General features: G+C 28.9%; 50 protein-coding genes and 1 pseudogene (1 of these 51 running past the window's edge). 12 read left to right on the top strand and 39 right to left on the bottom strand.

Features of this window, described 5'->3' with window-relative positions:
* The 8 genes from CLPUN_RS14890 to CLPUN_RS14855 form a co-directional block, all read right to left on the bottom strand.
* Positions 1-543, bottom strand: the 5' portion of a protein-coding gene (locus CLPUN_RS14890) for an HD domain-containing protein (protein WP_077848041.1). Its footprint begins 231 nt before the window's first position; the window shows 543 of its 774 coding nt (coding positions 1-543); it begins with the start codon at positions 541-543; its stop codon lies beyond the left edge, outside the window.
* A 186-nt stretch (positions 544-729) separates the two neighbouring features.
* Positions 730-3,153, bottom strand: a complete 2,424-nt coding sequence (locus CLPUN_RS14885) for a heavy metal translocating P-type ATPase (protein ID WP_077848040.1) — start codon at positions 3,151-3,153, stop codon at positions 730-732.
* Positions 3,154-3,176: 23 nt separating this feature from the next.
* On the bottom strand, positions 3,177-3,542 hold the full coding sequence (locus CLPUN_RS14880) for an ArsR/SmtB family transcription factor (RefSeq protein WP_077848039.1): 366 nt from the start codon (positions 3,540-3,542) through the stop codon (positions 3,177-3,179).
* A gap of 144 nt (positions 3,543-3,686) precedes the next feature.
* Positions 3,687-4,652, bottom strand: coding sequence for an ABC transporter ATP-binding protein (locus CLPUN_RS14875; protein ID WP_077848038.1), 966 nt, complete (start codon positions 4,650-4,652; stop codon positions 3,687-3,689).
* 1 nt (position 4,653) lies between these two features.
* Complete coding sequence (locus CLPUN_RS14870; RefSeq protein ID WP_077848037.1) at positions 4,654-5,628, bottom strand: ABC transporter ATP-binding protein; 975 nt, start codon at positions 5,626-5,628, stop codon at positions 4,654-4,656.
* A gap of 10 nt (positions 5,629-5,638) precedes the next feature.
* Positions 5,639-6,538, bottom strand: coding sequence for an oligopeptide ABC transporter permease (gene opp4C / locus CLPUN_RS14865; RefSeq protein ID WP_077848036.1), 900 nt, complete (start codon positions 6,536-6,538; stop codon positions 5,639-5,641).
* Between the two features lie 9 nt (positions 6,539-6,547).
* Positions 6,548-7,504: an ABC transporter permease gene (locus tag CLPUN_RS14860; RefSeq protein ID WP_077848035.1), complete on the bottom strand. Its 957-nt coding sequence runs from the start codon at positions 7,502-7,504 to the stop codon at positions 6,548-6,550.
* 76 nt (positions 7,505-7,580) lie between these two features.
* Complete coding sequence (locus CLPUN_RS14855; protein WP_077848034.1) at positions 7,581-9,287, bottom strand: ABC transporter substrate-binding protein; 1,707 nt, start codon at positions 9,285-9,287, stop codon at positions 7,581-7,583.
* 1,046 nt (positions 9,288-10,333) lie between these two features.
* On the opposite strand from CLPUN_RS14855, the gene CLPUN_RS14850 reads away from it, so the two are divergent.
* The 3 genes from CLPUN_RS14850 (at position 10,334) to CLPUN_RS14840 (ending at position 12,552) form a co-directional block, all read left to right on the top strand.
* Positions 10,334-10,861: a hypothetical protein gene (locus CLPUN_RS14850; protein ID WP_077848033.1), complete on the top strand. Its 528-nt coding sequence runs from the start codon at positions 10,334-10,336 to the stop codon at positions 10,859-10,861.
* 32 nt (positions 10,862-10,893) lie between these two features.
* Positions 10,894-11,511 carry a TetR/AcrR family transcriptional regulator gene (locus tag CLPUN_RS14845; RefSeq protein ID WP_077848032.1) on the top strand — a complete coding sequence of 206 codons (618 nt, stop codon included), beginning with the start codon at positions 10,894-10,896 and terminating at the stop codon, positions 11,509-11,511.
* 192 nt (positions 11,512-11,703) lie between these two features.
* Complete coding sequence (locus CLPUN_RS14840; RefSeq protein WP_077848031.1) at positions 11,704-12,552, top strand: hypothetical protein; 849 nt, start codon at positions 11,704-11,706, stop codon at positions 12,550-12,552.
* Positions 12,553-12,685: 133 nt separating this feature from the next.
* On the opposite strand, the gene CLPUN_RS14835 is transcribed toward CLPUN_RS14840, so the two are convergent.
* From CLPUN_RS14835 to CLPUN_RS14785, 11 genes are all read right to left on the bottom strand, one after another.
* Positions 12,686-13,045 (bottom strand): hypothetical protein, encoded by a 360-nt coding sequence (locus CLPUN_RS14835; protein WP_077848030.1) that lies wholly within the window; start codon positions 13,043-13,045, stop codon positions 12,686-12,688.
* Positions 13,046-13,100: 55 nt separating this feature from the next.
* Positions 13,101-13,913 (bottom strand): FlxA-like family protein, encoded by an 813-nt coding sequence (locus CLPUN_RS14830; RefSeq protein WP_077848029.1) that lies wholly within the window; start codon positions 13,911-13,913, stop codon positions 13,101-13,103.
* Between the two features lie 487 nt (positions 13,914-14,400).
* Positions 14,401-15,144: an ABC transporter permease gene (locus CLPUN_RS14825; RefSeq protein WP_077848028.1), complete on the bottom strand. Its 744-nt coding sequence runs from the start codon at positions 15,142-15,144 to the stop codon at positions 14,401-14,403.
* A gap of 11 nt (positions 15,145-15,155) precedes the next feature.
* Complete coding sequence (locus CLPUN_RS14820) at positions 15,156-15,863, bottom strand: ABC transporter permease (protein ID WP_077848027.1); 708 nt, start codon at positions 15,861-15,863, stop codon at positions 15,156-15,158.
* Positions 15,860-16,594 carry an ABC transporter ATP-binding protein gene (locus tag CLPUN_RS14815; protein WP_077848026.1) on the bottom strand — a complete coding sequence of 245 codons (735 nt, stop codon included), beginning with the start codon at positions 16,592-16,594 and terminating at the stop codon, positions 15,860-15,862. Before CLPUN_RS14815 ends, CLPUN_RS14820 begins: the two co-directional genes overlap by 4 nt.
* Positions 16,595-16,710: 116 nt before the next feature.
* Positions 16,711-17,565, bottom strand: coding sequence for a sensor histidine kinase (locus CLPUN_RS14810; RefSeq protein WP_158078780.1), 855 nt, complete (start codon positions 17,563-17,565; stop codon positions 16,711-16,713).
* Between the two features lie 261 nt (positions 17,566-17,826).
* Complete coding sequence (locus tag CLPUN_RS14805) at positions 17,827-18,510, bottom strand: response regulator transcription factor (protein ID WP_077848024.1); 684 nt, start codon at positions 18,508-18,510, stop codon at positions 17,827-17,829.
* A 110-nt stretch (positions 18,511-18,620) separates the two neighbouring features.
* Positions 18,621-19,442 carry an EFR1 family ferrodoxin gene (locus tag CLPUN_RS14800; protein WP_077848023.1) on the bottom strand — a complete coding sequence of 274 codons (822 nt, stop codon included), beginning with the start codon at positions 19,440-19,442 and terminating at the stop codon, positions 18,621-18,623.
* A 376-nt stretch (positions 19,443-19,818) separates the two neighbouring features.
* Positions 19,819-20,154, bottom strand: a complete 336-nt coding sequence (locus CLPUN_RS14795; RefSeq protein WP_077848022.1) for a cyclic nucleotide-binding domain-containing protein — start codon at positions 20,152-20,154, stop codon at positions 19,819-19,821.
* A 4-nt stretch (positions 20,155-20,158) separates the two neighbouring features.
* The gene (locus tag CLPUN_RS14790; RefSeq protein ID WP_077848021.1) at positions 20,159-20,497 is read right to left on the bottom strand and encodes a cupin domain-containing protein; all 339 of its coding nucleotides are present in this window, start codon (positions 20,495-20,497) and stop codon (positions 20,159-20,161) included.
* A gap of 24 nt (positions 20,498-20,521) precedes the next feature.
* Positions 20,522-24,415, bottom strand: coding sequence for an acyl-CoA dehydratase activase (locus CLPUN_RS14785; protein ID WP_077848020.1), 3,894 nt, complete (start codon positions 24,413-24,415; stop codon positions 20,522-20,524).
* A gap of 103 nt (positions 24,416-24,518) precedes the next feature.
* On the opposite strand from CLPUN_RS14785, the gene CLPUN_RS14780 reads away from it, so the two are divergent.
* Together CLPUN_RS14780 and CLPUN_RS14775 are read left to right on the top strand one after the other, a co-directional pair.
* Positions 24,519-25,202 carry a Crp/Fnr family transcriptional regulator gene (locus CLPUN_RS14780; protein ID WP_077848019.1) on the top strand — a complete coding sequence of 228 codons (684 nt, stop codon included), beginning with the start codon at positions 24,519-24,521 and terminating at the stop codon, positions 25,200-25,202.
* Positions 25,203-25,374: 172 nt separating this feature from the next.
* Positions 25,375-26,757 carry a DUF4317 domain-containing protein gene (locus CLPUN_RS14775; protein ID WP_077848018.1) on the top strand — a complete coding sequence of 461 codons (1,383 nt, stop codon included), beginning with the start codon at positions 25,375-25,377 and terminating at the stop codon, positions 26,755-26,757.
* Between the two features lie 149 nt (positions 26,758-26,906).
* On the opposite strand, the gene CLPUN_RS27695 is transcribed toward CLPUN_RS14775, so the two are convergent.
* From CLPUN_RS27695 to CLPUN_RS14730, 9 genes and pseudogenes are all read right to left on the bottom strand, one after another.
* Complete coding sequence (locus CLPUN_RS27695; protein WP_158078779.1) at positions 26,907-27,077, bottom strand: hypothetical protein; 171 nt, start codon at positions 27,075-27,077, stop codon at positions 26,907-26,909.
* A 200-nt stretch (positions 27,078-27,277) separates the two neighbouring features.
* The gene (locus tag CLPUN_RS14770) at positions 27,278-28,390 is read right to left on the bottom strand and encodes an alpha/beta hydrolase family protein (RefSeq protein WP_077848017.1); all 1,113 of its coding nucleotides are present in this window, start codon (positions 28,388-28,390) and stop codon (positions 27,278-27,280) included.
* Positions 28,391-28,760: 370 nt separating this feature from the next.
* The gene (locus tag CLPUN_RS14765; protein WP_423237302.1) at positions 28,761-30,251 is read right to left on the bottom strand and encodes an aldehyde dehydrogenase family protein; all 1,491 of its coding nucleotides are present in this window, start codon (positions 30,249-30,251) and stop codon (positions 28,761-28,763) included.
* Between the two features lie 590 nt (positions 30,252-30,841).
* On the bottom strand, positions 30,842-31,426 hold the full coding sequence (locus CLPUN_RS14760; RefSeq protein WP_077848015.1) for a DUF1062 domain-containing protein: 585 nt from the start codon (positions 31,424-31,426) through the stop codon (positions 30,842-30,844).
* Between the two features lie 210 nt (positions 31,427-31,636).
* Entirely contained in the window at positions 31,637-31,906 is a 270-nt protein-coding gene (locus tag CLPUN_RS14755) for a CD3324 family protein (protein WP_077848014.1), read from the bottom strand.
* Between the two features lie 391 nt (positions 31,907-32,297).
* Entirely contained in the window at positions 32,298-33,074 is a 777-nt protein-coding gene (locus tag CLPUN_RS14750) for a class I SAM-dependent methyltransferase (RefSeq protein WP_077848095.1), read from the bottom strand.
* Between the two features lie 340 nt (positions 33,075-33,414).
* Positions 33,415-33,609, bottom strand: a pseudogene (locus CLPUN_RS14745) (PTS sugar transporter subunit IIA); the annotation flags it as partial.
* 257 nt (positions 33,610-33,866) lie between these two features.
* Positions 33,867-36,530, bottom strand: coding sequence for a glycosyl hydrolase (locus CLPUN_RS14735; protein WP_077848013.1), 2,664 nt, complete (start codon positions 36,528-36,530; stop codon positions 33,867-33,869).
* 285 nt (positions 36,531-36,815) lie between these two features.
* Positions 36,816-38,183 carry a PTS transporter subunit EIIC gene (locus tag CLPUN_RS14730; protein WP_077848012.1) on the bottom strand — a complete coding sequence of 456 codons (1,368 nt, stop codon included), beginning with the start codon at positions 38,181-38,183 and terminating at the stop codon, positions 36,816-36,818.
* 267 nt (positions 38,184-38,450) lie between these two features.
* On the opposite strand from CLPUN_RS14730, the gene CLPUN_RS14725 reads away from it, so the two are divergent.
* A complete protein-coding gene (locus tag CLPUN_RS14725) occupies positions 38,451-39,461 on the top strand; it encodes an AraC family transcriptional regulator (RefSeq protein WP_077848011.1) in 1,011 nt (336 codons plus the stop codon).
* A 97-nt stretch (positions 39,462-39,558) separates the two neighbouring features.
* Positions 39,559-39,792 carry a hypothetical protein gene (locus CLPUN_RS14720; protein ID WP_077848010.1) on the top strand — a complete coding sequence of 78 codons (234 nt, stop codon included), beginning with the start codon at positions 39,559-39,561 and terminating at the stop codon, positions 39,790-39,792.
* Between the two features lie 1,023 nt (positions 39,793-40,815).
* On the opposite strand, the gene CLPUN_RS14715 is transcribed toward CLPUN_RS14720, so the two are convergent.
* The 4 genes from CLPUN_RS14715 to CLPUN_RS14700 all read right to left on the bottom strand — a co-directional run bounded on the left by CLPUN_RS14715 (position 40,816) and on the right by CLPUN_RS14700 (position 44,762).
* The gene (locus CLPUN_RS14715) at positions 40,816-41,739 is read right to left on the bottom strand and encodes a DMT family transporter (protein ID WP_077848009.1); all 924 of its coding nucleotides are present in this window, start codon (positions 41,737-41,739) and stop codon (positions 40,816-40,818) included.
* 188 nt (positions 41,740-41,927) lie between these two features.
* Positions 41,928-42,131, bottom strand: coding sequence for a hypothetical protein (locus CLPUN_RS14710; protein ID WP_143329064.1), 204 nt, complete (start codon positions 42,129-42,131; stop codon positions 41,928-41,930).
* A 1,085-nt stretch (positions 42,132-43,216) separates the two neighbouring features.
* Positions 43,217-43,954, bottom strand: coding sequence for an alpha/beta hydrolase (locus tag CLPUN_RS14705; protein ID WP_077848007.1), 738 nt, complete (start codon positions 43,952-43,954; stop codon positions 43,217-43,219).
* A 4-nt stretch (positions 43,955-43,958) separates the two neighbouring features.
* Entirely contained in the window at positions 43,959-44,762 is an 804-nt protein-coding gene (locus CLPUN_RS14700; protein WP_077848006.1) for a helix-turn-helix domain-containing protein, read from the bottom strand.
* A gap of 180 nt (positions 44,763-44,942) precedes the next feature.
* Between CLPUN_RS14700 and CLPUN_RS14695 the strand changes: the two genes are divergently transcribed.
* The 4 genes from CLPUN_RS14695 (at position 44,943) to CLPUN_RS14680 (ending at position 49,805) form a co-directional block, all read left to right on the top strand.
* Positions 44,943-46,037 carry a FecCD family ABC transporter permease gene (locus CLPUN_RS14695; protein ID WP_077848005.1) on the top strand — a complete coding sequence of 365 codons (1,095 nt, stop codon included), beginning with the start codon at positions 44,943-44,945 and terminating at the stop codon, positions 46,035-46,037.
* Between the two features lie 4 nt (positions 46,038-46,041).
* Positions 46,042-46,812 carry an ABC transporter ATP-binding protein gene (locus CLPUN_RS14690; RefSeq protein ID WP_077848004.1) on the top strand — a complete coding sequence of 257 codons (771 nt, stop codon included), beginning with the start codon at positions 46,042-46,044 and terminating at the stop codon, positions 46,810-46,812.
* A gap of 29 nt (positions 46,813-46,841) precedes the next feature.
* Entirely contained in the window at positions 46,842-47,885 is a 1,044-nt protein-coding gene (locus CLPUN_RS14685) for an ABC transporter substrate-binding protein (protein ID WP_077848003.1), read from the top strand.
* 114 nt (positions 47,886-47,999) lie between these two features.
* Positions 48,000-49,805, top strand: coding sequence for an N-acetylmuramoyl-L-alanine amidase family protein (locus CLPUN_RS14680; RefSeq protein WP_077848002.1), 1,806 nt, complete (start codon positions 48,000-48,002; stop codon positions 49,803-49,805).
* A gap of 418 nt (positions 49,806-50,223) precedes the next feature.
* Here the strand turns inward: CLPUN_RS14680 and CLPUN_RS14675 are convergent, their stop codons facing one another.
* The 6 genes from CLPUN_RS14675 to CLPUN_RS14650 form a co-directional block, all read right to left on the bottom strand.
* The gene (locus tag CLPUN_RS14675; protein ID WP_077848001.1) at positions 50,224-51,030 is read right to left on the bottom strand and encodes an ABC transporter ATP-binding protein; all 807 of its coding nucleotides are present in this window, start codon (positions 51,028-51,030) and stop codon (positions 50,224-50,226) included.
* Complete coding sequence (locus CLPUN_RS14670) at positions 51,030-52,061, bottom strand: FecCD family ABC transporter permease (RefSeq protein WP_077848000.1); 1,032 nt, start codon at positions 52,059-52,061, stop codon at positions 51,030-51,032. Before CLPUN_RS14670 ends, CLPUN_RS14675 begins: the two co-directional genes overlap by 1 nt.
* Positions 52,058-53,056 (bottom strand): FecCD family ABC transporter permease, encoded by a 999-nt coding sequence (locus CLPUN_RS14665; RefSeq protein ID WP_077847999.1) that lies wholly within the window; start codon positions 53,054-53,056, stop codon positions 52,058-52,060. The genes CLPUN_RS14670 and CLPUN_RS14665 overlap by 4 nt, the downstream gene beginning before the upstream one ends.
* A complete protein-coding gene (locus tag CLPUN_RS14660; protein ID WP_077847998.1) occupies positions 53,053-54,081 on the bottom strand; it encodes an iron-siderophore ABC transporter substrate-binding protein in 1,029 nt (342 codons plus the stop codon). The genes CLPUN_RS14665 and CLPUN_RS14660 overlap by 4 nt, the downstream gene beginning before the upstream one ends.
* Positions 54,082-54,459: 378 nt before the next feature.
* Positions 54,460-55,572, bottom strand: a complete 1,113-nt coding sequence (locus CLPUN_RS14655; protein ID WP_077847997.1) for a 5-methyltetrahydropteroyltriglutamate--homocysteine S-methyltransferase — start codon at positions 55,570-55,572, stop codon at positions 54,460-54,462.
* Between the two features lie 298 nt (positions 55,573-55,870).
* The gene (locus CLPUN_RS14650) at positions 55,871-56,779 is read right to left on the bottom strand and encodes a LysR family transcriptional regulator (protein WP_077847996.1); all 909 of its coding nucleotides are present in this window, start codon (positions 56,777-56,779) and stop codon (positions 55,871-55,873) included.
* Between the two features lie 194 nt (positions 56,780-56,973).
* Between CLPUN_RS14650 and CLPUN_RS14645 the strand changes: the two genes are divergently transcribed.
* Positions 56,974-57,186, top strand: coding sequence for an ATP-binding protein (locus CLPUN_RS14645; protein WP_242954145.1), 213 nt, complete (start codon positions 56,974-56,976; stop codon positions 57,184-57,186).
* Between the two features lie 91 nt (positions 57,187-57,277).
* On the opposite strand, the gene CLPUN_RS14640 is transcribed toward CLPUN_RS14645, so the two are convergent.
* Positions 57,278-57,520 carry an IS3 family transposase gene (locus tag CLPUN_RS14640; protein WP_077847995.1) on the bottom strand — a complete coding sequence of 81 codons (243 nt, stop codon included), beginning with the start codon at positions 57,518-57,520 and terminating at the stop codon, positions 57,278-57,280.
* Positions 57,521-57,671 lie beyond the last annotated feature (151 nt).

Below are 57,671 nucleotides of genomic sequence, written 5' to 3'. Positions count from 1 at the left end.
TTTATTATATTCTGGTGTAAAAGGTAAATTATCTATTGCTGGATTAGGATTATTCTGTCGTTCTCTTTCGTATTCAATGATTATCCTAAAAATATCAAGTTTATCAGCATCTCTAATTAATTTACAAAACAATGATTTTTCTTCATTTAAGTTACTTGGAAGTTCTTTTATATTATGAAGACTTATAGCTTTAATAATAATTCTTTGCCTGCTATCATCCAATTTTTCTAATATTTTATGTTCTTCTAATATCTTAATCCCTAAAGTAGCATGGTTTTCTGAAATGGCATCTCTAAATGTCCTATATGTTCTAAATTGTTCAAATCTTCCTATGTCATGAAATAAACCTATTATTTCCGCTGTATTAACTTCTTCCTCTGTTAAATTTAAGGATTTTGCAATGTTTACAGCATGCTTTGCAACTTTTAAAGTATGCGTTTCCTTAAGTTCGATATTTTGATTTACTAAACTATCTTCTCCGTAAAATTTTTTTACGTAAGAATTAAACCAATTATAATATTCTTTAAGTAATTCGTGTTCCATTTTTAATCTCCTTATTCTAATTTTATAAATATATTATACTCTATAAGGTTGATAATATTTCACTTTTCTTTTTCGTTTGTCTTAACTGTGATTCCATTATTTAACCATTTGTTGTTAAATAATATAAAATTGGCAGCATATTAAAAAGTGTAGTCATAGCATCATGACTACACTCAAAACATATATCTAAATATTCTCTACCTTCATAGCTCTCATTGCATTTAATACTGCAATGAGTGCTACTCCAACATCACCAAAAACTGCTTCCCACATAGTTCCTAATCCAAAAGCTACCAGAACTAGTATTATAAGCTTAATACCTAACGCAAAAACTATATTTTGCATTACTATACTTCTTGTTTTCTTTGCTATCTTTATAGCTGAAGCAATTTTTGAAGGTTCATCTGTCATTATAACAACATCAGCAGCTTCAATTGCTGCATCTGAACCAACACCGCCCATAGCTATACCTATATCTGCTCTAGCTAACACTGGAGCATCGTTTATTCCATCTCCTACAAACACAATCTTACCTTTAGCGGATTTTTTTCTGAATAATAGTTCTAGCTTTTCAACTTTTTGATCTGGTAATAATTCAGTGTAAACTTCATCTAAGCCTAACTCTTCAGCAATTTTAGTTCCAACAGTTTTATTATCACCAGTAAGCATAACTGTTTTCTTAACCCCAATAACTTTTAATGCATTTATTGCTTTTGCTGAATCCTCTTTTACCTCATCAGAGATAACTATATATCCTGCATATTTTTTATCTATAGCAACATGAACTACAGTTCCTATAGTATTAATTTGCTTATAAGATATATTTTCTTTATTCATTAATTTATAATTACCAGCAAGTACTTCTTTTCCATCTAGAACAACTTTGACTCCATGGCCTGATATTTCTTCATAATCTTTTATTTTATCTATAATTATTTCATTGCCATAAGCCCTTAATATAGACATTGCTATTGGATGATTAGAGTAATTTTCTGCATAAGCTGCACAAGCTATGAGTTCATGTTCTGAAATATTATTTTCTGATTTTATTTCTGTCACTTTAAATATACCTTTTGTAAGTGTTCCAGTTTTATCAAATACAACCATTTCAACATCATTTAATGCCTCAAGATAATTTCCACCCTTAACAAGGATTCCATTCTTTGACGCTCCACCTATCCCTCCAAAAAATCCCAAAGGTATAGATACAACCAAAGCACAAGGACAAGATACAACTAAAAATGCTAATGCCCTATAAATCCATTCTGAAAATGTTGCTCCTTCTATTATAATTGGTGGAATTACAGCTAAAGCTAATGCTGCAAAAACAACAGCTGGAGTATAATATCTAGCAAACTTTGTTATAAAGTTTTCTGTTGGAGCCTTTTTACTGCTTGCATTTTGAACTAAATCTAATATCTTTGCGACAGTAGAATCTCCGAATCCTTTTTCTACTTCTATTGTTAAAAGTCCATTTTTATTAATAACTCCACTTAAAATATTATCTCCAACTACTACTTCTCTAGGGACTGACTCACCAGTTAAAGCAGCAGTATCAACCATAGAATTTCCTTCAATTATTTTTCCATCTAATGGGACTTTCTCACCAGGTTTTACTACTATGATATCACCTATTTTAACTTCTTCTGGTTCTACTTTTTTAATATCATCGTTTATTTTTAAGTTAGCGAAGTCTGGCCTAATATCCATAAGGGCTGAAATAGACTTTCTTGAACGATTAACAGCCAAGTCTTGAAACATTTCTCCTATTTGATAAAAAAGCATAACCGCTACACCTTCTGGATATTCTCCTATAGCAAAAGCACCAATCGTTGCTATACTCATTAGGAAGTTTTCATCAAATACCTGACCTTTCCTTATATTTCTTAAAGCACCTAATACTACTTTTCCACCTACAAGTAAATAACTTGCTAAATATAAGAATAATTCTATTGAATTAGAAAATTTCATAGCAGTTGCTATTCCAAAAATCATTGCACCAATAGCCAATTTAACAATTTCACTCTTATTATCTTCTGTTTCTTCTTTTTGACTTTTTAATACTCTATAATTATTATCAATTACAACTACATTAACATCTGGTTCAATTCTTTTTACTATTCTCTTAACATCATCAACAATAGTGTTTTGCTTTGTTGAATCATCTATTTCTATAGTAAGCTTTGTTGATATAAAATCTACTACTGCAGATTTTACACCATCTATATTATTTGATTCTCTTTCAATTTTTGCAGCACAGTTACCACAGCATAATCCTTCAAGTAGAATCTCTTTTCTTACAGATTTCCCTATCACTTTTTCTCTAATCCTAACATGAGATTCAATACTAGTTATAATATTAGTTACTGCTACTATTAATTCTTCTATTCTACTAGATTCTTTTATTTCTAATATTAAAGTTTTAGTAAGAAAATTTATATTGGCGGAATTAACTCCATCTAACTGGTTTATTTTTTGCTCCATTTTAGCTGCACAGTTTGCACATCCAAGTCCTTCTAATATAAATTCTTTTTTTATTTTTTCCATGTTATTTTTATTTAATAATTTAGCATTAATAGGACCTTTAGCTATTTTTATATTACCTTGCATAATTTTTTCCTCCAATCTAAAAGTTACTTTTTCTCAGAAATATGAACTAAGCCTTGATCAAAAATACTTTTAACATGTTCATCATCTAGTGAGTAGTAAACTACTTTACCTTGTCTTTTGTACTTTACTAGTCTAGCTTGTTTCAAAACTCTTAACTGATGCGAAATAGCTGATTGAGTCATTCCAAGTAGTGCTGCTATATCACAAACGCACATTTCAGCTTCAAATAATGCGCATAATACTTTTATTCTTGTTGAATCTCCAAGTACTTTAAATAAATCAGCTAAATCATAAAGAGTTTCCTCTTTTGGTATACATTCTTTAACTTTATTAACTATATCTTCATGAATTATGGTGCAATTACAAATTTCAATATTATTGTTTTCCATTCTTTTCACCTCTCCGTTTGAACATATGAATATCTATTCATACATTTATTATATTCAATACTACTTTATTTTGTCAATAGAATTGATAATTATTTTCAAACAGAATAAAAAGGTTACCTTCTATTTAAAAAATTTTATTTATAATCAAACAATGTGGCAAGCAACTTCATGTCCATCAGAAATTCTTCTAAATTCTGGCTCTAAATTTTTACATTTATCTGTTACATAAGGGCAACGTGTATGGAACTTACATCCACTTGGTGGTTTTGCTGGATTGGGTATCTCTCCATTTAAAATTATTCTTTTTCTTTTAATTGTAGGATCTGGTATTGGAACTGCTGATAATAACGCTTTTGTATATGGATGAAGAGGATAGTTAAATAGTTCATCTCTATCGGCAATCTCAACAATACTTCCTAAATACATTATAGCTATCCTTGTACATAAATGTTCAACAACACTTAAATCATGAGATATAAAAAGATAAGACAACTTTTTCTCATTCTTTAAATCACTAAATAAATTTATTATTTGCGCTTGTATAGATACATCTAAGGCTGATACTGGTTCATCTGCTATAACAAGTTTTGGATTTAGAGCTAATGCTCTCGCTATTACTATACGCTGTCTTTGTCCTCCTGAAAATTCATGTGGAAATCTATCAATCTGATAATCAGAAAGCCCACAGATTTTTAATAAATCTATAATCTTTTCGCGTACATTGTTTTTTGTTGCCAATCCATGTTCTAAAAACGGCTCAGCTATAGCATCACCAATTCTCATTCGAGGATTTAGTGAACCATATGGGTCTTGAAAAATATATTGAATTTGAGGTCTAAGCTTTATTAATTCCTTCCTCCTCAAACTGTGCAAATCAACTCCATTAAACTTAACAATACCATCTGTTTTTTCATTCAATCTAAGAATAGTTCTGCCAACTGTAGTCTTTCCGCTTCCTGACTCTCCTACTAAACCAAATGCCTCACCTTTATTTATAGTGAATGAAACTCCATTGACAGCTTTTACTTCTCCAATAGTTGCTTTTGTTAGATTATCCTTTATTGGAAAGTACTTTTTTAAATTCTTTACTTCTAACAATATCTCACTCATATTATTCTTCCTCCTGATAAAGCCAACAAGCAATTTTATGGTTATCTCTGACGTTTTGAAGGGTCGGTGCCTTGCGCTTACATATTTCTTTACATTTAGTACAGCGGTCACTAAAATAACAAGAAGGCTTTAAAGCTGAAAGATTTGGCACATTTCCATCAATAGTGTGGAGTCTTTCAGTGCGTTTCCCAAGTATTGGTTTAGCCTTTAAAAGTCCTTTTGTATATGGATGCATACTATTTTTAAATAGTTCTAACACTGGTGCTTCTTCTATGATTTTCCCAGCATACATAACAATAACATAATCGGCAACTTCAGCTACCACACCTAAATCATGAGTAATAAGTAATATAGATGTATGAAATTCTTCTTTAATGTTATTTATTAAATCTAATATCTGCGCTTGAATGGTAACATCTAGAGCTGTAGTTGGTTCATCCGCTATTAAAAGTTTTGGATTACAGCTTAGGGCAATAGCAATCATAATTCTTTGAAGCATTCCCCCACTCAATTCATGTGGATATGAATACATTATTTCCTCAGCTCTTGAGATTCCCACTTTTTTAATAAGTTTAATCCCTTGATTAAATGATTCTATTTTATCCAGTTTCTTATGTTCAATTAAAGGTTCTACTATTTGTTTACCTATTGTCATCAATGGGTTAAGCGAAGACATAGGTTCTTGAAATATCATGGATACTTCATTCCCCCTAATAGAGCTCATTTCTTTTTTCTTAGCTTCAAGTAAATCTTTGCCTTTAAATATTACCTCTCCACTTTCAATATTACCTGGATTCCCTATTAAGCCTAAGATTGAAAGTGCTGTGACACTTTTGCCACAACCTGATTCACCTACAATACAGACAGTTTGCCCGTCTTTAATTTGGAAGCTTACTTCATCAACTGCTTTTACAACACTTTCCTCCGTTTTAAAGTAGGTCTTTAGATTTTTTACTTCTAATAAAGTTTCATTCATAGCTATTCACCTACCTTTTCATCTTAGGGTCTAACGCGTCTCTTAGCCCATCGCCTATTAAATTTATTGAAATAATAGTAAATAGTAATGCTGCACCTGGAGGTATCCATAGCCAAGGTCTATTTTTAAAATCCATAAAGCTATTGGCTGCATCAATCATATTTCCCCAAGAAGCAGTTGGTGGGGTAACCCCAAGCCCTAAAAAGCTTAATGCTGATTCACTAAGTATGGCCCCAGCTACACCTAAGGTTGCAATTACTATTAATAGCGGAATTGTATTAGGGATCAAATGTGAAAATATTTTTCGTCTATCACTTAGTCCAAGTACTTCTGCTGCATCCATAAATGATTGTTCCTTTAAAGAAAGAATTTGTCCACGAATTAATCTTGCAAGCCCTGGCCAACCAACCAAGCTAAGCATAATCATAACTAAATAAATTCTGGATTCTTGAGGTATTTTCCATTCTGACATTAATGCTGCTAATATTATAAGAAGTGGAAGACTTGGAATAGACATAAGGATGTCTGCCAAACGCATTATTATGTTGTCTATTATCTTTCCGTAAAAACCTGATAAAGCGCCTAATATTGTTCCAATAATGATAGAAAGTGTCATAGATGCAATACCTATCGTTAAAGAAATTCTTCCACCTGACATTAATCTTGTTAATATATCTCTTCCAAGCTGATCTGTTCCCATCCAGTGTTTAAAGCTTGGAGGCTTATTTATCATCAATGGGTCTACCTTATCTGGTAAATATGGTGATAAGAAAGGACCTATAAAGCTAAAAAGTAACATAAAGATAATGAAGCATAAGCCTCCTACAGCAAATCTATTTTTCTTAAAACGTCTTATATTTTGATTCCATAGGGAATTCCTCTTAACCTTTGATTTATTATTAAACATCATATGCTCACCTCATTTCAACCTAATTCTAGGGTCAGCATAGGCATAAAGTACATCTGCCAAAAGATTTCCCAGGATTGTAAGTGTTGCTAATAATAAAGTAAAGGACATTAAAACAGGATAATCTCTTGTACTAACAGCTTCAAGTTGTATATGCCCAACACCTGGCCAATTAAATATCTGTTCCGTTATTATTGCTCCAGAAAATAATCCAGGCAGCTCAAAGGCAAGCAAGGTTATAGCTGGCAAAATTGCATTTCTTAAAGCATGTCTAAAAATTACTGTTTTTTCCTTCAATCCTTTTGCTCGAGCTGTTCTTATAAAATCCATTTTTATAACATCAATCATGCCTGATCTAAAATATCTAGTTAATGACCCTAGATTTAATAACGTAAGCAGTGTAACTGGTAAAATCATATGTTTTCCTACCTCTAAAATATAAGTAAATCCAGTTGTAGTACTTCCTGTATTTATCATTCCCCCTATAGGCAATATATTTAAATCTACAGAAATAAATTTTATCATAAGTAGTCCTAAGAAAAATGAAGGAAAAGACATAAATACAAAAACACCTACAGTTGTTATTCTATCAAACCACGAATTTTGTTTAACAGCAGAAGCTACTCCTATAATTAAAGCTGCAGTCCAAGATATAATTACTGATACTATGGCCACAATAAAAGAATTCCAAATGTATTTATTTAATAAAGAGGTCACAGATTCTTGATACTTTAATGAAAAACCAAGATTTCCCGAGAATACTCCTGATATCCAAATAAAATAACGTTTAATAATAGGTTGATCTAAGCCATAAAGTGCTTTAAGTTCAGCTAGCTTGCTAGGATTAAGTCTTACAAAAGAATCAAAATAATCTCCTGGCATTGCTGCAAATAGGAAAAATATAAGAATTGAAACACCAATAAGCGTTGGTATCATAATTAAAATTCTTCGCAGAATATATTTTTTCAAGCTCTCACCTCCAAGAATTCATAATGCTTAACGAAACTCGGTTAAACATTATAATTCTAACAATTATTTTAGAATATTATTTTGTAATTTTTATTTTAGGAAGCATTAAGTCATAGTTACTATAACCATCTTTAACTAACCCAGGTATTCTAGCATTAGATGCACTTAATGTTTGTTTATATACTGTAAGCAACACTGGTGGATCATTAGTAAATTCTTTATATAACTCCTTATAAATAGCTTTTCTTTGTTCTAAATCAATTGTACTTATTCCATCACCAATTAGTTTATCTACTTTTGAGTTTGAGTAATGAGAATAATTTTGCGGATAATTACTTGAAAATTCTGAAACAGCATCATGAGGATCAGTTAAAAGTGAAGTTGAAAAAGCAGCCAAATCATAATCACCCTTTGTAAATTTTGATATTTCAGTATCAAAATCTATCATCTCTGCAGTAAAATCAATACCTAATTCCTTATAATTCTCCTTAGCTATAGATATAAAGACATCATCACCTTTTCTAGTTAAATAATTTAATTTAAGTTTAACCCCATTCTTTTCTCTAATCCCATCAGAGCCAACTTTCCACCCTGCATCATCAAGAAGCTTTTTAGCTTTTTCAGGCTCAAAACCATATTTTATAATACCATCTTCAGTATAAGCCCAAGAAAGAGGTGAATTGGGAACATCTGCAACTTTAGCATGACCTTGGTACTGGATATCAACAAGCTTTTGCCTATCTAACCCATAATAAAGAGCTTGTCTTACTGCAGTTTCCTTTAAAGTAGGTTTTTCGTTATTAAAATAGATTAATCCAAAATTATTTGCCAATGAAATTTGTATATCTGCAAACCCAAGGTCTTTTAATGCTTGTAAATTATCTTCAGTTAAAGGAACACCTACAGTATCTGTTTCACCAGTTTGGAATAATTGTAGTGCTGTATCTACTGAACTAACCTTGTATATAAGATTTTCAACGCTTGGCTTTCCATCATAATAGTTTTCATTAGCTATATAATCAATCTCTTGACCTGGTACATATTTTGAAAATTTGTATGGACCTGCACCCATTGGAGCTGGATATAAGTCTTTTAAGTAATCAAGTTTTCCTTTTTTATAGTCTTTCCCATAGTATTCTTTAGATATTACTGGGCCACCTAAGTTCAATAAATTCTGAGCATTAACTTTTTCAGTTGTAATTTCTATTGTTAAAGCATCTATTACCTTTATTCCAGAAATTGAATCAGTATTTCCCTTTTTATAATCCTCTACTCCTTTTATAAAATATGTTGATATATCCACAGATCCTGCATATGCCGGATCTGCTAGTAATGTAAGAGTAAATGCAATATCATTAGCTGTTACAGACGTACCATTACTAAATTTTAAATCCTTTTTTAAATGGTAAGTATAAACTAAGTTATCTGACGATATTTCCCACTTTTCAGCCAAATCTGCTTTTGGCTTTCCTTCGCTGTCAAGAACAACAAGGGACGCAAATATTGGTCCCGTAGCATTCCCATCGTATCCATTTTCATAAAAATAAGGTAAAAACACACCTCCTGGGGCTGATGCTAATCCAGCAACAAAGGTATCGGTTCTTTCCTTTGCTTTTTGTGGATTTTTAGAAATATCTGTTGCTTTAATTAGCTGTACATTATTATCTACTTTTGTTGGTGTTGTTGCTGTCGCTTTATCCGAACCTCCATTTTTTCCGCATCCAGATAAAACCATAGCTGTTATTACTGTTAAAACAATACCTCTAATAAGCTTTTTGTTCATTTATACATCTCCTATCAAATTGCTCATATTTATTTTATATATATGATTTCTTTCAAATTTTATTTGTAAAATTAATTCTAATGGTTAAATAAGTCTTGATTCTTTTGAATAATGCTCCTACCCCATTACTCGGAATATAGTATAACTACTCCGAGCCTTCTTAGGATTATAAAGCGTTTCGCCTGTTGGATAAATAGTTTGATGTTCCATAATAATTTCCTCCTTAAATTATCTTCATGATTTTTTCTACATTATTAATAATTTTTATGTACTATTTATTTGCTTCTTTTAAAATTTTATACAATCCTGCTTCAAAATAGTATTTTTAGTAATACAAAAAGATCGCAAAAATTCTTCAGACAACAAACTTTCAAAAAGCTATGTTCTCTAAAATTTTTGCGATCTCTAGTTTTCTAGTCAATCACCTAATTATTCTTCAAACGATTTTTAATAATTTTAAAAATCATACTATTTTTATATGATTACTTGTTTATAAAAAGTATATATTACCACTCAATATTTGTCAATAAGACTTTGTATGATTCTTACTCAAAATACTAATGGACTAACTGGTGACAATAGAACAATTACTTTATTAGAAAATATACAAATATTTAGTAGGCAGTAATTCGCAATTTTCCAAATGTGAACTACTTAAATTCTTTTTCATACGACTTCCCTTAAAAAATGTTATATTATAAACCACTAAAATCCTATTTAAATACTTTAGCTCCAAACCATTCTTTCTTGCAATTTTCTTAAAATTTTATAAAAGTAGTTAATTTTATTGACTTTATACTAATTTCAACTTATAATTTTTATAACACAACCGTATTAAATAGACTTTCTATGTTTGATCTACATAACAGATTCTATACTTTTAAATAGCTTAAATTTGCTCTAATTGTTAGTTTCCATTATAAAATATATATAACAAAAATTTTTCTTGATAAAGCTTAACTATATATTGAAAGTTTTACTTAGAAAACATGAAAAATAATATAAATTGTATAACATATTTAAATACTTGAAAGGAGATATTTGTTATGTTAGCAGCTTTAATTATAGTATGTGAAGTTGGATTTTGGATTTTAGTACTTTTGGGATTAATTATTCGTTATGTTTTTAGAAGAAAGAAGCTTGGTTCTTTACTACTTTTACTAACCCCAGTAATTGATGTGTTATTATTAATTACAACAGTTATAGATTTGCGTAATGGGGTTATAGCGACTCCTTTTCATGGACTTGCTGCTATTTATATAGGAATTTCCCTGTCATTCGGAAATAAAATGATACGTTGGGCAGATGAAAGATTTGCATATGGTTTTGCTAACGGAACACCACCTATTAAACCTCCCAAGCATGGAATAGAACATGCACTTTATGAGCGCAAAAATTGGTATACTCATTTACTTGCTTGGATTATTGGAAGTGTATTATTATATGGAATGATATTATTTGTAGGTAATAGTAATAAAACAACTAACTTACTTCAAACTATTCAAATGTGGGGAATCATACTTTCTATAGATTTTCTATATAGTTTCAGTTATACCCTGTGGCCTCGTAAATAATAAAATATTAAAAAGAGTTGGAGGAAATAAAAATGCCTAAACTTGTTGATCATAACAATCAAAAAGAAATTATCGCAAAAGCTGCCTGGAGAGTAATACAAAATGATGGGATACAAAATGCAACTGTTAGAAAAATAGCACAAGAAGCAGGATTATCATCAGGTGCGCTGAGACACTATTTTAATAGTCAACCTCAATTATTAGAATTTGCAATGAAAATGGTAGTTGAACGTGTTGAACAGAGGTTTATAAATCTAAATATGCTAACGGATACGCTGACATTAGCTTATGCAAAAGAAATACTACTAAATCTAATTCCGGTAGATGATGAGCGCATGTTGGAAATGGAAGTTTGGCTTTCCTTATCTGTTAAATCTTTAAATGAGCCATCACTAAAGAAAATCAGCAATGATACACATGATTTAATTTTTAAAACTATTTTTAATATGCTTCTCCAACTAAATGACGCACATTTAGTAAAACCAAATCTCAATTTAGAACTGGAAGCCCAATATTTACATATACTCATTGATGGCTTGTCACTTCAGCGGATTAACTGTCCATATAAAATTACTATTGAGCAAGTCAATTTTATAGTCGAGCATCACCTTAGCAGCCTATCATTTTTTTCCAGCAACACTATACTTTAACTAAAAATATATTAATTGATTTGAGTACAAAAACTCTGAGATAAAGTTGAACATAATAAAATAGAAATGGGAGGGGAGATGCATACCTAAAATATCAATTAGTCAAAGACTTAAATTATCAACAAAGCTTTTGCCATATAATAAAAATGTTGCTCGAAAATATAATATATTTAGAATGGAGTTGATATATCTATGATAAATTCAATAAATACTTCCAAATCAATCCAAAACAGCACACCTTGGCATGCACAAATACCTAAATCTGCGGAAGGTAAATTTTTTGAACCTGGTTACGTAGATATTCTTGAAATAAGTAAAGAAGGTCGGCAATTAGCAGTTGGTGTCATTGAGCATGAGCCTGCAAAATATTTTGGAACCATTGAAATCAATGATTCTTTAAATAAATTGTTAGATGGAAAGGATTCTAAGGTAAGCAAAGCCGTCTATACCACCATCTCCTCTAATTTTCTTCCTGATGGCACTATATCTGATAATGAAGAACGTACTGCTCTATTAGAAGCCGGGCTCTCCCAAGCACAATATATATCAGATAATTATATGACAAAAGATGAAGCCACTGAATTTATGGCACCAATGAATAAAATCGCTGCTATTGCAAAAACAAGAACAGTTGACCCTAAAACAGGAAATGCTACCTATGTCACACCTCCTGAAAAACCAAAAGGAGCACCAGAAGACTATGTTAATACAAGCGAGTTAATAAAAAGATTTGAACCGGATACTTATAAAAAACTAAATGAATCAATTACTACCGGTGGAGATTGGATTGACATTCTAACAAGCTTTGTTAAAAAATCACCTCATCATAAAGATTGGATAAATACCTACATAGAGGAAACAGCTAAACTTGAAAAAGATTTACAAAATACAATAATAGATAACCACTTTACAGGAACAGATACCTCTAGCTTGTCTTCTTTTGCAAAATCAATGCAGAAGAAAATTCAAAATACCTCTTTTGAGAATAAAGACTTCTTGACAAGAAATATGGATTATTTTATTCATATGCTAAATAAATAAATCTACCTCAAGAACTTGTAATCATAATCATCTGCAAATAATTTATATGTAGAAATCTAATTGCAACATATGTAATAATAGAACTAAAGTTTTTTTGTCTTACAAAATGCTCTATTTTTTATTATAATTAAATTTAATAATTATTTTTAGATGCTTTACTTTTTACAATATATTTTGTTATTATATATCCAATCACACCAAATGTTACGTAAATTAAAACATATATTAATGCTGAATCATTTAAATAAACCATCGTTAATATTATAAAGTTCAGTATAGATACACCTAGTGATAAAAATACATTAATATTGCTTATAGCGCATATAATTCCTTGCATTAAAAATAGTAAAGGGAATAATAAAATTAGTGATAGAATAAATATTCCTTTAAAATCAATAGCATTAAAATTAAGCATATTTGAAAATGAAGTTATTGTTATTATAGTCATGGATAATGTAGGAAACAACATGGTAAGTACTTTTCTTTTTTCCATAAAATTACCTTCCTTTTCAACAAATCACTTTTTCTAATTAGATTATATGGAATTTTTATTTATATATATTCATCAATTTCTTTACAGATTTATCCATATTATTTTCTTCTTTATTATCACTTGAAGATTGAATTGTTTCATTTTTTTCTTTATGGCTTGTAGCTTCTTTTTCATTATTTGCAACATTTTTTATCTCTTTGTCTTTATCAACTTGTTCATCCTTATTTGTGGAATATTTTATGGTATCATTGATTTCTTTTGATTTCTTTTGTATTTTTACTTCCAATTCTTCTAATTTACTTGAAATTTTATCTATTCGACTAATCTTATACTTTGATAAATTATCATTTAAGTCAGTTTCAACTCTAGCAGTTCTTAATTCATTTTCTAAATTAACTTTAACAGTATGCATTTTTTTTAGTTGAGAAACTCCAGAATAAGCTGTTAAGATAGTATGAAACTTTTCATTATCCAAATTTTTACCATCTGACTTCTTTTCTTTATCATCATTTTTTAATTTTTCTTCATTAGCTTTTTCTTTATCTTCTTTATGTGTGATTTTTTCCATCTTTTGCTTATTAATTTGTGAATCTAAATCACTAATTTGTTTTTGCAAATCATCTATAAACATTTGTTTAGATTTATCATCCATTTTACTTTCTTTAATATTTTCAATTTGATCTGAAATATTTTGTTTTTGTTTCTCTAAGGCTTGGATAATTTTATCTTCATTAGTAAGAGTAACTTTTATACTATTACCCAAGTTACTTTTACTGCTTTTTTTATTTTGTTGATTTTGGGAATTGTATCTATACCCATTATCTATAGGTATAGATACATTGCTTTTAATAGATGTTATGCACATCATTTATTCACCTCCAAAGATACTTCAAATAATATTTGTATGTATAACTCTACATATATTTAATTTTAAATAATCATATTAAATTTTAGTATCTATTCAATTAACGGTAAAATTTAAAATGGTCGCTAGATCATAACAAGCTTGATTTTTAGGTAAAAATATTTTTGATTTTTATTCTTCCCTCATACTTTTTAGGAAAAAATCTAGACACAAATAAAACTAATAGTAATATAAAAATGGAAGCAACAATATTTTAAGATCACCTTGAAGATACGAACTAAACACTGTTGTTAACATAATTACCATTCATAAATTATATCTCTTTTACATTACATTCATAATCTTATCCATTCATAAAATTGACATTTATAAATAGATATTTTTCAACACACTTGTGCTAAATAGAAATTAACACATTTTCTCTTTTTAGTCAAGTATTATATAAATATTATGTCAAATCCAAAAAAGCAACATATTATATTTTTTAATGTTAAATCCAATCTTTTTTAGAAAACGACTGACAGCCTTTAGTTAAATAAAATACAAATGTAAAAAAAGTAATTAAAAAAAATGAGTTCCATTCTACTCTTGGGGATAAGTTAATTCCTTGAGGAAACATTGCATAATACGCACTTGAATATGGAATCCAGGCTCCAATATATGAGTGAAAACCAGTAATTACAATATTGGGTATAACCATAGATATATTTAATATTAATGCTCTAGAAAAGCTTTCAAATTTAGTTGATAACCATAGTTGCAATGAAGCAAGTGGGAATATAGCAAAATATCCAGCAACGACTCCAAAAACTACTGTCTTCCATGAAATTACACCAGCTAATTGTATTTTATATCTTGAATAACCTGTAATAATATAGCCAAGTAGAAATGATAATTGCACAATTAATAAAATAATCATAATAACTATAAATTTCGAAAAATAAATAGTTAATCGTGAATAAGGCAGAGTTAAAATCTGTTTCCATCCACGATTTTTATGTTCATAGGAACATATTAATGAAGCAAAGATACCAGCAAGCAACGGAAAGAAAAATATTGCATGTAGCTCCACCTCTTGAAAATATAAAGTATTCCAATCAGGTATAAATATTTCCTTATACTCATTCACAGCATTAATTGCCAGTATAGAACTAACTAAAACATCTATAAAAATAAGTAAAAGAACAGATTTCCATTGAATTTTAATTAACTCCGTTTTTATTAACTTTATCATAAAGAATCCTCCTATTTAAATTCACTTTTTTCGAACATTACAGAACTAATACCTAGAAACAAAACTCCAATTATAATTGATAATATAATCCATAGTTTATAATTATCAAAAAAAGGAGTAGCTAAGCTTGGATAAGACCAAGGCAACCAATGCAGATATTCTATTTGGCTTTGTGCTAAAGATAAACTCGAAGCTCCTCCTATAACTCCTATTGTTAAAGGAATTGCCTGGTTTGAAATACGTATAGATATCCATAATTGAATTGTTAATACAGCAACTGACGCTAAAAGACAGCCCATAACTTGTTTTATTAAAAATAAAAATGGCAGTGGCTGAGAAGTATATATTATCCAAAGTATAGATAATCCAATAATAATTAAGGCACAAGTCTCAAGCATAAATAAACATATCCAGATTAGTTTACATATATAAATTTTTGACTGCCTTAATGGTAATGAAAATATAACCTTCCACGCCCTTGCTTCATGCTCAGTCTCTGCTATAATGCTTGTAAGCATTGCAATCGTCAAAAGCATTATAAAAGGCAGAAGCAAATAAAGTGCATTAAAAATACCATAGATTCCTACAGTTGTTTTCCTAAAATAGGCATACCATTCAACACAAGTAAATAAAATCAGTATTACAGAGCTTATTAAAGGAATAAAATAGCATATCTTTTTGAGTTTCATTTTTTCTGAAATAAATATTTTATGAATCATAAGCTTTCACTGCTCCCTACAAGTTCTAAGAATATATCTTCTAAAGACTTAGGATTATTACTTATATGCTTCAATTTATCCATAGAACCTTGGAATATTAATTTCCCTTCATTTATTATTCCAACATTATCAGCAACTGCTTCTATTTCACTTAATATATGACTAGAGATTAAGACCGTCATTCCATGATTTTTTGACAAATCAATAATTAATTTCCTAATTTCTTGTATACCAAATGGATCTAATCCATTTGTAGGCTCATCTAAAATGAGAATTTCTGGGTTTCTAATTAAAGCTAGAGCTATTCCTAGACGCTGCTTCATCCCTAGTGAATAACTTTTTACAGGCTTATTAGCATATTGGGTCAAACGAACTTTTTCCAATACTTCACTAATTTTTTTATCTGGTATATCCAAAAGCTCTGCAATAATTTTTAAATTCTTGTATCCAGATAAATGACCATAATATGCTGGCGCTTCTACCAAAGCACCTACCCTTCTTAAAATATAACGTCTATGGTCTAAAATAGATTTATTAAATATTTTTATATTTCCTTCATCTGATTTAATAAGATTTAAGAGCAATCTCATTGTTGTAGTTTTCCCAGCACCATTTGATCCTAAAAAACCGTAAATTTCACCTTTAGGCACTTTTAAATTTATATGATCTACAGAAATAAACTCCCCAAAACTTTTAGTTAAATTTTCGGTTTCAATTATATAATTACACATTTTTACTCACCTCTCTATTTGTTTACATAACAGAGTATATATTATTAAAATTATTACAAAGTAAACAAAAGTAAAAAGTAAGTAAAAATTTGTTTTTAAAAAACAAAAAAACCAGCTTAAGCTGGTAGTCTAATAGTCACACAAGTACCTTTATTTATTTTGCTTTCTACATCTATAATGCCATCATGTGCTTCAATAAATTGTTTTGACAAAGCCATCCCGAGACCTGACCCATCTGAAGGACTATCCGTAGATATACCTCTAAAATATTTCACAAACATATTCTTTAACGTTTCTTCATCCATACCTTTTCCATTATCTTTTATTTGAATATAAAAATAATTATCTCTTTTATCTAAAGTAACTTGAATTTTTGTTTCACTAATGTTATGAAGTACTGCATTCATTATTATATTTTGCAAGCTTCTACCGATTAGCTGAGTATCTATTATTAAAATATCATCATTCAAATTACTTTCAAATGAAAAAGAATAATCTTTTGAAATTGGATTATTCGCTAAATCAATTACTATCTGCTTAACAAATAAGTTAATATTTATGGCATCTTTTTTAAGTAAAAGATCCCCATCATAAAATTTTAGCGATGTACTTAAATCATTAATCAAGGTTTCCATATGAACAGCCTTCTCTTCTATTTTTTTAGCAAAAGTTTTAATTTCTTCACTATTCCATTGATACTTCTGCACAGTAATCATGGATGAATACCCTCTGATATATGATAATGGTGTTTTTAGATCATGAGTAATACCAGCAGTCCACTGCCTACGATTTTCCTCTAACAATTTATGCTGTTTTTCATTTTCCAATAATATTTCAGTCAAATTATCCATTTGAAAAATTAATTCTTTATATAAGATATAAGACCATTTATTAAGTTTAAATGAGCTTTTAATTTTAAATAGTTGAGTTTTATCTTCATGCTTATAACTTCCATCTGATAATAACCTCAACCACCTAAGTATGTTATTAATAGGCTTTGCTATAAAACTAATGAAGAAATAGATAAAAATTATGCTTAATAGAATAAACGTATATACCTGAAACCTCCTTACCTTAATACTTATAAAACTTGGCAAGCTATATTTTAATAAAATAAAAATTATATTAATAAAAATAAAAATAATAGTAGAACAAAATATCAATACAAGAAGTAATAATAGAATTCTTACCGCAATATTATAAAAAATTTTCATAATAAACTGCTCCTTAAATTAATGAGGTACAAATTTATAGCCTAATCCTCTAGAATTAATTATATATTTAGAATCTTTCTCTATCTTTTTTCTAATCTTTGAAATATACATAACCACAGTTTTTTCATCACTAATAACATTTTGTCCCCATACATTCTCATATAACTGGCCAATTGTAAATATTTGATTGGGATGTTCTATAAAAAATAATAAAAGATTAAATTCTAATGCAGTACATTTTTCACTTTCACCATTTACTATAAGTTCACAAGCCTTCTTATTAATTCTAAAGTCTTTAAATTCGAAACTATTATTTTCACGATCATTTTTATATAACCTGCATCGGTGTAATTGAGCTTTAACCCTAGCAACTACTTCTAATACATTAAATGGTTTAGTAATATAATCGTCGCCACCCATACTAAATCCCATTAATTTATCATAATCACCTGTTCTAGAAGTAAGAAAAAGAATAGGAACATTTGTTAACTTACGTATTTTTATACAAAGATCAAAGCCACTTATATCCGGAAGCATAACATCAATAATTATTAAATCTGGTTCTTTGTTTTCTATAATTTCAATTGCTTCTGTACCATTTACAGCTTTCTGTATATCTCGAAAACCTTCCTTTTCCAATACTAATTGGAGCATTTCTAATAATCCAATTTCATCATCTATTAAAAGAATAGATTCATTCATTTAACCACTTCCTAATTCTGCCAGAATAATAATCGAATTATGTCTCAAATATTTAGATACAATCAATCTATATGACTTATTAACTTCCCAACTTCATGTAGTTTAAAAAGTTATTCACAATTATTTTTTTGTACTTCAATATCATTTATATTTATCTCTGGATGATGATATCTCCCTTTTATATGAGACTTTGTTCTTCGGATCTGAATTGATCTACATGGACAGTAGTTAATACATGCAAAACAATATATGCATGAAATATCATCTCTCCAATATGGTTTATTATTTCTTATTGAAATTTTGTTTGATAAGCATATTTTAGAGCATATTCCACATTCTGAACAATTTGAATCAACATAAAATTTTTTTTCTGTGTTAAAATAGCTTGTTTTACTAATGATAGTTGATAATAATGGAAAAATTATATTTCTTCTTAACCATGCTTTATTAGTATCATTTTCTTCATATTTTTTATTATTAACAATTATGTCCTTTATCATTTCTAATTTTTCAATTGCTTTAGTATTAAGATTATCAATACTAACTTTATTTGGTGTTTCTACAATATGAGTAAAGTTATTTGGCATATCAACAAAAAAGCTCGAATTTAGAGCCTTTCCTTTTCCCTTAAGTATTTTATTTATATCTAAGAAAACATTACAAGGAGAGCCTCCTCGTGTAGCCACTGCAAAAACATATGATGCTGACTCCAAATTCAATGCCTCTAAGAATTTTTTTACAGGTATAGGTAATGTAAATGCATGTATTGGAAATACAAAACCGACAAAGTCTCCTTCACTTTTGATTTCATGTAAATCTAATATAGTATTAATTGAAATCAATGTTGATTGAGGAAGTCTTTTCTGTAATTCTTTTGCAACATAAAGTGAATTTCCAGTACCTGAAAAATAAAATATTTGTGTTTTTATCATGTCATCACATCCTCTTATTGTGAATAAATATTTTAAGCATTTTATTTAATACAATTGTATCAAATAAAATTATAAATAAATACATGCCAAATGTCAATACAATAACTTTTAATAATATTTAAGATTTTCTTATTTGGAATTAAATACATATGCTATAGCTAGCACTGTCAATTCGTAAATTTAAGAATTTGTGTTAAATTAAAAGGTAAAGTATAAAGATGCTTTATAATAGTGAAAAAAGTTTATAAATCCTAATAAATATGATAAACCTTAATTCCACTTTAATTTTTATACTCTAATACGATTAGCTAGATGCTAAAAAGAAAGACTAAATTAATAGCCTCTCTTTTTTTATTCATATCTTTTTTGATGTAAATTATTCTCTTATTAATATGTTTAGCAACTTTACATCAGTTAGTGCTTCTATTCCATATTGAATATCAGCTTCCAATGCAAATATATCACCATCATTTATTACTGCTTCATCATCTTCATTGTAAACAACTTTAGCTTTTCCTTCTATTACTATAAACAAGGATTCCATTTCGTAATATTCCTTATCAATAGTTTCCCCTTTTGCAAATGAAAAGAATCTTACTTCATGTTTTTCATTATCTACTAAAGCCTTACTTGCTATTTTATTTCCTGAATGACTTATCATATCTTTCATTTTTATTGGTTCAAATGGTTTTATATTTCTTAAATACTTCATATGCTCACCCCTCTTTTACTACTATTAAAAGCATCTTCATATCTTCTTTTGCTGTTACTTGATGCTGAATATTTGCTGGCATAACTATGACTTGACCTTTATGAGCTTCCATTACTTCATCGCCTATTTTTACTGTTGCTACTCCTTCATGAATATAAATCATAGCATCACCTTTAGCCGCATGAGGTCCAACTCCTTCACCTTTTCCAAATGCTAATGCAGTAAGCCCGACACCTTTCTTTTGAGCCATTGTAACAGTTTCAATTTGACCTTCTCTGCAACTTACTAAGCTATCAAAATCTATTGCCTTTGATTTTTCTATGTTTTTAATTAATTCTTCCATCTTTACATTCTCCTTCTCATTCTTTTATAAATAGGTTGTGAAAGTTTCTATTAATTCTTCATTATTTTTATTTATATTACTATCAAAATATAAATCTAATATAGGAATCTTTATATTCTCTTTATACTTTTCTCTTAATATTTTTAATATTGTAGCTGTATTTTCATACATTGAACTTACAACAATAATTCCATCAATATTTTCTGCTGTAAGCAGTTTAGCAAATCTGTATCTTCCACTTCCTCCTGCATACTGTGGGAGTTTATCTTTTAGTATTTCATTAAAGCTATCAAGATCCTCATTAAATGGCGATTCTTCTCCGAAAATTAAATTAACCTTCTTAATAATTGTTTTAGCTTCATCTAATAACTTTAAATAATGTTTATTAGTTTTATTTCTCTTATTGCTAAAATCTCTATATAACATATATAGCTCTTCTGCTAATGGCTGCTTTACAACATCATAATTTTTCTTTAATCTTTTTATAAGATTATTATTTAAATAATCTTTATTGATTACCAAAGCTTCTCCTATTATAAGTAATTTTTTTCTGTCTTTTTCTTTATATATATCATTATTTAGACTTCTTAATTTTTCGCCAAAATACGAATCTGACACGTCATAATCTTTTATTGCTTTTATTAAATTATTTAAATGCATTTCTTTTTTATTTTTATCAAGTCCATTTATTAAATCTCCAATTACCAAGGCTTTAAAGAATTCCATACCAAAATCTTTATTACCTAAGTAATCTTCTATAAATGGCGCTTCAAGGTTTAACTTTTTGCCAAATTCTAATGCTTTGTACTGTATTAGCTTCCCATACTGACCAAAAGTTTCACTACCTTCATCTGTTGGAAGATATAATGTATATTCCTTATCATTATCTTTGATTTTATTTATGACTTCAGATATTAAACCAGTTAGTGAAAAATATTCCTTTCCCCTTGAAAACTGCTTTCCAATTTCAATTATATTTTCATCCACCATCTCTAATATACTCACTTTTTTATTTTTTCTTTCTAAAAAAGCTTGTAATATATTGCTGTATGGATACATATATGGAATTATTATTTCATTTTCTGATTCTATTTCCGCTTTAATATTTTTAGAATTATTAAGTTTTTTATCCTCATTAATTTCCTCAAATCCCTCAACTTCTTTTTTTAATATTTGTGCACTTTCACAATTCTTTAGTGAATTTATAAATGCCTCTACTCTTGTAATTACTCCAACTTTCGAAGAATGTTCATCTACTTCTATGTGCAAATAAGGTTTACTATCCATCTCCTTTTTAAAATAATGGGTTAGTATTGTATCTGGTCCACATCCATGATTAGTAATATATATTGGATATAAATTTTCATGTTTTTTTATAATTTTTGCTCCCATTATTATATGCTGTCCAAAAGGCCAATACATATTAGAATATTCTTCTCCTATATTCATTTCGGATGCTTCAAGATGAGTTAAATGAAGTACTTTATATCCACGTTTTATCAATTCATTTTCTATACCCATGTTTAATGCTGGATCTACTATGTTGTATACTCTACTTATCATTACAAATACTTTTTCATCTTTGTCTATTTTTTTTAAAATTTCAGTTCCTAAAGACTCAAGATTTTTTTCATATTCCATAAACTTTTTCATACCAGACATTACCGCTGCTGCTGTTTCTATTTTATTTTTTCCAAGATCTTTTCCTATATTTAATAACGTTTTAATCATATATTGTTTTCCAAAATTAAACGATAATACTGGTGATATTAATTTTATGTTTTTTTCTTCTAGATTGAATACACTTTCAATTGTCTTTGGCGAAGTCTGCATATACACACATGCATAATCTTCTCTTATATTTGAACCGGCATGCTTCATAGTATACAAGTGAGGAAGGAATATATAATCAACCTTTCTCTCTAGAAGCCAAGCTACATGCCCATTTATTAATTTAACTGGAAAACAGGTTTCTTCAAAAGAATGTTCCTGACTAAGAGCAATTATATCTTCATTAGTTGCATCTGAAAGCAAAACATTATATCCTAACTTTTTAAATATCTCATTAAACATCGGAAACATTTTATTAAGAAATAATACTCTTGGTATTCCTATTGTTTTTTTATTAGAATCTTTATTGTTTATATACCCGTCTAAGAAGTATTTTTCACCTTCATTTAAGTAATTATTATTACCATTTTGCTTTTTATCTTGCTCTTTATTTGTAAGATTTTCTTTTGTTAAAATTGCTGTTCCTAAAGCACCTGTAACACTAAAAAATTCTGGAACTATGATTTCTTTATTAAGTAAAGATCTAAAAGAATTTACAATTGCTTGATTATGAGCTATTCCACCTTGAAGGAATATTTTATTTCCAATTGGTCTGTTTCCAACAACTCTGTTTAAATAATTCTTTACTATTGAATAAGCAAGACCAGCTGAAATATTTTCAATTTTTTCACCTTCTCCAATTGTCTTACCTATATTCCCTTCAATAAAAACAGTACATCTATCTCCTAGATTACAAGGACTATCCCCTTTCAAAGCTATGTTTCCAAACTCCTCAAGACTTATTCCAAGTTTCTTAATCTGCTCTTCTATAAACGCTCCTGTTCCAGCTGCACATATTTTATTCATTTCAAAATCTTTTACTAGTTTATTTTCTATACATATATATTTTGAATCCTGACCACCAATTTCAAATATAGTATCGACATCACTACATACATTTACAGCTCCTTCTGCTTGTGCCGTAATTTCATTTACAATTAAATCTGCATTAATTAATTTTCCAATATATTCTCTACCAGATCCTGTTGTACCTATTCCTTTAAATTTAAAATCTTGACCTAATCTTTCCCTTAATATATTAAAATATTCTGCTACAACTTCTTTTGGCCTTCCATTTGTTTTAGTATAGATATAATCAATCACATTATTATCTTCATCAATAACAACAAAATTTATACTTGTTGATCCAATATCAACTCCTAAGTAACCTTCTTTTTCATTATTATTTATACAATTATGCTTATCTACACTATCATTTACTCCAAATTTATCTAACTTATTATATATAGCGCTTTTAGATTTCTCAATAATTAATTTGTCAGAAGAGTTAAGTTTATTAATGTCTATAATTAATCCTTTTTCTTCAGCTATTTTACAAGCACCAAAACATGTGAGTAGTTCAAAATTTTCTTCAATTATAATATCTTCTTCCTCTAGCTTTAATATATCTTTTAATGCTTTTACTACCCCTTTATTATTTATTACTCCTCCTGAAAGCATAATTGGCTTATTAAGATTATTTTTTTGAAGAACATTTGATTTATAATTTCTAACAAGTGCATAACATAACCCTTGTAATATATTTTCTACTTTTACCCCATCCTGCATATGATGTATCATATCAGTTTTTGAAAAAACACTGCATCTTCCAGCTATTCTTGGAATTTCTGTAGCCTTTTCTATGTATGATGATATGTCTTTTATATCAATACATAGTCTTGAAGCCTGCTCTTCTAAAAAAGAACCTGTGCCAGCTGCACAGCTTGTGTTCATAAAAAATTTCATATTCTTATTTTCTATATCTGTTATATATTTTGTCTCCTGCGCACCTAATTCTATAATAGTTTTAATATTTTCATTTTTAAATAAAGCTCCTTCAATAAGGGAAATACTATTATTAATATGATATTCTTTATTTAAATTAATTCTTGAGGATAAGCTTCCTGTTATTCCAATAATAATGCTTTTTTCTTTGTTAATTATCTTAATTTTTTCAATTAAGTCATTATAATATTTATTTATATTTCCTTTATGAAATATGTAATTACATTCAATTAAGTTATTATTACTATCTAAATAAACGTACTTAAATGTTGAATAACCAATATCTATTCCTAATTTATTCATAATACCCCTCCTTTGAAATTGATTATCATTTACTTCTTATTGATATTATAATATACTTTTATTATAAATTCTGTCTTATATAAGACACTTTAAGGAGAAATTTATGAGAGCTTTGATATTAAACCTAAAAAAATCTAATCTTTTTGCTAATAAAACAACTGAAGAATTACTTAGCTTAATAACTAAAATTGAATACAAAGTAATTAGCATAACAAAAAATGAGTATATATTTAATTCATTGACTTCAACAAAATTTATAGGTATTGTTTTGTCTGGAAAAGTTGATATTGAAAGAGTTCTTCCATATGGAAAATTAATACTTATGTCTACCAAAAAAGGTGGTGATTTATTTGGTGAGGTTGCTGTTTTTTCAGACGCTAATAATTACCCTTGTAATGTAGTTGCAAAAACTGAAAGTTCCGTTCTTCTTTTTTCTAAAGATGAATTTTTCAAGCTTCTAACATTAGACAATAGTATACTTGAAAATTTTTTAAAAATAATATCTGATAAAGCTTATTATTTAAATTCAAGAGTTGAATCTCTTTCTTTTGGAAGTACAAAACAAAAAGTTGCTTTTTCTCTTCTCAATAATTTTCAAATTGAAAAAAATTCAACTATAAAACTACCTTATAGTAAAAAACTATGGGCAGATAATTTAAATATTTCACGTGCTTCTTTATATAAAACTTTAGATGAACTATGTGAAAGTTCTATAATTTCTGTAGATAACTGCAACCTAATACATATTATAGACTTTCATAAACTAGAGAGTATTATTTTAAATTAAAACTTTTTAAAGCAAAATCTAATACTCACTCAATAAGATTCTCAAAAAAGCTAGCATTAATGTATTTTTTTATTTAGATACTTGCAGAGCTATTCGTTGAACACTATACTATATTAGGTGGCATATTCTTTACTATTAGCCAATAAGAACTCATAAAATGAGGAGGATATATATGAACAAAAAAGATGTATTGGAATTAAAAAGACGTTTAAAAAAGGACGAATGTACATTTACCAAAATGTGTGGTTGCTACGTAGATTACGAAAAAAACATAATATTAAATATCAAAGAAACATTTTTAAATTTAGACGAAATAGAATTCTTCAAATATTTAGAGGTTGCAAAAAAAACATTATCTGGGACGATTGGAAATAATCTTCTTGAACTTAACTTTCCTGCTGACGAAGAAAACATAGGCGGTAGACAGCAGTCTCTAATGGCGCTAAAACAAAGTAGATTAAAAGATGACGCTCTTCTTGACAGCTTCTATAAATTAATTATAGATAGTTATGACTATACAGGCAATTTTTTAATACTTATTTTTCATGATGCTTACGATGTTATTACTAAAACCACTGATAATTCAAAATTAGATGAATCTGAAGAAGTATATGAATACCTATTATGTGCAATATGTCCAGTATCACTTTCAAAACCAGGTTTGGGATACTTGGAGGATGAGAATCGAATTGGAGCACGTATTAGAGACTGGGTAGTTGGCACTCCAGACCTTGGATTTGTCTTTCCAGCTTTTACAGACCGTAGTACTGATATTCATTCTATTATGTATTATACAAAAGATCCAAAAGATCCACATCCAGAATTCATGGAGGCAGGACTCGGCTGTGATTCAAAACAAACTGCTACTGAGCAGAAAGAAGTATTACATACTATTATTCGTAAAGCTATTAGCAATGATGAGGAAAAAGCAGACCACATTTTCATGGAAATTCAAGAGAATCTTAATAACATGATAGATGAAAAAGATGCTGTCATTGGTAAGAATAGAGAACCTATAATTTTGACCAATGATACGATTCAAAATATTCTAGTTGAAACTGGAATTCCAGAAGAAATCACTGCAAAAATTGAAAAATCCTATGCTGAAGAATTTGGTGATACCCCTCCTGTAGTAGAAAATTTAATCGATACAAAAGCACTTGCAGCGAATGCCAAAAGAAAAAAGGAACAGGAACTTGAACAAAAAGTAGAAATACTACAACAGATGCTGAAAGAAACTAAGCACGACATTAATTTAGATTCACAGGTAAAATCAGATTCTGAACCAGATACTGATATCATATTACAGCCAGATTCTAACTTAGATGCTAAATTTAACTTAGATCCCGATTCTAACTTAGATTTAGTAATAAGTTCTAACCCTAAAGTAGAATTTGATAATCTTACTGATCAAAATTATGATGTTGTACTTCAAGTAAAACCTGAAAAAGTATCTCAAATAAAATCACAAATAATTGATGGAAAAAAATGTATTGTTATTCCTATGGATGATAATGAACAAGCTAATGTAATTGGTATAGATACGTTGCTATAATTCAATATAGATCATATTTATATATGAATCAACCTTTAAAAATTTAATATTCCAAAAATAAAAAGTGAATTTTTTTCACAAACAATCTTGTTTTCAAATTTAAACAGTTATTATCTTACAAAAAGATAACATAAGTACTATCCGTTTACCTATGCATGTGTTAAAACACTTTTTAAAGAACGAACTTTGGATACATTTTTCAATTTTACTTTTTCATCAATTTGATTAAAAAGTGATTCTATTGATTGTCTAATACGGCTTACAGCAGTAGAAACATAGCAATATAATTCTATTAGTTTTAAAATAAAATGGTTTTTCATGAATTTTATTTTGTACTAATTCTTGCTATGTTTCTTTTGTTATTTTCTAACAGTTGATTCGCATATATATTAAAATATAATTGCAAAATGAACTAATAATAACTTAGATTACTGCCTTTTTTATATTTTTAGAAATTTTAAATTAAATAACTTAAATTCTTTCCAACTATTAGCTTATTAGTAAAGCTTTATCAAATTAATTATCGTGAAGTTATCTCAAACTTATCATCTAATGGCGTATATGTGTTTGTTCCATAAGATTGAATCCAATAATAGTTTGAATTCATCATAATTGCTTCACGTGACGTAGATGTGCTTGCTGACGATGCAGCATTTCCGGTAGACTGATTATTTTTAGTTTCTTTTGGTGCATCAAATCCAAAAGAATAAAAATACCAATCTCTTGCGTATCTATGTTTACTTGATTCATTTAGAATTGAAATGAAATCAGGATGTATCTCAGTAAAATCTGTAAGTTTTTTCATATCATTATTACTATCACCAATTAATAAACTATTAATATTACTTGTCTTATATTGTTCAAACACAACACCTTTGCTCTTTAAATTTGTTACATAACTACGGCTTACTTCCCCTGTCCACTTATTATTTAAATAGCTCTTTGAATTTTTAGACCAAAATGGATCGAGTAATGCAACACGATTAGGTAATAATTTAGAAGATATATTATTCTTATCTATTTCATCGCTTATTAGTTTAGTTCCATTAATAACCACTTGTCCACCAAGAGAATGACCCGCTAATCGAATTTCACTACCAGAAAAGTTGCTCATAGCTTTTTTATAATTATCTACAAAAAGCTGTGCTACTGAAACTGTAGGTACATTATTACTTTCATAAGTACCATCTACCTTTCTCCATCTCATGCTTTTGGGTCCTGAAGTTGTCCAAATTTTGGCTTCGGCATCTTTTACTTCAGATTCATCTGAAAATTGATTCCAATAGAATATACCAACATTCCATCCCTTATCAATCCAATAATCAGCAAGATTTACATCAACTCCATACTCCCTATCCATAGTACTTGGATTAAAAGATTCCCTGTATAATTTAGTGGTAGAATCTTTTTGCCATCCATGAATATATATTATTGTTGGTTTTTTAGGATCAAAATATGGATTGCTCTGTCCTTCTACGAACTTTTCTGCTGCATTATTCTTACCATACCAATAGATTGATGCATCTAATTTTGTACCATTGCCGTCATAGCCAACTGCGTATGCCTTATAGGGTACAATCAAGCATATTAATAAAAATAATAAAGAAATAATTGATTTTTTAGTTTTTTTCATTTCTAATTCCTCCCTTTAATTTCAAATCACATCATAAGTTTACATTTTCTAGAAAGATTATCAATATATAATCTTAATTTTTAACCTAATTATTACCTTTATTACTTAATATTAACATTTAAATAAATTTTACTCGAATTAAATGGTGAAATCGAGTTGTAGTAAAAAATCTATAGGTTGTACTTGAGATGCTTATGCATCAAGATTATTACCAACTAGTTTTTGAGATCTTTGAGTAATTATTACTTCTGAATTTTTTCTTAATAACTATAATGACATTTAAATTGCGCAACAAAAACTCCTTTGTGTAATTATTTAATATTACACAAAGGAGTTTTTTATCATTTAATAAATAAGATTATTTATCTCACTATTTTACATACATTCCATTAGGAGTTTCAGCTAAATTCACTATAATATTTTTCTTTTGAGTATAACCTTCTAATATAATCTTATGAGTCTCTCTACCTATACCAGATTCTTTATATCCACCGAATGTTGCACCAGCAGGGAATGTATTATAAGTATTAACCCATATACGTCCAGTTCTTATTCCTCTAGCAACTCTTATAGCACGATTTAAGTTAGTAGTAAATACACCACCACCTAGACCATATATGCTATCGTTTGCCATAGCAACAACTTCTTCTTCTGTCTTAAATTTGATAACAACTCCTACCGGGCCAAAAATTTCTTCTCTAGCTACTCTCATATCATTAGTAACATTTGTAAGTAAAGTAGGCTTCATAAAGTACCCATTCTTAGCATCCCCTTCAACAAATCTTTCGCCTCCAGTAGCTATTTTAGCACCTTCCTGTTTACCTATTTCTACATATTTAAGAATCTTTTTCAGCTGAGCTTCACTAACTTGTGCTCCCATTTGAGTATTAGAATCTAATGGATTTCCAACTTTGACTTTTTCAAATGCAGCAATTGCTTTTTCGATAAATTCATCATAAAAATCTTCTTGTACAAATATTCTAGAACCTGCTGAACAAACTTGCCCTTGATTGAATAAAATACCTAATTGAATACCTTCTAATGCAATGTTCATATTTGCATCACTAAAGAAAATATTAGCGGACTTTCCTCCAAGCTCTAAAGTTGCAGGAATAATACGTTCCGCTGCAGCAAGTCCAATTTGCCTACCAACTTCTGTAGATCCTGTAAATGCTAGTTTATCAAGTCCCTTATGATTTTGCAAATAATCTCCGCTTCTTGATCCTTTCCCTGTAATAATATTAATTACACCATTAGGAATAACATCTTGTATTAATCTCATAAGTTCTAGTACACTTAATGAAGTAGTACTTGATGGTTTAAAAACTGAAACATCTCCAGCCGCCAGTACTGGAGCTAGTTTCCAAGCTGCCATCAAAAATGGAAAATTCCAAGGAACTATTTGACCTACAACACCGATTGGTTCACTTAATATTATATTTAGAGTATTTTCATCTATCATTGATGCAGCACCTTCATCTGCACGTATAACACCTGCAAAATATCTAAAATGATCTGAAGCTAATGGAATATCTGCTCCCGATGTTTCTCTAATTGGTTTTCCATTATCCATAGTTTCTACTGTAGCTAAATATTCTGCATTTTCATCAATAATATCAGCAATTTTATTTAATATATTTGCTCTTTCTATAGGCGTAGTTTTACCCCATGTTGCAAAAGCTTTTGTTGCAGCATTAACAGCATCATCTACATCTTTTTCTGTCGCATCTGCAATCTCAGCTAATAATTCACCAGTAGCTGGATTATAACTTTTTATTGTAGCTCCATCTGAAGCATCTTTCCATTCTCCATTTATAAACAATTTATATTTTTCTTGTAAATTAACATTCACAATAATCACCTTTTTTCTTAATATATTTTATATTTTTATTATATCATCAAAATAATTTTATACAATTAAAAATAATTATTTAACAATATTAATTATCACTATTTTTATATTTAAATATTGGAATTAGAAAATATTTATGAATAAATCAAAAAATATTTTTTATTTTAAACGCAAAAATTATCTATAAAAATGAAATGTTTGTTAAGAATTTATTTTGTAGAATTTTATAATTCTTAGAATAAATAATAAGTCAATCTGCCTCTTTGCTTGATAGAAATAGGTCAACAATAACGGTTAAGTGTGGTTAGTATACTATTTGTAAAAACATCTGTCCTACGGCTACTATTCATGGTTCTATTTGAGAACCATGAATAGAGATTTAATAGTTAATGTGTGTCATTGCACTGCCTGTTTAAAATGTTTGATTAATTATACATGGACACCAAAGGTATATGAAAGATAATAGGGTTGTGAAAAATGAGTGTGATTCTCAATAGATTTACAGGAGTTACTTTAGAAAAGTAACTCCTGTTTTATTTCTTCTTTATAAACATTACTAATTATATTGATATTATACTAAACATCAATTTTTACAATGCTCATGCAGAAGGTGATTGATTTTCAATTATCCATTTATTAATAATCAATATAGCATCTGCTTGCAATCTGTATTTTTTTAAATCAAGTCCGCTAGTGCTTCGAATTGATCCGCTGATTATCATCTGTTCAAAAGCATTTTTAGATAAATTCATTTTTTCCCTCAGCAAAGAAGATAATTTAAGCCGAGATGGATAAGAGCTTTTTATATGCAATTCTATAGGAATGTCCAAGTTAATATCTGCCTCTAATATTTTATACTTTGGAAGTCCAACTTCAGCTCCATTCCTGAGTATTAACTCTGTATCCATAGCATAGCTTTTAGCAAGTTCTCCATTGTTGCTATGGAACCCCTCTAATATTTTAGAGGTAATACTTTTAGGCTTGATACGTGAACAGATAGTCATATTCCAAGTATAATCGCAATCTGAACATTTATAGATTAACCATATATCTAAATATTTACGTTGTGCATTTATACGAAACAATCCTGAGCAAACGTACTCTGTCTTTTTACCACACTTCTTACAATACTTAATTGCAGGTGGTGAGGATATATACTGTATATCCCAGGTTACCTTTTTCATGAAAATTACTTCTTCCTATTAGAACTTAATAGGAAAGGTAACAGGTGGATTGTCACAAACTTTTTTCATCATATTCACTCCTAATCTAGTATTTTGGCTACTTAAATTGTACCATCGGAGCATACAAAGCTAAACCTTAAGGACAGTTAGTATAAGAAAATGAGCCAATACAGTAACACAACTACATTAGCTCATTTTGAAAATTAATCACTATTTTTTTTCTTTCCTTATTATCCTTTGTATACTCTTCAAAGATAAAAAGTATTTTCTAGATAAATCTTCTGAACTATGACCCGCCAAATAGTCTTCATAAATCTGTGTATTTCGATTATATAATTCTTGGCAGATAGAAGTTCTCGATCCCCATTGCTTTTTATTACCTGATTTTCTTGGAATATAGATAAAATCACCATATATATATTCCTGCACCTTTTCAAGCAGATCATTAGGGAGTATATAAATTGCTTTCTTATAGCTCATTTTGCCTCCTAAAAGTATTATTTCGATTAGGAATAGCAAAGGCCTTATTAACATATTATTTTATCTTTCAACTTCTCGTTGCAATAGCCTTTGCTATGCAATAATAACGATTGGATTAAGCATAAGCTTTCAGCCCTCCTTTTAGATAATTTTTCAAATTATAACACCATACTTATATTACCATAAATTATTCAATTCTGTCATTACAAGCTATTTTCTAAATAAAAAGTCAATACATCTCCAATATGTACTATAATAAAAATAGCTAGTAAAACTCATATATTTCACTAACTATTTTACAATATTATCCTTAACTAATCTGGAATCTTCTTATTCCTTCTATATTACCATTTTCAAAATATACCTTTTGATTGCCTTATTCTCTTTTTCCTTATTTCTTTCTCAAAATATCTAATGTATGTGCGCTTGCCCCTAACAAATCTGGTCTTTCACACGTAGAAAAATGATAATTAAGAAAAAGTTTAAATGTATCTTCATCCATCGCATTCAAAACAGGTCGCATATAATTAGCTGGTCCATCTGCTGCAATTAATTTTATTCTTTGCAGTATTACTTCCTCATTTAACTTATTAATATCTTCAATTCTTACATAATCATATAAATCTTTTGGCTCAGATATAACATGAAAATCATCATTGAGTTTACCACTTTCAATACATGAACGAATATTATTTTCCTTAAAACCATATGTTAATACACTATATTCATTCATACAATATGCTACTAAGATAACACCTCCAACTTTCGTTACTCTTTTTGCCTCTTGCAGCGCTTTTACTTTATCCTCGAATTTATATAAATGATACATCGGTCCAAACACCAACGTCATATCAAAAGTATTTTCTGAAAATCTTGATAAATCTAATGCTGTTCCCTGCTCTGCTTTTACTGTACTTTCTTTTGATTTTAAAATACCTAGATTGTGCTTCACAAGTTCAATTGCGGTAACCTCATAGCCTTCATTTGCTAATTGTACAGAGTATCTCCCTGTTCCTGCACCAACATCTAAGATTTTTGCGTTCTCATTGTTTTCTAGATATTCATGAATATACTTCATAGAAGTTAAAAACTCAACCTGCGCATATTTTCTCGTTAATCGTTTATCCTCACAAAATTTATTATAGTATTTTTCCAATTCTATTGTCATCTCTTTATGTTCCTCACCTATTATTATATTAGAAATTATTAAATACAAAAATTGTTCTTTGCGCACTTCAATTCCCATATTCTTCACTATAGAGAGCAAACCAACACTTCTTTTACGTGAAGTATTGATTTTTTAATATTTTCTCCACTAAGCTACCTTTATATTCTAACAAATATTATACTATATTGCAGTTAAAATATGAATTTTCTTTATAAATACTGAAATAGAATAGAACAAGTATGCATAAAAAAATTCATATTATTCTATGAAGCTGAGTTGTGGCGCTAATTAATTAAGTTCAATCTATAACTAATTCATTTATTAATCTCATCGCTTTGGTCTACATTGAGACAAAATGTTTCCCCTCTAAAGCTACTGTATCAATGCCTATATGAATTAAAATTTCTGCTCCATCGTTACTTTCCAGTGCAATAGCATGCTTTGTTGCAAAAAGTGCTGCAACTTTTTCATTAACTGGTGACCACCCCTTACCTTGCTAAGGTTCAATTGCTATTCCTTTACCCATTAGCTCTTGAGCAAAAGTTGGATCATTTACTTCACTAAGTGCTTTAACTTCCCCACTTAAAGGACTATATTATTTCTGATTCTTGTTTTTTATTAGCAACAACATTTTCTTCAATTATTTCTTGTTCATCTTTAAAATTAAATTTGTTCGTAATAAATTTAAACAAGCTCACCTGAAGTCATCCTTTCTATAAATAAATTTAAGCTGCATTATTAAATCAATGTCTTATAAAAATAACCTCCTCCTTGATACTTTGAATCATCATATTAATTAAAAACTAAGTTGACAGAGCCAGTAATACCAGTTGGTTCATGTATAAGATATTGTGAAAGAAAATCCTTTTGCTGCTTTTCTAAAGTATTGGTAACATCTATTATTAACTTGTTACTTCCCTCTTTTAAGCAATTACTTACATCAAATTTATAAGGTGGACATATTTTACTTCCAACATTGAACTCATTCATATAAACATCTACAATTTCATAAGCATCGGTTACTGATATAAATGCGTTATTAAAGTTCGTATTCATGTCAAAGTCTATTTCATATCTAACTGTACCTGAAAATTCAGGGTATAGGTTCGGCGTTGCTAAATTAACTAATTTGTCTAAAACTATAACACTTTCAAATTTAGGATATTTTTCAGATGTAGAGAAAGATATTTTCCAATTATCTTTGATTTCTTTAATGCCTTTAAATTCAGAATTTATTGATATAGATTCCTTAACATTTATATTATTACTAAAAACAATTATTTTAGATTCATATTTTTCAAGACTTAGTTTGAATTTGATTCCTTTCTGAGTTTTCTCAAGATTAATATCAAAAACCTTATTTTCAAAAGCATCATATACATATGCATTTGAATAAATAGGAACTTCAATCATTGTACAAATAGAATTATATGGATGTTCATTAAAGAACATAAATACATCTCCATCTTGATGATTATAATGATAATATCTTAAGTATGGCTGCTTATCATAAACTTTGATATCATAAATATCTGAATTTTTCAAATCAGTTACTAAATTATTAAGTTCTATTATCTTGCAATATTTGCTTTCTTGTAATTTTTGAAGTTCTTTATCAATATTAATACCTTCACTTGAAACTTTAGGAATATCATTTATAAAATAAATTCTAAGTCCATTTTCTAAATAAACTAATAGTTTGTCTATTAATTTTTTAGGTAATGCTTCAGAATATGGTATAATTAAACCTGAAAATGCTTCATTATTTATAGTAAGTTTTCTATCTTCAATTTTTGATAAAATCAACATATCAGCTGGTACTATATCAAAGTCAATTTGATTTTGAATTAACTCCTTAGCTGGTTTTTGAAGTAACATATACTCTCCTGACCATTCTGCTTCACCATGATAAAGAATTGCTACTGGAGCAATATGTTTACCATCTGTTAATAAGTGACTAATCTTATTTGTATAATCATTTAAAATACTCATATATTTAAATTGTGGATTTTTGCCATGAGCATAAAAATGTGGCGGACAATCTGAATCTGGAAATGCTTTTGGCGAAAATGCATGTGGTACAAAGTAATTAACTCCTCTAACAAGCATATGATCAGTTATCCATTTCATTAGTTTTAATCCTTCCCCCCATCCATAGGCCCCGAAAACTTCACACATAGTGCGTCCTTTTTTCTTTTTATCAATATGACCTAGAGATGCTCCCATTTTAGCTAATGCATAGTGAAAAAACTCACCGTCCCAGCCTGATGAAGTGAATGATTTAAAATATCCCCTATCCATTCCAGGTAATATTTGATGTAATACTACATCTATACCTGACATATCTTGTTCCCACAAACTTCTATAATAATGGCCTGCTCCATAACCTAATCTAGCATGTGCATTATTATCTTCAATTACATGCCCAATATATTCAACATTATGAGCTCTGCACCATTCACCTAACTTTTGAGTGAAATTTTCAGAATATAACTTAGTTATAGTATCCATATATAAATATCTGATCTCATTTTCTTTTAATTTTCCCTTCACCCATAACAAAGGCAAATATTTAATAATATCTTCTGAGGTATTTTTTTCTAATATACTTATCAAGTCTTCTCTCCAGGGTAATACCATATCAAATCTTCCAATCGAAGCATCTGGTCCTTTTACATTTCCAAAACGCGGTTCATCAGAAAAAAATCCTGCAATAGTAGTTCCAAAATCTTCTTTATACCTATTTAAATGTGTTTCATAAACAGTATCGATTAATACTTGTGTTCCTCTTGAATCAATTGGATTTAAATAACCTTCTGTAGACTTTTCTCCTCCTTTAAAGGTTTGTACAATAGTAAAAATTCTCCAATTACCTTCTGGAATATTAAAGTAAGCAACTCCATTGCTTATTTTATCTGATATGTCTATTAAAGTGTCCGTATCTATTTCGTCAATGTTAATTATCTTAGCTGCAATTACACCTATAATTTTATCTTCAAGGCTAAATTCATTTGTTTCCTTTTTAGAATTCTCTGCTCCAACATTCATTACATCATCTCTTGAACCATTCATTGCCCATTTAACAATTATTCCTGCATCTTTATATGGTCCAACAAAATCTTGTTGATGGATTTTTAAAAATAATTTTTGCAGATCTGGGTAATCTTTTTTTATTCTTCCATTAGCATAACCTGTTGGAAAATGAGAATCATCTAAAATCCAGACTTTCATCTCGCGTTTTCTTGCTTCATCCATAATGACATCCATATCTTCCCACCACTTAGGTCCTAGAAAATCAGGATGCGGACGTGATTCTACACATACAGCCTTTATTCCAGATTCATTAATTTTTTTCATATATTCACGCAATATGCCTTCTTCTTCACCATGCTGCCAAAAGAAAGGCATTATATAATTACTCTCTCTATTTTCTAAAACTTCATCTAATTTCTTCATATACCATTCTTTCCTTTCTTGGTACTTATCTAACACCTATTATTTATTTTTATAAAAATAAAATAACGGTTTAATCTATATTCTATTTAAAGCAATTTAGTTCTAATGATTGATATCAATAGTTTATGTTTTTCAAATATCAAAATATAAGAATATAGCTAACCAAATTTAATACAAAATAAACTTATTTCTTTTATAGCATTGAAAGTAGGAGCTTTTTATATTTGAATGAATACAAACAGATATATTCTCCTACTTTCAGTTTTGTTAATTTATTAATATTTTCTAAGCAGTTTTTTCTTTATTCTTACTATATCCAAAGATAAAAGTAAGAATAAAACCAACTACAAATCCTACTGCCGCTGAAGCAATGAGCCCATAGAAACCTGAATCTATCCCACTTGGATTAATTGCTAATGGAATTTGTAATAATCCTGAACCACCAAATGCATATAGCTTTGTTTTAAATATTCCAGCAATAGCACCTCCAATACTTCCTCCAATAATAGATATAATTAATGGTTTTTTTAGTGGCAACAATAATCCATATAACGTTGGCTCACTAACTCCAAACAAACATATTGAACCTGTTGACCATGCTAAACTCTTTTCCTTTTCTTCTCTTGATTTAAGAGCTATTGCAATTGTAGCTCCTGCCATTGCAAATTGATTTGCTGTTAACAGTCCAAGGGTTGCATCAAAACCATTTGTAGCCATATTATTTATAAATATTGGAATGAAAGTCCAATGTAATCCAAACATTACAATAAGTATCCAAGGTCCACCAAGTACTATTCCGCCTAGTACAGGATTGAAATTATAAATTGCAAAAGTAGCTTTTGATAAAAGGCCGCTTGCAAATGTTAATACTGGTCCTACTACAAAGAAAGTAAGCGGCACCATAATGACTAATAAAAGAAGTGATGTTAAAATAAATTTTAAACTTTGTGGCATTATTTTATTTAATCCTTTTTCAAGCTTTGATGCTAACAATACTGATACTATTACTGGAAATACAGATGAAGTGTAATCCAATAAATTCATAGGAAGTCCTAAAAATGTTATTCCTGTGCCAGAACCTGCTGTAGCTATAATTGTTGGATACACCATAGCTCCTCCAATTGCCATCCCAAGATATTGATTCATCTTAAAATACTTTGCTGCTGATGCTCCAAGGAAAATAGGAAAGAAATAAAATAATACATTCGCAATAGAATATAAAACTACATATGTTCCCATTTTATCTGTCAAAATACCTGAAGTAGTACAAATAGCAAGTATACCTTTTAATGTACCAGTTCCTGCTAAAATACCTAATAGCGGTGAAAATATACCAGATATCATAGATGTAAATTGATCAAATATTTTTTCTTTCTTCTTATTTTCAGTTTCTTCTGCTTCTGTTTGATCACCTATTAACTTTATTACCTCTTTAAATACATTCTCTACTTGGTTTCCAATTACAACTTGATATTGTCCTCCCTTAACAATAACAGAAATTACGCCATCTATTTTTTCAACTTCTTCTTTTTTAGGAATAGCTTCATCTTTTAATTTAAATCTTAATCTTGTAACGCAATGTATAACACTAATTACATTTTCTTTTCCACCTACAGCAGCTAATACTTCTGTAGCTACTTGTTTATGATTCATAATAAATCCTCCTAACAATAAATATAATTTCCATAAAATTAGTGATTTTTTTGGATATATTAGCTAATAAAAACTGTAATTTTTAGGTAAAACTTAAATATAGAGTCTCTAATATTTATATCTTTTAAGAAATCGTTTAATAATTTCCTTGAATAAATGATAACATTTTCTTAAACACTCTAAAATATCAAATCAACATATATTGACTGACCGATTTTAATATTATATTATACTATCTAAGGACTATCCTAGAAAGAAGGTTTAACCATGAATCATGATGAATTAGATAGAATGCTCAGAACATTAACAGAAAAAGAATTAAAATATAAATCCAATCCTGTTATATCTGAAAGATATAAAAAAATGAAAATAATGAATTGTAAAGGAGTGGATGCTTACCTATTTGATGATAATGATATGAAAATTGGCGAAAATATTACTCCTCGTAAGCATACACGGTTTGTTCAAGTACCAATGCATGTCCACACTTATATTGAGCTTAGTTATGTATATTCTGGAGAATTTTCAGAGGTAATAAAAGATAAGACTGTAAAACTGAAACAAGGACAAATATCAATTATAGATACAGGCATTCCTCATTCTATTTTGCCAACTACTGAAAATGATATTATTATAAATATATTAATGAGTAAAGAATACTTTTCAACTTCGTTTCTTAGCAGGCTATCAAGTAAAGGTATTATCTCAGAGTTTTTAATTAATGCTATCTCTGATAAAAAGGAACATGATAATTACATAATATTTAATTCCGAAAATAACAAAAAAATTCCTGATTATATAAAAGAGCTTCTTTGTGAATATTTTGATAAATCTTTATGTTCAGATGAAATAATTGATTGCTTTATGATACTTATATTTTCCGAGCTATTAAGGGTATTTCAATACGACTCTAATAAAGCTAACTCAAAATCCTCTAACAATGCGCCTATTGTAGAAATACTTCATTATTTAGAAAAAAATTATATGACATGTACTTTAACTTCCACAGCTAAACATTTTAATTTTCATCCAAACTATCTAAGTAATTTAATTAAGAAAACTACCAATAGATCTTTTTCTGAACTTATATTACTTCAAAAGTTAACTAGAGCATCAATTTTACTTGAAAATACTAATATTCCAATTTATGAAATAGCTAACGAAATAGGCTACAATAATTTAAACTTCTTTTACAAAAAATTCAGAAAATATTTTGGTGTTACACCAAACGAATTTCGAGAAAATTCTATTTTTAGCTATCATACAAAATTCAAGTAGTGATTTTCCTATGAATTATTCTTTGATAATTTATTTACCTTCTTCTTCTTTTTCTTTAAATATGTGGTAAAATATTTAAAGGAAGGAAGTGAATATTATGGAAAATAGTGCTTATATATCCCTAAAATCAGGTAGGGAAATCGAAATAGAAGATTTTCAGTATGTTACGTACCCAAGTTCCACTGATAAGAAAGACATAACTATAGTAAAAACATTTGAAAATTTCTACTTGTATAATAAACATTTTACTTTTATTGGTAAAAACACCACTGTATCTCTAAACTCAAGTGAAATAGCGTTTATTAGGTTTTCTGGTTCATTTACTGATTAGTTATATTAAAGTTGCTTTTACTCTTCTCCGCCTCTTACTTAAAGTATCAATTTTGAAAAACTGATATATTTATAGAAGGTGGTATATTTTTATGTCCAATATCCTCAATTTGTGCTGAATTAAGTGAACCTTATACAGTTAAAGACGTAATTGTATATGATGATAAAACAGTAGCAAATAAAATTTTCTACCTTATTGGTGAAGGAGCAGCACACCCTTTAAAATCTACTATTTTTTATGGAATTATACAAATAAATAGGATCTGCTCAACACTTTAAAAGAGTATCGACTTTGTCGATACTCTAATATAATCATTAAGTGGCAGATTACTTGGTTATCTTATATAAAATTATATAAGATATGTAATAATTAAATAATACTTTAATAAATTCTATTTTATACATTACAAGTAATTTTTTATTATTGTTTCAATTTCACTTTGAATGTTACCAATATAATCAATCGTATCAAGAAGCGGCTTATCTGTAGTTATATCTACTCCTGCCATTTTGGCAAGTTCTACTGGTGTTTTAGTTGCACCTGCTGTAAGTACTGCTCTTAATGCTTCCTCCTTTTTATATGTGTTTGTTATAATCTGTATTTTATAACTTTTTGATTATTTAGTCTACTTCAATTACATATTATTAGAGTAGACATATGAAAATTTATAACTACATAAAAAACAACCATCTGTAACCAGTTATTTAAGCCATATACAGATGGTTGTAGGTTTCATGGTGAGGCGAAGCACGACCTTTGAAATCCACTACTATAAATATTTATTTACTACTTAATTTAGCTTCAATCTTTCCAATACAGCTATAATAGATATTTTGTTACAAGTCTTGCAATAATTAATTTGTTTTATTACTTTTTATTGCTGTTTCGCTATAATTATAGCTCCTTATCTACTATAATTCTTGTAGTTATTTAATTAAAAATACTACAACTTAATAATCTTAGGATAATACAAAAAGTTATGAATATTTATATATTGCAAATTCTTTTGTAAAAAATTAATTTTCACTTCCGATTAACTATCCATATACCAGTACATGCTAAAGCCATAGCTAACAAGCTTTTAATCTCAAATATTGACTCCCCAAGTAAAAAAGCAGAGAGTATTGCACCAAATATGGGAGTCAAAAAGTTATACATAGTGATATTTCCAATTTTATTATATTTATATAGTGTAGACCATATTACTAATGCCACAGATGATAAAAGTGCCATGTATAATAATAATATTCCAGATTCTACAGATGCAACGGATAGATTTCCACCAGCTGATTTTCCTATTATAATTAGCATTAAACTTCCAAATATAAGCTGCCATCCTGTTATAACAAAAACATCATTTGTCTTCACTAAGTTTTTATTATATATACTTCCAACAGAACTCATTAATGCTGAAATAATTAGAAGTCCATCACCCATTAACTTAAAAGATCCGTTTATCGTTCCTATTTCAAAGTTAAGTACTATAATTGATAAAAAACCAATAATACAACCTATAATCTTTTTTACAGATAGCTTATCATCCTTATAAATAAAGTGAACAAGGAAAATGTTTATAAAAGAACTTAATGAACCAAGTATAGAACTCTTTACTCCTGTCGTATTTGCCATACCTATATAAAGAAAAACATACTGCATTAAAGTATATATAAATGCTAATAACATAAAGCCCCTAAAATCCCATATAGATTTAGGCATTATACTTTTTCCCATTAACTTCTGTATAGTGATTAAAATTATTCCGGCTATTAAAAATCTGTACCCAGCGAATATTAATTTTAAGTAACTATCAGCTGAATTTATTCCAAAAACATTATAACCTAGCTTAATTGCTGGATATGCACTTCCCCATAGAAATGTACATAAAATTGCTAGTAAAATTATATATTTTTTATTAGTAAATATTTTCTCTACATCAAATTTAAACATCTTTAATTTAGTTAACTCCTATCTTCTCTTTCATATCATTCATTTGCTTTTAAAATTCATAATTAAAGATTAATTTTTTCTCTACTATTTAAAATAAAAAGCACTACTTATAACTTTTCTATATCATAAGTAGTACTCTTACTATCCGATAAGTCATGGTATAAAAGTCAAAACAAGCATTTTTATTCTTAGAATAGGTGACAAGCATTTAAATAATTTGCCGCTATTTGTTTTAGTTTAGGTTTTTCCTTTAAGTATTTATCCATATATTTTGTACATCTAGAGCTAAAACTATATCCAGACTGTATATCAGAATGGCTTGGCATTTCATCAGCTAAAAGAAATTCTGGTTCTATGGTCATTGCCATGGCTATAACCATTCTTTGCTTCATAACCACCGCTCAAATTCAAATGGATATGAATTCATTATACAGCCTACATTAGGTAATCTCATTTTTCTAATCATATTAACAACTTTATCCTGTGCATCAAATTTTGAAATATTAAAGTAACCTCTTATAGTTTCGTCAAATGATATTCATTATCAATCTATTGATGAAATCATTATATATGAATTCTTATTAAATAGCAATATAATTTATGTTATCCAATTATGATTTACATATGAATATATTTCTTAAACTTAAATCAGCTCCAATATAAATTTAGAGAAATTACTATAGTAATCTCCTTATCGTTATGTGTCATGATAGTATTTTTACGAAAATCCAGAAATTATATTTCCAGATTAAAAATCCATTTGCAAACTAATTTAAACAAATCATTAGTATATAGTCATATAGATATTTTTACCTTCACATTATTTATTATTAAAATTCTCCGTTTAACAAAAGAAGAAGTTTAATGTATCTGGGCACCGGTCTATCAGTTTCTTTTTCGTTTATAAGATAATAAATCCTTTCTGTCACTTTTGTTAAAATCATAAAATTCCTCCCTTTCCTAACACAAAAATAAAATCCACATAGATGAACAATATCATCTATGTGGATTTTATTTATATAAATATCTTTTTTATTAAATTAAAATTAATATCCATATCTTAGCTTAACAAAAACAAGCATGTATAATATTACATGTGTATTTAAAGTTATTTTATATAAAAGAGTTTAATAAATGATATTGTTCTTAAAATGCAAAATCAAATAAAGCTCTAAACTAGAACTTTGAAGCATCTCAAACTATTTAATTTTAATAGTTTAGTTAAGAACAACTAAAATCATCTCCCCAACTTTCCTTTTCTTTAAACATATTCTTTTTAAAGTATATATGTTCTAAAAAATTTTGTTCATTAAGATTTAATTTCTATATTAGAGTGATTGGATAAGAAAACCAACTAAATTATGAACTTTCTTAATTAGAACTTATATATATAACTTACCATTCTTATAGTCAACATTTTTTGTTTTTTAACATACATAATTAATTATCTTATTATAAATTAAATAACCTGAACTTTCTATTTTTTACTAAGCAAAAACGTTAATGCCATTTGGTATCTATTCAGTACATTTTCATGATGACCATATTCATCCCAAATCATCTTCACATTATCTGCTCCTATTCTTCTCTTAAATATTTCATATGATTGTTCAGAATATTTTTGAGAATATCTATGAATAGTAGTTTTATTTTTCCCTTCTTTTTTACCTGAAATCATTATAAGTTTAAAATTATCATTTATTATATCTTTTTCATTTATAAAATTAATCCAATTTTCATACCATTGAGATGCGCATATGCTTGCAATTTCACCATAATTATTGTTTTTATAAATTGAATATAAGGAAACTAAAGCACCAAGAGAATAGCCCATAATTTTTCTATCTTCTTTACTTGTACTTATTCTAAATTCATTTTCAAGATAACTCTGCAAATCATTTAGTAAAAATTTTAAATATTCATCAGCTTGTCCTTTAAAATCATGAAATCTTTCATTTAATGCTTTCGAAAACCAAGGTGTATATTCATTTAACCTATCAATTGGAGTAATTCCAACTAATACGTGTTCTTCTAAAGATTTATTTTCAAATTTTACTTCTAGATCATCTATTATTTTTGTAAAAACTTCTCTAAACGTCTCTCCATCCTGAACATAAATTATTGGATATTTTTTATTTGAAATATCATATCTGTGTGGTAAATATATAAATATTTCCCTATCAAATACTTTTCTTGTTAAAATTATTCCTTTCATTTTCTTATCCTCTCTTTAATTTATTTGGAGATACTCCAAATTTCTTTTTAAATAACCTGCTAAAATAAAATTCATCATTATAACCTACTTCCTTTGAAACTTCTCTAACTGCTAATCCTTTATCTAATAGTGTATAAGCAACAGTCATTCTATATTGAATTAAATAATCTATTGGTCTTATATTTAAATATTTATTAAATAAATATGATATTCTATTTACCTTTTCTCCATATCTTTCAGCAAGTTTGCTTAATGTAATTTGTTCCATATAATGTTCTGAAATATATTTACTTATATCTTTTGCAAGCCCTTCCTCATTTAAAGTTTTTCTGTCGTTTTGTTCTGTAAAAAGTTCTTTTAGAAATAGAAATGTTTGTATTTGAAGCATTACCTTTGATGTTATTTCTGGCTTAGATGATATTTTTATGAGTTGATTTAAAGATTCTATTACCTTCTCATAGTTATGTATTGTAAATTCAAAGGTTGATTTCATATAAGAATTCGAATTCTTGTATTTATCTGCAACATAGTAAATGTTTATATGCTCAAATTCTTCTTCTCCTACAACTTTAAAGGATAAATTTTTATTCTTGCATCCATGTATCACTTTTCCTCTCTCTCCAGTATATATCTCATTATCAAATTCTATTTTTGCCTTTCCTTTTATCGGAAAAATAAATGCTGAAAGATTAGTATTATATGTATTTTTGGTAATTATAGGATTTTTAGAGAATTTATCTACTCGTACTATTTCAAAAGAATTTTCTCTAAACTCTTTTATTAAATCACTTTTTATGACGCTTTTCATAAATGCCTCCCTCCCTTCAGTACTTCCTGATTATTAAATAATTATCCATGTTTCAATTTTTGTTTATTCTATTAATATTTTTTATGCATTATAATTTTCAATGTAATTGATAATTATTATCAATTGTTTTTGTAATTAGTATAACTTATTTTCTATATCTAATCAAGAAAGGATGTTAAAATGCAGGATATTTTAAATGCTTCTTATGAAAAAAATCAAAAAAGTAAGCATTCTTTTCATTTATTTGTTTTAACTTTAATAATCTTATTAATTATTTCTACAATATTATCAGTATCATTTGGCTCCTATAAAATAAAACCCTCCATTTCTTATGGAGTAATTTTAAATAAAATTTTTGGATTATCTATAAACGGACTTAGCGAAGTAAACATCTCGACTTATAATGTTGTATGGCTTATTCGTGCACCAAGGGTATTACTTGCAATTGCTGTTGGAGCTGGACTTGCTATATGTGGTACAGTAATGCAGGCTACCGTTCAAAATCCTTTAGCCGAGCCTTACATACTTGGAATTTCTTCTGGTGCATCTTTAGGTGCTACCTTTTCTTTGCTGCTAGGTATTGGTTCAATTAGCTTTTTTTCTATTAATGGTGTTGCCTTCTGGGCGTTTTTAGGTGCTTTAGGTGCTTCTATTTTAGTACTGTTACTTGCTTCCTTAGGTGGGAAGATGTCTTCTGCTAAATTAGTTCTTTCAGGAACTGTGCTTAGTGCCTTATGTAATTCCCTATCCAATTTCATCATATCTATAGCAAATGATGCTGAAGGTATGCAAAGTGTTAAATTCTGGACCATGGGATCTTTAGCAGCAGCTAAGTGGGAAAATATAGGTTTGACTATCTTTGTTGTATGTATCTGCTGCATATTTTTCTTAACTCAAGGAAGATTCTTAAATTTGATGCTAATGGGAGATGAAGCTTCTATTACCATGGGGCTTGATTTAAATCTATATAGAAGGATTTATATGGTGATAACATCGCTTCTAACAGGTATACTAGTTGCAAACTGTGGAATTATTGGCTTTGTCGGTTTAATAATTCCACATATATCAAGATCTTTGGTAGGTTCAGATCATAAAAAATTGATGATTGTATCTATTCTTATAGGAGCCATTTTTCTTGTTTGGGCGGATACCTTTGCCAGAATAGTTATTCCTAATGCAGAATTATCTATTGGAATCATTACAGGCTTAGTTGGTTCACCATTTTTTGTTTATATTTTACTTAGAAAGAGCTTCGGTTACGGGGATAAAAGGTGATTTAATGGATGTTAATATTAAAAATTTAAATATAACTTTGTCTAAGAAACAAATAGTTAAAGGAATCGATTGGAATATTACTAATAATAAGTTTGTTGGTTTAATAGGCCCTAATGGCAGCGGTAAATCTACTTTACTAAAATCTGTATATAGAGTACTAAAACCTACTTATGGTGACATTTTTATATTTGATAAGAATATAGAAAGCTATAGTAAAAATTCTTTAGCCAGAATTCTTGGAGTAGTTAGTCAATTTAATAATATAAATTTTGATTTTAAAGTTATAGATATAGTTTTAATGGGTAGATCACCTCATAAGGGATTACTAGAAAAGGATACTAAAAAAGACTATGCTATAGCACTTGAAGCGTTATATTTAGTCGGAATGACAGATTCTGCTGAAAAAAGCTTCAGTCTTCTCTCTGGAGGTGAAAAGCAGAGAGTTATATTAGCAAGAGCCATAACTCAAAAGCCAAAAATATTAATATTAGATGAGCCAACTAATCATCTTGACATAAAGTACCAATTAGAAGTTATGACTATTGTCAAGAAGCTAAATATTTGTATCTTGGCAGCATTACATGATTTAACATTAGCTGCCCAGTTTTGTGATGAAATCTATGTACTAAAAGATGGAATAATCGTATCTAACGGTATTCCCAAAGATGTAATAACAAAAGAAATGATTAAAGAAGTCTATGACGTAAACTCACATGTGTCTATAAATCCAATAACAAAAAATCTTTCAATTGATTATTTTACGGAAGATTTATAAAAATTAATTTAATCAAAGGAGAATTATTTATGAAGAAAAAAACTTTATTCTTAATTATGTCTGTAATATTAGTTTCTGCAATATTTACAGCCTGTGGAAATACTGCAACAAATAATAATACTACATCAAAATCAAAAGAATCTTATTCATCAGAAGAAAAATCATCAACTAAAACTTCATATCCTGTAACTTTTGATGCATTTGATTCAAAAGGAAATATTTATAAACAAACTTTCAATGAAACACCAAAAAAAGTAATAACTAATAACCAATCTTCTACTGAATTACTTTTAACTTTAGGTTTAAGCGATTCAATAATCGGAACTGGTGATTTAGATACACCTATACCAGAAAGTCTTTTAGCTGATTATAACTCTATTCCTGCTGTAGCAAAAAAAGGCGATATTGCTAAAGAAGTTGTTTTTGGATCAGGAGCCGACTTAGTAATTGGAAGAACTGCTTCATTTGAAGATAACAGATATGGTTCAATCTCAAGTTTAAATGAGACAGGAATAAATACTTATGTTCAATTAGCAAGTAAAATGAATACTGAGATTACTGTAGATACAATAATTGAAGACGTTAAAAATGTAGGAACTATATTTGATGTCCAAGATAAAGCTAATAAATTAGCGGATTCTCTACAAGGAACTTTAAATGAAATCAAATCAAAAGTTCCCAAAGACGGTGAAAGAAAAAAAGTTTTATTAGTAGTTAATTATAACGAAGGAGCATTTACTGTATATGGCGCTAATGCTTCATTACAAAAAGAAATGTTGAAGGTTCTAAATGCTGATAATGTGGTTGAAAAAGGCGGTTCTGTTTCTTTCGAGAATGTAATTTCGGCTAATCCAGACTATATTGTTTATGTAACAGCTAACAAAAATTCTGCTACAGACACTGATGCCGTAAACAGAATTTTAAGTGAACCTATAATTCAAAATGTTAGTGCTATAAAAAATAAAAATATTGTTTCAGTAGACTATACAGAACTTATGGGTTATGGAATCAGAACCTTTGACTGCTTAGAAAAACTAGCTTCAGCTTTTTATCCAGAAAACTTTAAAAGTTAGGTTTGAAATTTAATATATTAAAGAATACTTTGTTAAGTTATTTCGTATGAAATTTTATATTAACTAATGAAAAAATATTTATACAATAAAAATATTAGGGAGTAAGTAAAAATTATGATTAAAAGAATTACAAAAATTACAGGTTTATTAATGTGTATAGGTTCAATTATATCAATTGTACCAGTGCACGCTTTAGATTATGAAGAACTAGATGCACAAGAAGGAACTATCTATAGTGCAACTGCAAAAGGAAAAGGTATTTTTCTTGATGGCGAAATAAATGGTGAAGAAGAAGCTATATATTGGATATCTGAGGATGGAAAATATAATAAACTCGATGAAATAGATACCGGTGCTACTTTTAGCGATCTATTATTGAATAGATATCTAGAAATCGATGATGGTTCAAGGGAGTATTCTTATGTGGATATAACGAACAATTGTAACTTAGTGGACTACGATGTAAGAGCAGATTTAGAGAATACTGAAGCAAGACTTTTAAAAAGTAAAATAAAACATGATAATGATGGAAGATTTGATGAAAGCTCTTATAGCGGATCAAATAAAGTTAGTGCTATCAATCAAGTAAAAAACAAATTTTTAAGTTCTAGCAATGGATTAGCTGCTTATAAATACAAGCTAGAAGAGCCACGTGTTAATGGAGATGATTATTCTACAATATATGCAAATTTACAAGGTAATTATGTTGATGTGGATTATGACTTAGGAAGCTTAAAAGTATCTATAAGTACAACAGGTTCTGCTGTTACTATTAAAAATACTGAAGATACTTATGAAATAAAGCAAGATGGAACAATTTATGAACTAAAAGCCGTAATTAAAGAAAATAAATATGTAACAAGTTATTCTGACACAATATATAGGTTAGCAGATCTTACAATCTATAAAAAAGAAAAAGGTTCCAATGATTCAACTTATAAACCTGCAACAAGTGAATTGAAATTTGGAAAAGACGGCTATCAAGTAACTGATGGAGACTCTGTCACAGTACTACAAAAATTTTCTGTGACTCCGGCAACTGATGATATTGATGGAATTAAATATCCTAAAGATTCTACTATTTACTTTATTACAGATAAACAAGGAAATCGTGAATATTTATTAGGACATTCTGTTGCGAATGCAATCAAAAAAATTGGCTTATCTAAAGGTGCAGGAAAAGTAAAGATAACAGCCAATGAACAAGGACTTTATAGTATGTATCAAGATAGTACAGAAAGGAAGCTATATGTAGAAAAATTAAATCTAAAATCAAAGAATGGATTTAATTATATAGATGCTGATGATTATGATAGTTCAGATGTAGATTCAATAGCTAGCCTAAATACCCCTGGTAGTTTACCATGGTTTATAAATAGCGGATATATAGAAGCATGGGATGGTAATGAAAATTTCAATAAATTATATAGAATAGATGGATCTATAGACAGTATATCCATCACTAGTAAGGATAATATGATTGCCTGGAACCAAGATACTGGAGTTTACTCAATTATACATAATGTGACTCCAACAAGTAATAAAAATGCAGTTGGTGGAAATACTACAATAAATACACAGACTACAACTAATGCAGCTGTTAAAATAAGTGATACACCTGACGGCTGGATATTAAATCAAGATAATACTTGGAATTATATTTTAGAAAATGGAACAAAGAAAACTGGATGGTTAAATACTAATAGCACTTGGTATTACTTAAATACTGATGGAATTATGTCTACAGAGTGGATAAATGATAATGGTACTTGGTACTACTTAGATGAAACAGGTGCAATGAAAACTGGATGGATTAATTATAATGGCACTTGGTATTATTGTACTTCATCAGGAGCTATGCTGTATGACACAATAATTGATGGATATAAATTAGGCATAGATGGAGCATGGATAAATTAATAATATAAATAACAAAGCTTTCATATGAATAATTTTTAGACTCAATACCAAAATATTTATTTAGATAAATATTTATTTTGTATATAAATTATATAAAAGATATTAATTAACATTAACCATCAATCAATCTATTAATATTTAAATAACCCACAAAATCTATATTATGGATTTTGTGGGTTTCATAGTGTAAGGGAAGCATAACCTTTAAAATTCACTATAAATTTTATGCTATTACCAAACTTGTATTAAAGTTTAAATGGCTATCTATTAATATTAGATCCTATTCATATAATATTAGATCCTATTCATAAAATCTAATCATCATTACTTCAAAATTATCAAATCTATTTTAGGCGTAGCTACTCGTAACAGACTTTATTTATTTTTTCTATTTTTGTAAAAATTATCATATTATCTTTTAAATATTAACATGGTGTCTTCCTCTTGGTACTATAAAAGGTGAATAGGATACGGGATCTTGTATAACTATACAATCTAATCCAAATACTGTACCAATTAATTCAGATGTTATAACCTCTGATGGTGTACCCTGATTAATTAATTTTCCCTTTTGAAGGGCAAATATATAATCTGCATATCTAGCAGATAAATTTATATCATGAAGTACCATTACAATAGTAGTCCCTCTTTTGCGGTTTAAATCTGTTAATAAATCAAGGATTTCTACTTGATAAGCAATATCAAGATAAGTCGTTGGCTCGTCTAAAAGAAGTATATCTGTTTGCTGAGCAAGTGCCATAGCAATCCAAACTCTCTGACGCTGCCCACCAGATAACTCATCTACACTACGATTAGCAAGCTCTATTATTCCCATTATTTCAAGAGCTTCTTCAACAGCCTCAAAATCAGTTTGATTCATACTTTTTAAAAATGATTGATACGGAAATCTACCTCTTGAAACTAAATCCCAAACAGTTATACCTTCTGGAACTACTGGTGATTGAGGAAGCAAACCCAAAACTTGTGCTAGTTGTTTAGAAGGCATTGAAGTAATCTTTTTACCATCAATTATAACTTCTCCTGAAGCAGGCCTAATAAGTCTGGCAAGTGTTTTTAGCAAGGTAGATTTACCACATGCATTTGCTCCGATAATAACACTGATTTTATTACTTGGAATAGTTATATCAATTCCATCAATTATAATCTTTTTGTTATATCCAGTTACTATATTTTTTGCTTCAAATAATTGTTGTTTTTTATTCATTATGCTTGCCCCCTCCTATTTATAAAGATTAGTAGAAATAGCATATATGGTGCTCCTAAAATTCCTGTAACTACACCTACAGGAAATCTTGTACCAAATACAAACTGTCCAATCATATCTGCTCCAAGTACTAATAATGCTCCAACTAGACCTGATGATAAAACACTTGATGCTCCTAGTCCCACAAGTCTTGATGCTATTGGACCCGATAAAAACGCAACAAAGGCTATAGGTCCTGTAACAGCAGTTGCAAAAGCAATTAAAAATACTGAACTTAAAATTAATACAATTCGTACTAAATTTATTTTAATACCAAGTGTAGTAGCAAACTCATCTCCTAACTCTAATATTTGAAGCTGCTTTGTTAAACATAAAATAATAACTCCAAATATAACTACAACAATAAATAAAATTGGCACATCTTCTATACGCATTCCATTTAAGCTGCCACTTAGCCATCTAAGTGCATTTGAAGCATCATATTGTGAAGCTTTAACCAATAAAAATGATACAAGTGCATTTGTCATAGCTTGTATTCCAATTCCTATAAGTATTAATCTACTACCTGAAAATCCAGAGCCTTTAGATAACACATACACAAGTGTTGCTACTATAATTCCCGAAATTACTGCTGCTATAGAAACACTGCTTCCACTCATATGAAGAACTAATATACAAAATACTGCTGCGACACTAGAACCTGAACTTATGCCTATAATATCAGGACTAGCTAATGGATTTCTAAGCATAGTTTGAAATGTATACCCAGCCATTCCAAAAGCTAAACCAACTAAAAGTCCACAAAGCATTCTTGGTAAACGTAGAGTTGCTATAGTAAAGGTCGCGCCTTGTATTTGTTCTCCTTCAATAACTCTTATAACTGTACTTAAGGAATAATTAGTTTTACCATATAATAGCATTATGCCACAAAGGCATACTGTTAAAGCAAGCAGTAATATGTTAATGCTAAGCAAACGAGTTTTCCTTTTGTTATAACCTTGTTTAAGCATAGTGTGAGTAGTTTGTATCATATAGCTCTCACCTTCGCTTTCCTAGCAATTATAATAAGAATTGGCGCTCCTAAAAATGCAGTAATAATTCCCACCTGAAGTTCACCCGGACTTCCAATTACTCTTCCCACAACATCTGAAATTGTTAAAAGCACTGCTCCTCCAATAGCTGACATAGGAACTAATCCTCTCAAATTTGAACCAAAAATAAGACGTATGCTGTGAGGTATCATTAGTCCTATAAATCCAATAGGTCCTGCAATTGCAGTAGTTGCACCACATAGTATAACCCCTGCAATTGCACATATAATTCTAATAATTCCAATATTGACACCTAGACCAGTTGCAACTTCATCTCCTAATGCTAAAACATCTAGTGCCGGCGTTGATACTATGCTTATAATTAGCCCCATTATTATGAATGGTAGTATTAACTTAATGCTTTCCCAGGTTGCACCACTTACACTTCCAACCTGCCAAAATCTATATGCATCTATAACCTCACTTCTAGGAAGTATAATTGCACTTACTAAAGATGATAAGACTGCACTTGTAGCAGAGCCTGCTAAAGCAAGCTTTATTGGCGTCATGCCTCCATTTCCAATGGAAGCTATGCCATAAACAAATATCGATGTTAAGCCTGCTCCAGTAAGTGCAATCCAAATATACTGATTGGCTGAATTGATATTAAAAAACGCTATTCCAATTACAACAGATAAAGATGCACCTGTATTAACTCCTAAGATACTTGGATCTGCTATTGGATTTCTAGTAATTGATTGCATAAGAGCTCCTGATATTCCAAGAGAAGCCCCTGCCATAATACTAAAAATAGTTCTCGGAATACGTTCACGAACCACTAATGCAGAAAAAGACATATCATAACTATTTAATAAAGCATTTATCGCTTGACTAAATCCTATATTCTTTGATCCCCATGCTAATGATGCTATTATACATATACCTAGAAAAATAATGCTCACCAAATATATTGTTATTGTTTTTGTAAATCTCATTGTACTTTATCTGCTGCCTCTCCAATTATCTTTAAATATTCATCTATTGTTGCTGGAATAGATAACGCACTAGGAGTACAAGATGCTGCTAGCACTGATCCATCTTCCATAATGGCAACTGAACTTCTTTTTATTGCTGGAACTGTTCCGAGTAGAGCATCTGATTGCAGTTGTTTTAATAATGCATCATTTCCATAAGTTACTATAACATCTATATCTGATAATTTATCAATATTTTCTGAACTAATTTCAAGAGCAAAGCTATCTGAAGTTTGTGCAAGTTTATTAACACTATCAGGTAAGTCTAATCCTAAATCAGTTAGATATGCTGCACGAGGATCTGTTGGAAGGTATATGTAGAACTTACCTAAATCAGCTGGATTAAAGTAACAAAACGCAACTTTTTTACCTTTAAGCTTAGGATATTTACTAGTTTTTTCTGTTATCACCTTTTCTAAATCTGAAACTAATTTATCTCCTTCATCTTTTTTCCCCATAGCAGTCGAATTTATTGTTATTTGATCGCGCCAATATGTTTGCCATGGAAGTTTAGGATATGCTACAACAGGAGCGATTTTACTTAATAAATCATATTCCTCTTGTGTAATTCCTGAATATGCAGCTAATATAATATCTGGTTGAGAATTACTTATAGCTTCATAATCTAGACCATCTACGTCATCAAAAGTAACAGGTTTTTCTACTCCTAATTCCTTATATTTTTCTGCTGTCCATGGTAGTAAACCATTTTCATCTGATTTACCATAATTAGCCTTAGATATACCAGCTGGTACTACTCCTAATGCTAAAGGCACATCTTGATTCCCCCAAGAAATTGTAACAACCTTTTCTGGTTTTTTTTCAATTACAGATTCTCCATATGCATGGTTAATTGTCATTGGATAAATAGCAGAATCACTTTGACTTACACTAGATTTATCTTGATTTTTTCCAGCTTGGCTTGAGCATCCTGTTATAAGTAAAGTACAAGCAAGAATAATGGAACTTATTCCTTTTAGTTTCATAATCGTCCTCCTAATTGTTATGTTGATTTTACTCAGTTAAATTTTTATTTGAAACTTCGGTCGCCTAATGATAATGAAATTAATTATCATTTACATTTCTGTATTATTGTATAGTTGTCAATAAAATTTGTCAACCGTATATTGAAGAACATTATTTTGAAATTTATGGCAATACTTATTAAGAATATCTAATTAATAAAATATCAATTACTCTCCTAAAGAATATTAGATAAAATTTTCTGTTAAAAAACTATTTTCTAAAATCAGTACAAAATTAAAATACCTACGAAAATCCAAAGTTTAGATTTCCGTAGGTTTTATAGTTGAGGTTAATTGCAATAAATACTAAATAACAAAGCTGCAAAATGTTCTTGAAATTTATTTCCACACCTCTTTTACAATTTTCTGTACTAATCTTAATTTTGCCCATTGTTCTTCTTCTGTAAGTTTATTCCCTTCTTCTGTAGATGCAAATCCACATTGAGGACTAAGAGATAAACGCTCTAATGGAATGTATTTTTCAGCTTCATGGATACGTTCAATTATATAATTCTTATCCTCTAGTATAGGTGATTTGGTTGTGATGAGTCCTAATACAACTTTCTTATCTTCACTGATATATTGAAGTGGTTTAAAATCTCCAGAACGTTCATCATCAAATTCTAGATAAAATGCATTTACATTTTCTTTTGCAAAAAGGTCTTTTGCTACACGGTCATAACCTCCCTGACAAGCCCATGTAGAGTGAAAATTTCCACGACAGATATGTGTGTTAATTACTAGATCCTCCGGCTTATCTTCAATGGCAAGATTATTAATTCGGATTAGTTTTTCAATATTTTGCTGTAAACCTTCTTCATCAGTTCCAAATATAAAACAAGCATTTGGATCAACGCACACTCCCCATGTACAATCATCAAACTGGATATTTGTACATCCTACTGCATATAAATCTTGTATCACTTTTTTGTATGCACCTGCAATATCTTGAATCAACTCCTCCTCATTTGGATAAATTGATTTCGTTCTTTCCAAATTTTCTGATGTAATCATCTGGAATAGAAACTGTGCTGGTGCAGGTATTGTCTGACGTGCAACTGTGTTCTCATCTTCAAATTGTTTTACAAACTTAAAGTGTTGCACAAATGGATGACTATCTACAGATACTTTTCCAGTAAGAAAGGTGTCATCAATTAAGGCTGGCTCTTCATGAAATGGAATTCCATTCTTTGTCTTTTCATGTCCAACACCATCAAATGCCCACATAAAATCAAGATGCCAGGAACTCCTTCTAAATTCTCCATCTGTTATAACCTGAAGTCCAACTTCTTTCTGTTTTGTAATTAAATCTGTAATTGCCTCATCTTCAACCTTTTTTAATTCTTCTGCTGTAATTTTTCCCTTTACATACTCTTCTCTTGCATGCTTTAAATAATCAGGTCTTAAAAAGCTTCCTACAATATCATACTTAAAAGGCGCATTATATCTCATATTCTTTATCTCTCCTATCTATATTATTTGTTTAAAAATTCTATTATAATATAGTATAAACTACTTTTTTTACCTTGAAAAATATAAAAAAGTGTGTATTTGATATAGTTTTTACCTATATCAAATACACATTTTCACCTTCATATTATATCAATTGATATAATTGTGTAACATATAAAATATTTAATACAACATTTATTTTCATATAATATGAAACTCTAGCCTGTATTCAAATACTGTAATTATTTATAATGCTAATACATTAATGGGTTATATATAACACAGAAATGTACTTCTACTAAACATATTCCAATACATACTTTTTTAATGCATTCATATAGGCATTTCCATACCTGCTAAGTGGCATTTCCTTTTGCCTAATTACTCCAACATTCATATATTCATCTACCATAAGGGGCCTAGCTATGATATTTTCCCCATTTAATTCCTTGCTGATTACTCCTGTACTCACCGTATATCCATTTAATCCAACTGCAAGATTAAATAAGGTTGCCCTATCTCTTACCTTAATATTTTTATTACGATCAATGGTACTAAGGATCTCTTCTGAAAAATAAAAAGAATTATAATCTCCTTGCTCAAATGAAAGATATGGATACTCTTCCAGCTCTTCCAATGCAATTTCTTCTCGCTTAGCTAGTGGATGCTTTGAACTAATAAACACATGGGGTTTTGCCACGAAAAGCTCTTCAAATTCTAGATCATTTTGCTTAATGAATTTCCTAATCACTTCTTCATTTTTAGATGAAGTATATAAAATTCCTATTTCACTTTTCAATCTACTTACATCCTCAATAATCTCATATGTCTGAGTTTCCCTAAGAGTAAAATCATATTGCTTCCCGCCAAATTCACGAATTACATCCACAAACGCATTTACAGCAAACGAGTAATGCTGAGTAGATACAGAGAATCTCGGACTTTGTTTCTTTACATTTAAAAATTTTTCTTCTAATAGATTAGCCTGCTCAAGTACCTGCCTTGCATAGGCAAGAAATTCATTACCTATATTTGAAACTATAATCCCCTTGTTTGTTCTATTAAATATAGTAATCTGAATTTCCTTTTCCAGTTCTTTAATAGCATTAGTAATCGTTGGCTGAGAAATAAATAATTTCTTAGCAGCATCACTAATTGTTCCATTATCAGCAACGGTTACTATATATTTTAACTGTTGTAATGTCATTATTCTTTATCTCCTTGCTAACCAATAAACTTTATTATATTATATATTAACAACTTTACTTATAAAATCAATCTTATTATTTATCAATATAATTAACAGCACTACATTCTTTAAGTTATATTATGTACTATTATATCCAAATCTTTAGTAAAATTAAACATTAAAGATTTTACAAATTTATTATCTTTGGTTTAGTGTATTTTTCTGTTATTGCTAATAAGGTTCGAAATGAAAAAGAATTAGATCTTATAAAAGATTATCTTAAGGATATGGAATTACTTTCTTCTATGCCATATAGTAATTTTATTTCTATAGCTGACTTAAAAGGTAAATCCCCAACTGATTTAGCTGATGATAGTCTAATTGAAACAGTTGATTTTATAATCTCTAAATGTAGTAATATTTAAGCCTAATCAAGTAAGAGCTAAGATTTCTACATAAAAAAACCCACGAAAATGAACTGCCCCCTGTCAAGTAGACAGGATAAATAATAAAAAATTATACTGATAAGGTGTGGCTACGATATTCAATTGGAGCCATGCCTTTTAATTTTTTCTGTAGTCTTTTTGTATTATAAAATTCTATATATCCATTAATAGCTTGTTCAAGTTCTACATATGTATCGAATTTCCTTAGGTGATACATTTCTGATTTTAGTATACCCCAAAATCCTTCCATAGGTCCGTTATCTATACAGCGGCCAACTCTAGACATACTTTGAGTTGCATTAATCTTATTCAATTTACTCTTAAATGCCTTATGTGTATAATCGATTAAGAAAAAGGGATTTCTCCCTTTCCCTCATCTAAGAACCGTACGTGAGAGTTTCCAGCTCATACGGCTCAAGCATTTCTTCACCCTTTCGGGCGGCAACAAATGTATGCAGTTTTAT

The organism is Clostridium puniceum, from assembly GCF_002006345.1.
Lineage (GTDB): Bacteria > Bacillota > Clostridia > Clostridiales > Clostridiaceae > Clostridium > Clostridium puniceum.
Note: the sequence above shows the minus strand (reverse complement) of the source record. Positions and strands in the feature narration are given on the sequence as shown.

What these genes read in the sequence shown, in the direction of transcription:
- CLPUN_RS14750 (WP_077848095.1), bottom strand. Translation starts at nt 33,074, where the DNA reads ATGACAATAGAATTGGAAAAATACTATAATAAATTTTGTGAGGATAAA.
- CLPUN_RS14855 (WP_077848034.1), bottom strand. Translation starts at nt 9,287, where the DNA reads ATGAACAAAAAGCTTATTAGAGGTATTGTTTTAACAGTAATAACAGCT.
- CLPUN_RS14720 (WP_077848010.1), top strand. Translation starts at nt 39,559, where the DNA reads ATGGAAAATAGTGCTTATATATCCCTAAAATCAGGTAGGGAAATCGAA.
- CLPUN_RS14840 (WP_077848031.1), top strand. Translation starts at nt 11,704, where the DNA reads ATGATAAATTCAATAAATACTTCCAAATCAATCCAAAACAGCACACCT.
- CLPUN_RS14665 (WP_077847999.1), bottom strand. Translation starts at nt 53,056, where the DNA reads ATGAGATTTACAAAAACAATAACAATATATTTGGTGAGCATTATTTTT.
- CLPUN_RS14675 (WP_077848001.1), bottom strand. Translation starts at nt 51,030, where the DNA reads ATGAATAAAAAACAACAATTATTTGAAGCAAAAAATATAGTAACTGGA.
- CLPUN_RS14870 (WP_077848037.1), bottom strand. Translation starts at nt 5,628, where the DNA reads ATGAATGAAACTTTATTAGAAGTAAAAAATCTAAAGACCTACTTTAAA.
- CLPUN_RS14760 (WP_077848015.1), bottom strand. Translation starts at nt 31,426, where the DNA reads ATGAAAAAGGTAACCTGGGATATACAGTATATATCCTCACCACCTGCA.
- CLPUN_RS14775 (WP_077848018.1), top strand. Translation starts at nt 25,375, where the DNA reads ATGAACAAAAAAGATGTATTGGAATTAAAAAGACGTTTAAAAAAGGAC.
- CLPUN_RS14825 (WP_077848028.1), bottom strand. Translation starts at nt 15,144, where the DNA reads ATGATAAAGTTAATAAAAACGGAGTTAATTAAAATTCAATGGAAATCT.
- CLPUN_RS14655 (WP_077847997.1), bottom strand. Translation starts at nt 55,572, where the DNA reads ATGAGATATAATGCGCCTTTTAAGTATGATATTGTAGGAAGCTTTTTA.
- CLPUN_RS14680 (WP_077848002.1), top strand. Translation starts at nt 48,000, where the DNA reads ATGATTAAAAGAATTACAAAAATTACAGGTTTATTAATGTGTATAGGT.
- CLPUN_RS14820 (WP_077848027.1), bottom strand. Translation starts at nt 15,863, where the DNA reads ATGATTCATAAAATATTTATTTCAGAAAAAATGAAACTCAAAAAGATA.
- CLPUN_RS14875 (WP_077848038.1), bottom strand. Translation starts at nt 4,652, where the DNA reads ATGAGTGAGATATTGTTAGAAGTAAAGAATTTAAAAAAGTACTTTCCA.
- CLPUN_RS14695 (WP_077848005.1), top strand. Translation starts at nt 44,943, where the DNA reads ATGCAGGATATTTTAAATGCTTCTTATGAAAAAAATCAAAAAAGTAAG.
- CLPUN_RS14705 (WP_077848007.1), bottom strand. Translation starts at nt 43,954, where the DNA reads ATGAAAGGAATAATTTTAACAAGAAAAGTATTTGATAGGGAAATATTT.
- CLPUN_RS14700 (WP_077848006.1), bottom strand. Translation starts at nt 44,762, where the DNA reads ATGAAAAGCGTCATAAAAAGTGATTTAATAAAAGAGTTTAGAGAAAAT.
- CLPUN_RS27695 (WP_158078779.1), bottom strand. Translation starts at nt 27,077, where the DNA reads ATGAAAAACCATTTTATTTTAAAACTAATAGAATTATATTGCTATGTT.
- opp4C (WP_077848036.1), bottom strand. Translation starts at nt 6,538, where the DNA reads ATGATGTTTAATAATAAATCAAAGGTTAAGAGGAATTCCCTATGGAAT.
- CLPUN_RS14815 (WP_077848026.1), bottom strand. Translation starts at nt 16,594, where the DNA reads ATGTGTAATTATATAATTGAAACCGAAAATTTAACTAAAAGTTTTGGG.
- CLPUN_RS14715 (WP_077848009.1), bottom strand. Translation starts at nt 41,739, where the DNA reads ATGTTTAAATTTGATGTAGAGAAAATATTTACTAATAAAAAATATATA.
- CLPUN_RS14785 (WP_077848020.1), bottom strand. Translation starts at nt 24,415, where the DNA reads ATGAATAAATTAGGAATAGATATTGGTTATTCAACATTTAAGTACGTT.
- CLPUN_RS14780 (WP_077848019.1), top strand. Translation starts at nt 24,519, where the DNA reads ATGAGAGCTTTGATATTAAACCTAAAAAAATCTAATCTTTTTGCTAAT.
- CLPUN_RS14735 (WP_077848013.1), bottom strand. Translation starts at nt 36,530, where the DNA reads ATGAAGAAATTAGATGAAGTTTTAGAAAATAGAGAGAGTAATTATATA.
- CLPUN_RS14730 (WP_077848012.1), bottom strand. Translation starts at nt 38,183, where the DNA reads ATGAATCATAAACAAGTAGCTACAGAAGTATTAGCTGCTGTAGGTGGA.
- CLPUN_RS14830 (WP_077848029.1), bottom strand. Translation starts at nt 13,913, where the DNA reads ATGATGTGCATAACATCTATTAAAAGCAATGTATCTATACCTATAGAT.
- CLPUN_RS14805 (WP_077848024.1), bottom strand. Translation starts at nt 18,510, where the DNA reads ATGAATGAATCTATTCTTTTAATAGATGATGAAATTGGATTATTAGAA.
- CLPUN_RS14660 (WP_077847998.1), bottom strand. Translation starts at nt 54,081, where the DNA reads ATGAAACTAAAAGGAATAAGTTCCATTATTCTTGCTTGTACTTTACTT.
- CLPUN_RS14885 (WP_077848040.1), bottom strand. Translation starts at nt 3,153, where the DNA reads ATGCAAGGTAATATAAAAATAGCTAAAGGTCCTATTAATGCTAAATTA.
- CLPUN_RS14650 (WP_077847996.1), bottom strand. Translation starts at nt 56,779, where the DNA reads ATGACATTACAACAGTTAAAATATATAGTAACCGTTGCTGATAATGGA.
- CLPUN_RS14790 (WP_077848021.1), bottom strand. Translation starts at nt 20,497, where the DNA reads ATGGAAGAATTAATTAAAAACATAGAAAAATCAAAGGCAATAGATTTT.
- CLPUN_RS14835 (WP_077848030.1), bottom strand. Translation starts at nt 13,045, where the DNA reads ATGGAAAAAAGAAAAGTACTTACCATGTTGTTTCCTACATTATCCATG.
- CLPUN_RS14795 (WP_077848022.1), bottom strand. Translation starts at nt 20,154, where the DNA reads ATGAAGTATTTAAGAAATATAAAACCATTTGAACCAATAAAAATGAAA.
- CLPUN_RS14670 (WP_077848000.1), bottom strand. Translation starts at nt 52,061, where the DNA reads ATGATACAAACTACTCACACTATGCTTAAACAAGGTTATAACAAAAGG.
- CLPUN_RS14850 (WP_077848033.1), top strand. Translation starts at nt 10,334, where the DNA reads ATGTTAGCAGCTTTAATTATAGTATGTGAAGTTGGATTTTGGATTTTA.
- CLPUN_RS14845 (WP_077848032.1), top strand. Translation starts at nt 10,894, where the DNA reads ATGCCTAAACTTGTTGATCATAACAATCAAAAAGAAATTATCGCAAAA.
- CLPUN_RS14690 (WP_077848004.1), top strand. Translation starts at nt 46,042, where the DNA reads ATGGATGTTAATATTAAAAATTTAAATATAACTTTGTCTAAGAAACAA.
- CLPUN_RS14755 (WP_077848014.1), bottom strand. Translation starts at nt 31,906, where the DNA reads ATGAGCTATAAGAAAGCAATTTATATACTCCCTAATGATCTGCTTGAA.
- CLPUN_RS14800 (WP_077848023.1), bottom strand. Translation starts at nt 19,442, where the DNA reads ATGATAAAAACACAAATATTTTATTTTTCAGGTACTGGAAATTCACTT.
- CLPUN_RS14710 (WP_143329064.1), bottom strand. Translation starts at nt 42,131, where the DNA reads ATGAAGCAAAGAATGGTTATAGCCATGGCAATGACCATAGAACCAGAA.
- CLPUN_RS14880 (WP_077848039.1), bottom strand. Translation starts at nt 3,542, where the DNA reads ATGGAAAACAATAATATTGAAATTTGTAATTGCACCATAATTCATGAA.
- CLPUN_RS14725 (WP_077848011.1), top strand. Translation starts at nt 38,451, where the DNA reads ATGAATCATGATGAATTAGATAGAATGCTCAGAACATTAACAGAAAAA.
- CLPUN_RS14770 (WP_077848017.1), bottom strand. Translation starts at nt 28,390, where the DNA reads ATGAAAAAAACTAAAAAATCAATTATTTCTTTATTATTTTTATTAATA.
- CLPUN_RS14685 (WP_077848003.1), top strand. Translation starts at nt 46,842, where the DNA reads ATGAAGAAAAAAACTTTATTCTTAATTATGTCTGTAATATTAGTTTCT.